A 57,346-nucleotide genomic window follows, 5' to 3' on the forward strand; every position below is an offset into this window, starting at 1 on the left:
AGGAACGGACGCTTCCTTTGTACTCACCCTCTCGGGCTTTCCTCCGGGCGCTTCCCTTCGGTCTTGCGTTTCCGACTCTATCAGACCGTTTCCGGCTCCGATTTCCTCGGCGCTTTCCAGGTTTCCGCTTTCGCGTTTCCCTTTCCGGCGGTTCCGACTTTATCAGAAGCTTTGGACCGGACTGACCGGCAGCCATTTCTGAATCATTCGGGAGTGGCCTCTCCGGAAGCGATGCGTCGATCACTTCGAGAAGCAGGCAGAGACTAACTGCTACCACCGGACATGTCCAGTTCTAGGCAACTGTTCGAATCTACCTCCCCGCACGGTCCGTGTCAACGGCTCCTTTGGGGCGAAGAGGAGACTAGCAGGTCAGCGGGCGTGCACGCACATCAGGCGGCCACCGGAAGGGTGGCGCTGCGCTCGGACTCGTCGACGTCACCCGTGTCGCCGGAACGAGCCGCCCGTCCGCCCAGGACATAGACGTACGCGAGAAAGGCCAGTTCAGCCGCGATTCCGATGCCGATTCGGGCCCAGGTAGGAAGACCGGAGGGGGTGACAAAGCCTTCGATGGCGCCCGACACGAAGAGGATCAACGCCAGGCCTATCGCCATGCCCAGGGCGGCTCGGCCCTCTTCCGCGAGCGCGGTCCGACGGGAACGCGGCCCCGGGTCGATCACGGTCCAGCCCAGCCGCAGACCGGTGCCGGCGGCGACGAAGACGGCGGTCAGTTCCAGCAGACCGTGTGGCAGGACGAGGCCCAGGAAGGTGTCGAGGCGGCCGGCCGAGGACATCAGGCCGATGCCGACGCCCAGGTTGACCATGTTCTGGAAGAGGATCCAGAGGACCGGTATCCCAAGGAAGACGCCCAGGACCAGGCACATCGCGGCGGCCTGGGCGTTGTTCGTCCACACCTGGGCCGCGAAGGAGGCGGCCGGGTGGCTCGAGTAGTACGTCTCGTACTCGCCGCCGGGGCGGGTGAGGGCGCGCAGTTCGCTGGGGGCCGCGATCGAGGACTGGACCTCTGGGTGCGTACCGATCCACCACCCCAGGAGGGCCGCGATCACGATGGAGAGGAGTGCGGTGGGCACCCACCAGTGGCGCGAGCGGTAGACCGCTGCCGGGAAGCCGTGCGTCAGGAAACGCGTGACATCGCGCCAGGAGGCGCGGCGGGTACCCGTCACGGCACTGCGCGCGCGTGCCACGAGTTGGCTGAGGCGGCCGGTGAGCTGGGGATCCGGGGCGCTGGACTGGATGAGGGAGAGGTGGGTGGCCGTGCGTTGGTACAGGGCGACGAGTTCGTCGGCCTCGGCTCCGGTGAGGCGGCGCTGGCGGCGCAGCAGGGCGTCGAGGCGGTCCCACTCGGCGTGGTGGGCGGACACGAAGACGTCGAGGTCCATCGGGTTGGCTGCTCCTCGGCTGCTCGTCGCGGCTGTCAGCTTGTCGTACTGCGGCGCGATGTGCCCTCAGCTTGGCAGACTGGCCGTTCTCGGGGCAGGTCAGGGGAAGGACGGTGCGCGTGAGTGAGCTAGTGACGGGCGAGGCGGTGGCGCTGGAGCTGCGTCCCGCGAAGTTGCCGAGCCGGGCGCTGGCGGTGCTGCTCGACCTGGTCGTGGCCGTGGCCGCCTACATCGTCGTGACCATCGGTCTGGTGGTGTCGACGGCTGCCCTGGACGACGCGGCGCGGCTTGCCGTCTCGATCGCGAGCTTCGTCCTTGTGCTGGTGGGCGCGCCGATCGCGGTGGAGACGCTCAGCCACGGCCGCTCGCTCGGGAAGCTGGTGTTCGGGCTGCGGGTGGTGCGGGACGACGGTGGGCCGATCCGGTTCCGGCATGCGCTGGTGCGCGGTGCTGTGGGTGTGGTCGAGATTCTGATGACGTTCGGGATCGTCGCGTGCATCGCCTCGCTGGTTTCGGCGCGGGGGCGGCGGCTCGGTGACGTGTTCGCCGGGACTCTCGTCGTGCGGGAGCGGATCCCTGTCGGGCGTATGCCCTTCGTTCCTCCGCCGCCTCCGTGGCTGGCGGGGCGGTTCTCCGGGCTTGATCTGTCCGCCGTTCCCGACGGGTTGTGGCTGGCCATCCGTCAGTACCTGACCCGGATGCATCAGCTGGATCCGCAGGTCGGTGGGGCGATGGCGGAACGGCTCGCCGTGGATCTCGCTGCTCGTACGGGTGCTCCGGCGCCGCAGGGGGTTCCGCACGCCGCGTATCTGGCGGCGGTGGTGCAGGAGCGGCAGGCGCGGGAGGTTCGGCGAGCGGTTGGGAGTGGGACGGCGGCCGCGGGAGTGCCTGGGGCACCGGGTGTGTTCGCTGCCGGGATGCCCGGTGCGGGCCGGCCGGCCGCGCAGCTGGCGGGGGCGGCCTACGCCTATCCACCGGGTGCGGCCTCTGCCCATCCGCCGGTTGCCCCTTCCTTTCCCGGCGCTACGGGAGGGCAGGGGTCGTACCAGTCACCGCCCCCGGCCACCTACTCGGACCGCCCGGGAACAGCAGCGCAGCAGGCGCCGGCCCAGGCCGCCGCACCGCAGGACGCGGCGGTCCAGCCCGCGGCGCCCCGGGACGAGCACGTCGACCGCCCCGCGACCGGGTTCGCGCCACCCGCCTGACCAGGCTGTGGCGTACCCACGCCACGACGTCGTCAGGCGAAAGCCGACGGCGGAGATTCAAGGTCCTCGAGTTCGATGCCGGGTGCCGCGAGCACCACGTCTCCCGCGAGGTGCACGGCGTGCTGCTCCCCCGTGTCCAGCGCTGTGACCTGGTACTCGTCCACCGTGAGCGGGCCGTTGTCAGTGGCGTGTGTTTCTCTCGAGATCAAGGCCCAGGACTGGTCGAGGGTGCGCGGGGCGAGGACGGGGTCGGTGAAGGCGACAAGGCGTACGCGGGTCGCGGCGGCGGAGGGGGTGAGGCGAAGGAGACGTGCGGTGGCGACGAGGAACGCGGGGGACGTGCCGGTGAAGGCGTGGGCGCGGACGTTGCCTTCGGTGGCCTCGGTGCCGGTGGGGTCGGTGCGGACCCAGGTCACGCCGTCGAGAGCGGCACCGCGGACCTGCCAGCCGGCGGCGTGCAGTTCGAGACGGATGGGGCGGCCGAGGTCGTCGAGGGCGAGGTCGACTGAGCCCGACCGGTCGCCGGAGGGGGTGGTGAGTTGGGAGACGTAGCGCCAGCCGGAGGGGCCGGGCGCGCAGTGGAAGCGTTCTTCTGCGAGAGGAGTGTGATCGTGCGGGTCATGGAGCGAATAACGGCCGCGGGGCATGGGCGTTCAGGTCCTCATCGGGGACAGGCCCCCGCCACGGGGGCGGGGGCCTGCTGACATCCGTACGCCGAGCGGTGGTGCCGCCGCTCGGGTCGTGACGGCGGGGTGCTCGGTGCGGGTGCTTGCGGGTGCTCAGTAGCGGTAGTGGTCCGACTTGTACGGGCCCTCGACCTCTACACCGATGTACGCGGCCTGCTCGGGGCGGAGCGTCGTCAGCTTGACGCCGAGGGCGTCGAGGTGGAGGCGGGCGACCTTCTCGTCGAGGTGCTTGGGCAGCACGTAGACGTCGGTCGGGTACTCCTCGGGCTTCGTGAACAGCTCGATCTGGGCCAGGGTCTGGTCCGCGAACGAGTTGGACATCACGAAGGAGGGGTGACCGGTGGCGTTGCCCAGGTTCAGCAGGCGGCCCTCGGACAGCACGATGAGGACCTTGCCGTCGGGGAACGTCCAGGTGTGCACCTGCGGCTTGACCTCGTCCTTGACGATGCCCGGGATCTGCGCGAGGCCGGCCATGTCGATCTCGTTGTCGAAGTGGCCGATGTTGCCGACGATCGCCTGGTGCTTCATCTTGGCCATGTCGGCGGCCATGATGATGTCCTTGTTGCCGGTCGTGGTGACGAAGATGTCGGCCTTGTCGATGACCTCGTCGAGGGTCGTGACCTGGTAGCCGTCCATCGCCGCCTGCAGCGCGCAGATCGGGTCGATCTCGGTGATGATCACGCGGGCGCCCTGGCCGCGCAGGGACTCCGCGCAGCCCTTGCCCACGTCGCCGTAGCCGCAGACGACGGCGGTCTTGCCGCCGATGAGGACGTCGGTGGCGCGGTTGATGCCGTCGATCAGGGAGTGGCGGCAGCCGTACTTGTTGTCGAACTTCGACTTGGTGACGGCGTCGTTCACGTTGATCGCCGGGAACAGCAGGGTGCCGTCGCGGTGCATCTCGTAGAGGCGGTGGACGCCGGTCGTGGTCTCCTCGGTCACGCCGCGGATCTCCGAGGCGAGCTGGGTCCACTTCTGCGAGCCGTCACTGATGGTGCGGTTCAGGAGCTCGAGGACGACGCGGTGCTCGTCGGACTCGGCGGTGTCGACCGAGGGGACCTTGCCGTCCTTCTCGTACTCGACGCCCTTGTGGACGAGGAGGGTGGCGTCACCGCCGTCGTCGAGGATCATGTTCGGGCCGCCGGTGGGGCTGTTCGGCCAGGTCAGGGCCTGCTCCGTGCACCACCAGTACTCCTCCAGGGTCTCGCCCTTCCAGGCGAAGACCGGGACGCCCTGCGGGTTGTCGGGCGTGCCGTTCGGGCCGACCGCGATGGCGGCGGCGGCGTGGTCCTGGGTGGAGAAGATGTTGCAGGAGGCCCAGCGGACCTCGGCGCCGAGGGCGACCAGGGTCTCGATGAGGACGGCGGTCTGCACCGTCATGTGCAGGGAGCCGGTGACGCGGGCGCCCGCGAGGGGCTGCGCCTCGGCGTACTCCTTGCGGATCGACATCAGGCCGGGCATCTCGTGCTCGGCGAGGGTGATCTCCTTGCGGCCGAAGGTGGCCAGGGAGAGGTCGGCGACCTTGAAGTCCTGTCGGTTGTCGACAGTCGTCATGGGGAGCTGCTCCTCGGGATTGGGGCGAGGTGGACACGGCTGGTCTGCGCGGCGGCGGGCATACGCATGCCCGAGCAGGGCACGGACGTGCCCGGCACGGCACACGGGTGCCTGGTGCGCGCAGCGCAGTCCGTCGGAGGCCCTCTCTCCCTCGGCCGGTCCGCGGTGGGACCGACCGACCGCCATCAGCAGCGACGTCTGGCTCAGTCACCCAAGCTACACCGGTGGGCCCGGCCCGCCCCAGTCCGCCTCCGGACAGATGGGCTCCGGCGCGGCACCGTGTGTTCACAGGAGACCGCTAGCCTCTGCCCGCGCGGGAGGGCCGTGCGGGGAGGGGATGGGGATGCGCAAGGGGCGAGGGTTGGCTGTTACGGCTTGGGTGTTGGGGCCGTTGGGGCTGGCGATACTCATCGGCTCATTGCTGCATGTGTGGTCCGGCTATACGCGGGTCACCGTGATGAGCGAGAGCATGTCGCCCACCTACTCCGTCGGTCAGCGGCTGGTCGTGGAGCGGATGGACGGCGACAAGGTGCGCCGGGGGGATGTCGTCCTCTTCTCGGCGCCCGACAGGAACATCCGTGGAGCGGTGCTGAAGCGCGTGGTCGCCGTCGGCGGTGATCGGATCGTGTGCTGCGGTGACGGAGCGGCCGAGCGGATCACCGTGAACGGGAAGCCGCTCGTCGAGTCGTACGTGAAGGACGGCATCGCCGACGGGACGCATCGGCCGTACGACGTGACGGTGCCCGCCGGGCGGCTGTTCGTGCTGGGCGACCATCGAGTGGACTCGGTCGACTCGCGCTTCTACCAGGGCGACGGCCATCAGGGCACCGTGGCGAACGGGGTCGTCCTGGGCCGGGTGGTGGACGGCTTCGGCGGGGCGCTGGGGTGGTTCCTGGCCGCGCTGCTCGGGCTCGTCCTCGCGCTGGCCGGTGTCGGCTTCGGCATCGCCGCCATGGTCGTACGGCGGAAGGTACTGCCTCCGATGCCGCCGTGGGCCGTGCAGGTCTGAACAGACGCGCAGGTCGAACAGACGTGCGACAGAGGCCCGCCCGGACAACTCCGGGCGGGCCCCTGTCACGTACGGGAAGAGATCAGTGCGGCTGCGCCGGTCCCCCGGGTGTCGCCTCCGGGTCCGGGCCCTTCGCGGCCTCCGCCTCGCTGTAGATGTCCGGCTCCAGGTAGATCACCCGGGCGATCGGGACGGCGGTGCGGATCCGGGTCTCGGCGGCGTTGATGGCGGTCGCGACCTCGGCGGCCGTGTCGTCGTGCTGGACGGCGATCTTGGCGGCGATCAGCAGCTCCTCCGGGCCGAGGTGGAGGGTGCGCATGTGGATGATGCCGGTGACGGTCGCGCCGTCGACGATGGCGGCCTCGATCTTCTTGACCTCCTCGACGCCCGCGGCCTCGCCGAGCAGGAGGGACTTGGTCTCGGCGGCGAGGACGAGGGCGATCAGGATGAGCAGGATGCCGATGCAGAGCGTGCCGATGCCGTCCCAGATGCCGTCGCCGGTGAGCAGCGCGATGCCGACGCCGCCGAGCGCGAGGACCAGGCCGATCAGCGCGCCGAAGTCCTCCAGGAGGACGACCGGCAGCTCGGGGGCCTTGGCGCGGCGGATGAACTGCGACCAGGAGTGCGTGCCGCGCAGCTCGTTGGACTCCTTGATGGCCGTGCGGAAGGAGAAGCCCTCGGCGATGATCGCGAACACCAGGACGCCGACCGGCCAGTACCAGTGCTCGATCTCGTGCGGGTGCTTGATCTTCTCGTAGCCCTCGTAGACGGCGAACATGCCGCCGACGGAGAAGAGGACGATCGAGACGAGGAAGGCGTAGATGTAGCGCTCGCGGCCGTAGCCGAAGGGGTGCTGCGGGGTCGCCTCGCGCTGGGCCTTCTTGCCGCCGATGAGCAACAGCGCCTGGTTGCCGGAGTCGGCGAGTGAGTGGACGCCCTCGGCGAGCATCGAGGACGAGCCGCTGAAGGCGAACGCGACGAACTTCGATGCCGCGATCGCGAGGTTGGCGCCGAGTGCCGCCACGATCGCCTTGGTGCCGCCTGACGCGCTCATGTGTCCGGGGTGTCCCTTCGCCTTCGCCTCTGTCGTCGCCCGGCCTTTGCCAGGCCTTTGCGACGGGCCATTGTTGCAGCCTGGTCCGACAGCGGCGCGTCAGGCCACCCCCAGTCGCCCCGTCAGGCCACCACCGTCGCACGGAAGATCGTGCCATTTCCGGATGCTTCTGCCTTTTCGCCCGCCGGTACGAAGACCGACTCGCCGGGGGACAGCGTGTTGCCGTCCGCGCGCACGGAACCCGCCGTGCAGAGCAGGATCTGCGGGGTGTCGCGCGTGAGGTCGCGCGGGGCGGCGCCCTCCGCCAGGACGTACCGGGAGAGGCGGAACTCGTCGATGGGGGTCGCGTAGACCTCCTCTCCGTCGGGGGACGCCTCCGGGCGCAGGATGCCCGGGTCGCTCGCCTCGAAGCGGACGACGCGCAGGAGTTCGGGGACGTCGACGTGCTTGGGGGTCAGGCCGCAGCGCAGCACGTTGTCGCTGTTGGCCATGATCTCGACGCCCAGGCCGTTCAGGTACGCGTGCGGGACTCCGGCGCCCAGGAACAGGGCCTCGCCGGGCTGCAGTTGGACGTAGTTGAGCAGCATGGCGGCGATGACGCCGGGGTCGCCCGGGTAGTGGTGGGCGATGTCGGCGTACGGGGCGTAGGCGCCGCCGAGGCGGGCGCAGGCGGCCGCGGCCTCGGTGACCGTGCGGGCCATCTCGTCGGGGTCCGCGCTCAGCACCGCCGTCAGGACCTCGCGCAGCGCCGCGTCCTCCGGGTGGGCGTGCAGCAGATCGACGTAGGGCTTGAGGGAGTCGACGTCGAGGCCGGCGAGCAGTGCGGCGGCCTCGTCGGGGGTGCGGAAGCCGCAGAGTCCGTCGAACTCGGTGAGGGCGCAGATCAGTTCGGGCTTGTGGTTGGCGTCCTTGTAGTTGCGGTGCGGGGCGTCGACCGGGACGCCCCGGCGCTCCTCGTCCTCGTACCCCTCCTTCGCCTGCTCCAGGTTGGGGTGCACCTGGAGGGAGAGGGGGGCGCCGGCGGCGAGGATCTTCAGCAGGAACGGCAGCCGGGGGCCGAACTTGCCGGCGGCCGCGCGGCCGAGTTCCTTCTCGGGGTCCTCGGCGATGACCTCGTTGAGCGGACCGCGCGCGGTGCCCGAGGGCGCGCCCGGGTGGGCGCCCATCCACATCTCCGCCTGCGGTTCACCGGTCGGCTCCACGCCGAGCAGCAGCGGGATGGCGGTGGTCGAACCCCAGGCGTAGGGGCGGATCGTGTTGTCGAGGCGGTCCATACGAGTCTCTACGGTTCCTTCTGCGTACGACGCGGATCGTGCCCTCGCCCAGGAAGGCCGGCGTGCCGGATGCTCCGCGTACGAAGGTCAGGGTGTCGGAGTCATGATCGGGCCCCCGAAGCGAGGGCCAGGTAAACGGCGGCGAAATCCGTGATGGCGATCAGTTCGGCGAGGGTCTCCAACTCGGGGCCCTCCTCCGGTTCGAGCTCGCTGATCGCGGTGTCGTGGCTGAGGGCGAGTTCGCGGGCGGCGGGGGCCGCGCTGATTCCGCCGATCGGGCGGTCACGGAGCAGGACCACGCGCGCGTGCAGGGCCTGTGCCTCCTCGACGCGGTCGCGGAAGAAGTCCTCGGGGTCGGCGCCGGCGGCCAGCGCACCGGCGAGCAGCACACTGTGCGAGGCGAGCGCCTCGGGGAGTTCGGCGGTGAGCGCGGGACGCCCGGCGAGCTCGGCGAGCGCGGCGGTGAAGCGGCGGCCCGCGGGGCCCGCGGACGTGCCCTCCGTCCAGATCACCGGGAGGGCCTCGGCCAGCTCGACGGCGAGCGTCTTGGCGGGGTTGCTGTACGTCGCGATGGCCGGACCGCAGCGCTCGGCGATCTGGTCGAGGCGGTCGGCGACCTTCTGCAGCGCCTCGGGCGGGGCGGAGACCAGACCGGTGCGGTCGAGCAGGGCGAGCAGGGGGGTGAACAGCGCCCACAGCACGCCGGGGGCGGAGGCCGCGAGGGGTTCGTCGTGCTCGTACGGGGCGGTCGCCATCGGTACGAAGAGGCCGTGCGCGCCGTCCACCGCCTCGGTCAGCGGGGAGCGGGCGGGGGCCACGGCGGCGACGGTGCAGCCGCGCCGGTACGCCTGTTCGACCAGGAGTTCGAGGCCGGGTTCGGTGCCGTCGGGCGTGGTGACCAGGAGGAGGTCGACGGGGCCCGCCCAGCCGGGCAGCTCCCAGCGCAGGGCGCCCGCGGCGGGGGCGACACCGGTGGGCGTGAGCCGGGTGATCGGGCAGCTCGCTCCGGCGAGGGTGCCGAGCAGTTCGGCGACACCGGTGGCGGCCATGCCGGGGCCCGCGATCAGGACGGCGCGCGGGCGGCCGTCCGGTTTCAGTTCGGGGATGCCGGCCTCGGTGGCGTGCCGGACCGCGGTGCGCACCCGGGCGCCCGCCTCCGCGGCGCCGCGGAGCAGCGATCGCCGGTCGGCGCGGGCGAGCGCGTCCGGGTCGTCGAGCAGCGATTCGTCGAGCATGGGGTCGGGAGCCTCCGATCGCCGGGGTGTCGCCTGGGTCAGCGGTGGTCGCTTGCGCGGGGCCGCTGATTCGCCGTGTCGCCGTCGCCGGTGCGGGACGGCCGGCTGCTTGCTGTCGCTTACGCGGGCGGCGGGCCTCGTCCGTCTACGCGGGGCGGCGGGCCTCGTCGACGAGGAGTACGGGGATGCCGTCCCGGACGGGGTAGGCCAGGCCGCAGTCCGCTCCCGTGCAGACCAGCTCGCTCTCCTGCTCCTTGAGCGGGGCGTGGCAGGCCGGGCAGGCGAGGATCTCCAGGAGGCCGGCTTCGAGCGGCATGGGGTGTCCTTCCGAAACGGGTGGGTGCGGCCTGGTCAGGGTACCGCCGAGGGAGGGTGCTGGCTTGTGCGGAGTGCGGTTGCCCGGTTGCGGCGCGGACGGGTGCCCGGGTCGGGGCCGGCGTCCGGGTGGGTCCGCGAACCCGGCGCTTATGGGGTGCCGCTCGCTTGGGGACGGGTGCCCCCAGCTCGGAGGACGGTGCCCCCAGCTCGGAGGACGGGTACCGCTCGCTGGGAGGACGGCTGCCCCTCGCTCGGAGGACAGGTACCCCTCGCTCGGAGACGGCTGCCGCCCCAGCGGCACGATGGCCCACAGCTACTACTACGGCAGCCACGATTGCCCGCGGCTACGACAGCACAGGGCACCCCGACGCCGAGCCTCAGCCCCTGATGATGTCCAGGACCTCGTCGCGGATCTTCGCCATCGTCGCCTCGTCGCGGGCCTCCGCGTTCAGGCGCAGCAGCGGCTCCGTGTTGGACGGGCGGACGTTGAACCACCAGTCGTCGACGGTGACGGTCAGCCCGTCGAGCTCGTCGATGCCGACGCCCGCGCGGCTCTCGTAGGCGGCCTTGATGGCGGCGAGGCGGGCGGCCTGGTCGTCGACCGTGGAGTTGATCTCGCCGGAGCCGACATAGCGGTCGTATTCGGCGACGAGCCCGGAGAGCGGGCCGTCCTGTCCGCCGAGGGCGGCGAGGACGTGGAGGGCGGCCAGCATGCCCGTGTCGGCGTTCCAGAAGTCCCGGAAGTAGTAGTGCGCGGAGTGCTCGCCGCCGAAGATCGCTCCGGTGCGGGCCATCTCGGCCTTGATGAAGGAGTGGCCGACGCGGGTGCGGACGGGGGTGCCGCCCTTCTCCCGGACGACCTCCGGGACGGACCAGGAGGTGATCAGGTTGTGGATGACGGTGCCGCCGCCGTGCTTGGCGAGCTCGCGGGAGGCCACCAGCGCGGTGATCGCGGACGGCGAGACCGGATCGCCGTGCTCGTCGACCACGAAGCAGCGGTCGGCGTCGCCGTCGAAGGCGATGCCGAGGTCGGCGCCCTCCTCGCGCACGCGCTTTTGGAGGTCCACGATGTTCGCCGGGTCGAGCGGGTTGGCCTCGTGGTTGGGGAACGTGCCGTCCAGCTCGAAGTACATGGGGACGAGGTCCAGCGGCAGGCCGGCGAAGACGGTCGGGACCGTGTGTCCGCCCATGCCGTTGCCCGCGTCGACGACGACCTTGAGGGGGCGGATCGAGGTCAGGTCGACGAGACCGCGGAGGTACGCCGCGTAATCGTCCAACGTGTCCCGCCGCGTGATCGTTCCCGGCGTCGCGGCCGAGGCCTCCGGGGCGCCCGAGTCGAGCCAGGACTCGACGAGTTCGCGGATCTCGGAGAGGCCGGTGTCCTGGCCGACCGGGGTCGCGCCCGCCCGGCACATCTTGATGCCGTTGTACTGAGCGGGGTTGTGCGAGGCCGTGAACATGGCGCCGGGCAGGTCGAGCGCGCCCGACGCGTAGTAGAGCTGGTCCGTGGAGCACAGGCCGATTTCGGTCACGTCGACCCCGCGGGCCGCCGCACCGCGTGCGAAGGCGCGCGACAGGCCGGGCGAGGAGGGCCGCATGTCGTGCCCGATCACGATCGCGTCCGCTCCGGTCACCTGGACGAAGGCCGCCCCGAACAGCTCGGCCAGCGGCTCGTCCCACTGGTCCGGGACCACACCGCGTACGTCGTACGCCTTCACGAGCTGCGACAGATCAGCAGTCACGGCCAACCCTCCAGAAGTCCACTTCGGTCAGGTCAAACTACCCGCCCGGACCGACAGTCCGCTGTGGGGTGCCTCAGTGGACGCGCATCCGTCATCTGCGGGCCCCACGCGTGACGCCGGTGAAACGTGCCGGGTCAGGGCAGCATCCACTCGAGGACCGGCGAACTCTGCCCCACCACGATCAGGCACATGATCAGCAGCAGCCCGGCGCTCCACGGCAGCACCTTGCGCAGCAGGTCGCCCTCACGGCCCGCGAGCCCGACGGCCGCGCACGCGATGGTCAGGTTCTGCGGCGAGATCATCTTGCCGAGCACCCCACCCGAACTGTTGGCCGCGGCGAGCAGTTCGGGAGACAGTCCCGACTCCCTGGCCGCGCTCACCTGGAGAGCGCCGAACAGGGCGTTCGCCGAGGTGTCGGAACCGGAGACGGCCACGCCGAACCAGCCCAGAACGGGTGACAGGAAGGCGAGTCCCGCGCCGGCCGCCGCCACGAAGTGGCCGATCGTGGCGGCCTGTCCGGAGAGATTCATGACGTAGGCGAGGGCGAGCACAGACGTCACGGTGAGGATCGCGAATCTCAACTCGTGCACGGTCGCGGCCCATTCCCTGACCGCCACGCGCGCGTGCACCCCGAGGACGACGGCCGTGCACACCCCGGCGAGCAGCACGAGGGTGCCGCCGGTCGCCACCAGAGGCAGGGTGAAGGCATTGCCTCCGACCGGCTTGCCGTCCGGGTTCACGACATTCAGGAAGGGCCAGTCGAAGACGCGCGTCGCCTTCGCCGACCAGTCCTTCACGGCCGGGATCTGCGCGACCGAGAAGATGACGACGATCAGCGCGTACGGGGCGTAGGCGCGCACGACTTCGGAGCGCGGGTCCTCCTCGTCCAGGTCCTCACTGCGTACTCCGGTCAGGACCGCGGCCCGTACGGGCTCGGCGGCGGGCCTGCGCGCGTGCGGCACGGCGACCAGGGCGGCCGCGCCCGCCAAGGAGGCGCCGATGTCGGCGAGTTGCGCGGAGACGTAATTCGAGGCGGCGAACTGGGCGGCGGCGAAGGCGACTCCGCACACCAGGGCGGGCACCCAGGTCTCGCGCAGCCCGCGCCTGCCGTCGACCAGGCCGACGAGCAGGAGGGGCACCACGAGGGCCAGCAGCGGTGTCTGCCGGCCCACTACGGAGGCGACGGAATCCAGGGGCAGGCCGGTGACTTGGGCGAGTGTGACGACCGGTGTGCCCATCGCGCCGAACGCGACGGGCGCGGTGTTGGCGACCAGCGCGACGACCGCCGCGCGCACCGGATCGAAGCCGAGCGCGACGAGCATCACCGAGCAGATCGCGACGGGCGCGCCGAAGCCCGCGAGGGCTTCCAGGAGCGCGCCGAAGCAGAACGCGACCACGAGCGCCTGGATGCGCGGGTCGTCGGAGAGCCGCCCGAACGAGCGACGCAGGATGTCGAAGTGCCGGGTGCGGACCGTCATCCGGTACACCCACAGCGCGTTGACGACGATCCACAGGATGGGGAAGAGACCGAACAGGGCGCCCTGGGCGGCGCTGGAGAGCGTCTGGCCGACCGGCATGCCGTACGCGAGCCAGGCGACCAGAGATGCCGCGAGCAGGCCGATGAGCCCGGCCCAGTACGCCTTCATGCGGACGCCGCCCAGCAGGACCAGCACGATGACCAGGGGCAGGGCGGCGACGAAGGCGGACAGGCCGAGCGAGTGGGCGACGGGTTCCAGTTCCTGGACATACACGGGCGACTCCCCGGATTCCGTGATGCTCAAAGCGATGTCTCACGGCAAACGGAATGGTCGTGTCCGGGGCAACGCCACGTCAATGGGCGTGCACCGCCCGGTGACATGAGCGGGGCAACGCACGTCCATGGGCGTGCACCGCCCGGCGACATGGGCGTACGGGCGCACGGGGAGGAGGGGCTGCGTGAACGGGGTCCGGGAACGGCGCGCGGGGAGGTCGGGGACGCTCAGTTGTCCGGCGAGCGCAGCACCCGCAGATGGCCGCGGCGCGCGACCTCCATCGGGTCCGCCGAGCGCGCGCCGCCACCGGCCTCCGCGGCGCGCTGCTGCGGACGGGCCGCCTCGCGCACGGCGTTGGCGAGCGCTTCCAGGTCGTCGCCGCTGGGACGGGAGGGTGCCGAGGCGTCCGCGAGCCGGACGACCTCCCAGCCGCGCGGCGCGGTGAGGCGCTCGGAGTGCTCGGCGCACAGGTCGTAGCAGTGGGGTTCGGCGTAGGTGGCGAGCGGGCCGAGGACCGCGGTCGAGTCGGCGTAGACGTACGTCAGCGTCGCGACGGCGGGACGGCCGCAAGCGGTGCGCGAACAGCGACGTACAGGGCTCACGACGTTGGACGGTACCGCACTCTTGAGCGGGCCGCGACGACTCTCCCCCAGGTCACCCCACCGTGTCGTGCTGTGAGACCGCACACACACGGTTCCGAACATCCCGCCCTGACCTGGGGCGACATCGGGGTACGAGAAGCCGAACAGACCTGAATCCGGTCACCACTTGGTGCAAACCATGTCAATTGCCATGTGAGCGGCGGTCTTGGGGGATACGGAATCGAGCCCAACCTTGGCTGAAATGGTCATCGGGCGACATACGGCAGGGTCACCGGCCGTGCACGCTCGGTTCGCGGGCAGCCGCGTGGGGGCCGGGCGGCCGGACCTCGCGGGGACTACTCTTCGTCAGTGATGGACAACCCCGTACCGCCCCGCGCCGCCGCACCTGGGCCCCGCCGTCGTGACCGCCATGGCAGGGGCATGCGTGGCCCCGTCGCGCCACCCCAGGTGCCGCTCTCCGCGAGCCGTGCCGAGGTGTTCGCGGACCTGGTGCAGGACTCCGTGGAGCGACTGGAGCGGCGCTGGCCGCAGCTCGCCGACATCGACTTCCTCGTCCTCGAGGTGCCCCGTCTGGAGCGCTCCGGCGACGCCTGGAGCGACGAGGCGGTGCCCCTGGGCGGCACGATTCCGGCCCGGGAGGGCCGCCCCGCGCGCGTGGTCGTCTACCGCCGCCCGGTGGAGATCCGCACCAAGGGCCGCGACGAGCGCGCGGCCCTGGTGCACGAGGTCGTCGTGGAGCAGGTCGCGGAGCTGCTGGGGCTGACTCCCGAGACGGTGGATCCGCGGTACGGCGAGGACTGACGCCGACGACCACGGGGCCCCCACCAGGGGCCCAGTGGTTCGCCGCGGGCCATGCGCTACTTCAACAGCACCGAAAGGTCCTGCTGGGCCTTCGGCACCGCCACCGTTCCGCGGTCGTCCGGGAGGGTCTGGACCGTGAAGCCGGGAACGCCCTCATGGGTGACGGCGAGCGTCCGGGAGGCGTAGACGGGGCCTCCGGAGACGGGCTCGACCGTGAGCGCGTACGTCCCCTTGAGACCGCTCGGGACGGGCGCCTCGACGTTCTGCGTCGTGCCGCCCTTGATCGTGAACGTCTTCGTCACGGCCGTGCCGCCCTCGCTGCCCGCCGACGCGGTGACCTTGACCTGGGCGGTACGGCCGGGGGCGGCCAGGGCGAGCGTGGAGCCCTTGGCGCTGTTGTCGGCGACCGTCGCGCGCGTGCCGACCGGCTGGGTGGCCGGGATGAACGCGGTCTCCTGCTTGTCGCCCTTGCCGCGCACGACCCGCAGGGCGGCGACGATCGGCACCGACGTGCCGGTGGGCGTGAGCACCAGGGAGCCCGCTTCGCCCCGCGTGACGTCACCGAGGTCGATCGCCGAGGTCATGCCGGCCTTCACATGCAGCGTCTCGTTGCCCGCGGGAGTGATCGGTCCCGAGGGTGAGGCGAGGCGCACCTTGACGTCGGCGTCGGTGTCGCCGGGCACGAAGGCGACCAGCCGCACGGAGGTGGCGTCCTTCGGGATGCCCGGCAGGACGAGGCTGCCCGCGGGGTCGGCGGCGGCGGCCAGCCAGTCGCCGCCGAGCTTGTCGTCCAGGGCCTGCACGGCGGCCCCGACACGGCCGCTGCGAACCGTCACGTGCACGGTCAGGTCGGCCTGCGGCGCGTCGGTGAGCGTGTTCAGCAGGATCGGCTCACTGGAGTGCGGCTGGACCGTGATCCCGTCGCCCACCGTGGACTTGAGGGTGCCGTCCTTGCCGTACAGCTCGATGTCGACGACGGCGGCGGAGTCGTCGGGGTTGGTCAGGTGCACGTAATCGGTGCGGTCGGCGGCGGTGCTGGCGCCGGGGAACCAGAACTCGGTGTCCGGGGCGGTGCAGTTGGTGCCGAGCAGACCGCGCCCGGTGCCCGCGGGGACCTCCGTGGTCTCCTGAACGGTCCAGCCCGGCGCGAACTTGCCCTGGGCGGTGCCCACCAGGGCGGGCGCATCGGCACCCGAGCTGTCGCCGGTGGCCGGCTTGCCGGGCTCCTTGGGCGTCACGACCGGCTTGGCCGCGCTCTTGCCGCTCTTCTTGCCGCCGCTCGCGCCCGCCGACTCCTCGGCCGCCGCCTGGAGTTCGGCCTTGCCGCTGTCGCTCGTGCCCTGGGAGACGGGCGTGAAGGACGTGTACGCGGTGTCCGCGATGTCGGAGGTGCTCGGCTGCGGGCAGAGCAGGCTGGTGCGCTCCACGGGCAGCTGGGCGGCTGTCTTGGCGGTGTTGTCGCTGGAGGCGGCCGGCGCCGAGAGCACGGCGAATCCGGTGACGGCGGCGAGCGCGGTCGCGCCGGCGATCAGGGACAGGGTGGTGCGGTTCACTGCTGGCTCCCGTCGGGGCGCTCACTGTCGGTGCCGTGCGGCGGCTGCGGAGGCATGGGGGGCTGCGCCGGGTCGTACGCCGGGTCGTAGCCCTGGCCGGTCGCGTCGTAGCCCTGGCCCGCCGGGTCGTAGCCCTGGCCGTACGTCTGGTCGTACGACGTCGTGCCCCCGTAGGCGTACGGGTCGTACTGGCCGGTCTGGTAGGGGTCCGCCTGGTACGGCTGCTCGTAGGTGCCCGCTGGGTACTGCTGACCGCCCTGGTACTGCTCGCCGCCGTAGGTGCCGTACTCGGCGCCCGCGTAACTCGCCGTGTCCCACTCGCCGTATGCCTGCTGCTGCGGGACGGCGGCGGGGGCGGCCGGGAAATCCTCCTCCGGAGAAGGCACGGCGTCCCCCTCCTCGGCGGGCTGCGCGGCCTCCGCCTCGGCCTCGGCCTGGGCGCGCAGGCGGCGCGCGCGACGGCCGTCGCCCGTGACGTCCTGAGCGGGCATGGCCTGCTCCTCGGGGAGATCGTCGTCGACGTCCCGGCGCCGCCCGGGCAGGGCGAGCACCACGAGGACGACGGCGAGCGCGCCCTGTGCCCACAGCCAGGCGGTGTGGCCGATGGGAGCGTCGAAGGTGACGTCCAGCCTGCCGCCGCTCGTGGGCAGTTCGAAGCCCTGCGCCCAGCCGTCGACCGTGGTGCGGGTGAGCGGCTTTCCTTCCAGAGTGGCCGTCCAGCCCGCGTTGGCCGTGTCGGCCAGGCGCAGCACGCGGCCGTCGGGTCCGGTGGGGATGGTGGTGTGCACCTCGACGGGTCCGGCGGCGATGGACAACGGGTCGCCGGATTTGGGAACGATCGCGGCGCGCGAGACTTGCCGGTCGATGCGCCACAGGGCGCTGCCGTCCTGCTGGCTGAGCCGGGTCAGGCCCGGGGTGGCGTCCAGGACGCGGCTCACTTCGCGCGGCGCGCCCTTGCGGACGAGGACGTAGCGCACGGCGAAGCCGCCGAGTTCGTCGGCCTGGTCGGCGCCGGAGCCGGCCACGAGGTTGGCGACGACCTTGTCGAGCCTCTTGTTCGCGCCGTCCGCCGCGGCCAGTTCGGCGTCGCCGAGGCGGGCTCCGGAGCCGCGCACGAGGGTGTATCCGACCTTGGCGGCGGAGCGGCTGTCGAGGAGGAGGGTGCGGGCCTGGTCGCGGGTGCCGCTCTCCTCGGCGACGAACGCGGGCACCTGCACCGGGTCGCGGCGCTCCAAGGGCCCGTCGGCGCCGCGGATGATCCATCCGGCGGCGACGAGCAGCGGCCCGGCCGCGCAGGCGAAGGCGATGAGCGCGGCCACCGGCTGGCGCCAGCCGAAGCTCTGCTCGGCCACGCGCGCGCGTGCCCCGTCGGCACCCATCGCGGCGGCGGCGAGCAGCCCCAGACCGTAGACGAGGGTGGCGGGACCCGCCCACGTCGAGCTGTTCGACAGCACGGCGAAGACGAGCGCCACCAGGGCGACGGCCCAGGCCGTCCAGATCCCCGCCTGGCGCTGCGTGCGCATCAGGGCGGCCAGCGCGGCCAGCACAATGCCGAACAGCATCAGGCCGCTGACGGTTCCGGGACCGCCGGGGCTGGCGCCGAGCAGGTCGAGCGCGGAGGCGGTGCTGTCGCCGTACTCCAGACCGGCTTCCTTGAAGAAGCCGAACGGGAGCAGCGTCAGCGACCAGGGGGCGAGGATCAGCAGCGGGGTGCCGAGCTGGGCCAGGAAACGCAGCCCGTAGGCAGTGATCTCGGTCCGGCGCACGGCGAGGAGGGCGATGCCGAGGACCAGCGCGATGGGCCACACGATCGGGGTGAACGCCGTGGTGAACGTCAGCAGCAGGGCGTACGCCCAGGTGGCACGCCAGCTGCCGCGCGCCCCGGAGGAGTGCGTCAGGCCGCTCGCGGCCATGCCCGCGCGCGCGGTGAGCGGCAGCAGGATCGCGAGGACGGCGGTGCCGATCCGGCCGCCCGCGAGCGCGCCGGTGGCGGCGGGCAGGAAGGCGTACGCGACGGACGACCAGGCACGCAGCAGGCGCGACTCGACCAGGGGCCGCGAGGCGAAGTACGCGGCGAAGCCGGCCAGCGGCACAGAGGCCACCAGGAGCACCGTGACCGCGAGCCCGGTCGACCCGAGGAGCAGCGAGGCGAGCAGCGCGACGAGCGCGAGGTAGGGCGGCGCGGACTGGGTGCCGCCCGCGCCCACGGGATGCCAGCCGTCGAGATAGCGCGACCACAGCTCGGAGGAGTCGGCGGGCGCGGGCAGCAGCGCGCCACCCGCGAGCGCTCCGCCGCCGAGGAGTTGACGGCAGGCCAGCAGCGAGACGAACAGCAGCACCAGGAAGAGCATCGGCCCGGGGTTGCGGGCGACGCGCTTGAGCCGGGCGAACTGCTCGATCTCCAGGAAGTCGGCGTCGTCGCCGCCCGGTCCGGACTCGACCGCGCCGCCGTGCCGTCCGGCGCCGGTGGTGGCCTCGGCGTCGGAGCGGCCCACGAGGTCGCCCGCGAGCTGTTCGAAGGTGGCCCGCACGGTCGCGCCGGGCGGCGGGAACAAGGCCCGCAGCTCGCCCTTGTCGACCTGCGGCCGGCCGCGCCTGCGCCGCCCGGCGATGATCCGCTCGGGGCGCAGCAGGGTGCCCAGCAGACCGCGGATCTCGTCGACGGCCTGGCCGGGGACCTTGCCGACCAGATACGCGACGGTACGCAGCAGGGTGCCGACGACCAGCCGGATCAGGATCCAGGGCAGCTGTGCCGTGCGGGCGTTGACGAGGAGGGTGTAGACGGCGCCCGCCTTGTCGACCTTGTGCGGGGACGCGGAGGTGCGGCCCACGCAGTCGACGGTGCGGCGCTCGCGGGAGGCCGCCTCGGCATGACGTACGACCGCTTCGGGGGCGACGAGGACGCGGTGTCCTGCGGCCTGGGCGCGCCAGCACAGGTCGACGTCGTCACGCATCAGGGGCAGCCGGCGGTCGAAGCCGCCGAGTTCCTCGAAGACGTCGCGCCGGATCAGCATGCCGGCGGTGGAGACGGAGAGCACGGGGTGGACGTGGTCGTGCTGGCCCTGGTCCTGCTCGCGGCGGTCCAGGCCCGTCCAGCGGCGGCCGGAGTTGGCGATGGTGACGCCGACTTCGAGGAGCTGACGGCGGTCGTACCAGCCGCGGAGCTTGGGGCCGACTACGGCGACTTCCTTGCCGAGCTCCCGCTCGTTCTCCACGACTCGCAGCATCTGGGCCAGGGCGTCCGGCTCGGGGGCGCTGTCGTCGTGCAGCAGCCACAGCCACTGCTCGGGCTCGCCGTGCGGGAGGTCCGGCATGTCGTACGCGTCGTCGCGCCAGGTGCGGGTGACGGGGTCCCAGCCGCTGGGGCGCTTGAGGTAGGGCAGGTCGTCCGGGGTGAGCACGGCGGCGCCGCGGTTGGCCTCTTCGACGGCCTGGCCGAAGCCGGTGCGGCGGGCGAGATGCAGCACGCGGTCGGCGCCGAGCGCGTCGGTGAGCAGCTGGGCGGAGGCGTCCGCGCTGCCGGTGTCGGCCGCCACCGCGTTCTGCACGGGGCGTTCCTGGCCGAGCAGCCCGGCGAGCGCCTCGGGGAGCCAGCGGGCGCCGTCGTGGGAGACGAGCACCGCGGTCACCACGTGGCGTGGAAACTCGGGCGGGTTGGCCGGGTCGAACGGCGCGGTGGCAGCGGCGTCGTGACGGGCTGCCGAATGGCTGTGCACGGACATCGAGGTACGGGCCCCGGTTCGATGGACTGCGGTGGACGTCTGTGCCCGGCGAGGACAGCGGGACGTCTCGGACGAGGGCCCACACTAACGGCTGGGCAACACAGCGGCCCGCCGCCTGTGGATAACCCACCTGCGACGGGCCGTTCGTCACGTAAGAATGTGCGCCGTTCGGTCAGCGGCGGGCACGGGCGCGTACGACTTGTTTCGGGCGGCCGACTTTTTCGGGCCTCTTCGGGCGACGCCCGTTCCTCAGACGGCCGCCTTCTTCAGCCGACGGCGCTCGCGCTCGGACAGACCGCCCCAGATGCCGAAGCGCTCGTCGTTGGCGAGCGCGTATTCGAGGCACTCGGAGCGGACCTCACAGGCGAGGCAGACCTTCTTGGCCTCGCGGGTGGAGCCGCCCTTCTCGGGGAAGAAGGACTCGGGGTCGGTCTGGGCGCACAGCGCGCGCTCCTGCCAGCCGAGTTCCTCGTCCGCGTCGTCGACCAGCAGTTGCTGCACCAGCTCGGTCATGTGCGCCCCTCGTCTGTCTTTCGCGTCCCCGTGATGCTGCCGTTAACCGTTTTCGGCTGAACGACACGAGTGAAATTACAAGTGTGCCGATCCGGGCCAGTCAAGCCGAGATCTGCTATTGAGCCCCTTATTCACTCTGCGGAACCAAGGCTATGCGGAAAGTGTTCAAATCGGCATAAACCATGACAGCCTCTGGGGCCCAGGCCGGACCCCCGACCCCGTACAGGGAAGGACGCCCGGGAGTTCGATCTCGTTCCGAACGTTCTCGGCACGAACATCGAAGCGAGCCGGATCACATAGGGATCACGGGATCGCAGTGAGGTTTGTGCGCCCGGTTGTGCGCCATGTGTCCGGGGCGACTCCTGAACAAACCTTTCGCCTGCCAGATGAACCGGATGAGGTGAAACATCTCCCATATACCGGACATGAAGTTGACAGTAGGGGTGTGAACCGCTGTGCTTGTGGGCATGCTCGCGAACTTGGCACTCACCTCGACCCGCTCCGCCGGGTCCGACGGTGCTGCGCGCGCTCGCTGTAGCTGTTGTTGCTGTTCCAGCTGTTGAGCCGTACCGCGCTCCGGCTGCCTCGCCGCCACTGAGGCGAATTCCCGCCCCCCTCACAGGGCGACCGCCCGCACCAGGGCATCCTCCCCGTCCGCGACCCGGACGGAAATGGTCAGCGACACCCCAGCACTCTTCCGCCGAGGAACCACCGCATCCATGAACAGCGACAGCGACCTCCAGATCGCCGGCGACATCCTCGAAGTACCGCACCTCCTCCAGCCGCCGCGCGAGCACCCCGCCACCGTGGCCGACTTCGTCGGCCTCGCCCGCTCCATCGCCGCCGACCGCTCCCAGTGGGAGCACCTCGTCCAGTACGACGCGACCTCGCGCTGGTACCACCGGCTGAGCACCGGCCCCGGCTACGAGGTGTGGCTCCTGTCCTGGGTGCCCGGGCAGGGCAGCGGGCTGCACGATCACGGCCGTTCCTCCGGCGTACTGACCGTCCTCGAGGGCGCGTTGAGGGAGCGCACCGAACGCGGCACGCGCGCGTTGGGCGCGGGCGCACAACGGGTCTTCGCGCCGGGGTACGTCCACGAGGTCGTCAACGACTCCCTCGAACCGGCCGTCAGCCTGCACGTCTACTACCCAGGTCTTACCGAGATGCCGATGCACGCGGCCCAGTGCGCCGCGGCCGCCGTCACCGCCTGAGGACCGCCGCCGTCACCGCCTGAGGACCGCCGCCGTCACTGCCGGAGAAACGCCCGTCACCGCCTGAGACGGCCCGAGGTCTCGAACCGCCTGACGCGTTGTCGTACCCGCCTGCCAGACTGAACCCCATGCGCATTGTGGTTCTGGCAGGCGGTATCGGTGGTGCCCGGTTCCTGCGTGGTCTCCAGCGGGCCGTGCCGGACGCGGACATCACGGTCATCGGCAACACCGGCGACGACATCCACCTCTTCGGGCTGAAGGTCTGCCCGGACCTCGACACGGTGATGTACACGCTCGGCGGCGGCATCAACGAGGACCAGGGCTGGGGTCGGGCCGACGAGACCTTCCATCTGAAGGAGGAGCTCGCGGCGTACGGCGTCGGACCCGAGTGGTTCGGGCTCGGCGACCGCGACTTCGCGACGCACATCGTGCGGACGCAGATGCTCGGCGCGGGCTATCCGCTCAGCGCCGTCACCGAGGCGCTGTGCGACCGGTGGAAGCCGGGCGTCCGGCTCATCCCCATGTCCGACGACCGCGTCGAGACGCATGTCGCCGTCGAGATGGACGGCGAGCGCAAGGCCGTGCACTTCCAGGAGTACTGGGTGCGGCTGCGGGCCTCCGTGCCGGCCGAGGCCGTCGTGCCGGTCGGCGCCGAGCAGGCCAAGCCCGCACCCGGGGTGCTCGAAGCGATCGCCGAGGCGGACGTCGTACTCTTTCCGCCGTCCAACCCCGTCGTGTCGATCGGCACGATCCTCGCCGTCCCCGGCATCCGCGAGGCCATCGCCGACGCCGGCGTGCCCGTGGTCGGCCTCTCCCCCATCGTCGGGGACGCGCCCGTGCGCGGCATGGCCGACAAGGTGCTGGCCGCGGTGGGCGTCGAGGCCACGGCCGCGGCGGTCGCCGAGCACTACGGCTCGGGACTCCTCGACGGCTGGCTCGTCGACACCGTGGACGCGTCCGCCGTCGAGCGGGTGGAGACGGCCGGCATCCGGTGCCGGGCCGTGCCGCTGATGATGTCCGACCTCGACGCGACGGCGCAGATGGCGCGCGAGGCACTCGCACTGGCGGAGGAGGTACGGACGCCTTGACCAGAGGAGCGCACCCGGAGGAGGGGGCGGTGGGCGGCGCGCCCGGCTCTCCCGGCTACCGGGTCTGGGCGCCTGCCGGGCTTCCCGAGATTCGCGAGGGGGACGATCTCGCGAAGGTCATCGCCGCGGCCGAGCCCGGCCTGGTCGACGGGGATGTCCTTCTCGTCACCTCGAAGATCGTGTCCAAGGCGGAAGGGCGGATCGTCGAGGCCGTCGACCGTGAGGCCGCCATCGACGCCGAGACCGTACGGGTCGTGGCACGGCGCGGGCCGCTGCGGATCGTCGAGAACCAGCAGGGGCTGGTGATGGCCGCCGCCGGGGTCGACGCCTCCAACACCCCCGCCGGGACCGTGCTGTTGCTGCCCGAGGACCCCGACGCGTCCGCGCGGGCGATCCGGAGCGGGCTGCGCGACACGCTCGGCGTGGACGTCGGCGTCGTCATCACCGACACCTTCGGGCGGCCGTGGCGCACCGGGCTCACCGATGTCGCCATCGGCGCCGCGGGCATCCACGTACTCGACGATCTGCGCGGCGGCACGGACGCGTACGGCAATCCGCTGAGCGCCACCGTCGTCGCGACCGCCGACGAACTCGCCTCCGCCGGTGACCTCGTCAAGGGCAAGGCCTCCGGGCTGCCCGTCGCCGTCGTGCGCGGGCTGCCGCACGTGGTGGCCGAGGGCGACGGCGACGGGGCGCGGGCGATCGTGCGCGGCGCGCACGACGACATGTTCCGGCTGGGCACCTCGGAGGCCGTACGGGAGGCGGTGACCCAGCGGCGTACCGTACGGGCCTTCACCGACGAGCCCGTCGACCCTGGTGCCGTGCGGCGTGCGGTCGCCGCGGCGGTGACCGCACCTGCGCCCCACCACACCACCCCCTGGCGGTTCGTCCTCCTGGAGTCCGCGGAGTCGCGGACCCGCCTGCTCGACGCCATGCGGGACGCGTGGATCGCGGACCTGCGGCGGGACGGGAAGAGCGAGGAGTCCATCGCCAAGCGCGTGCGACGGGGCGACGTGCTGCGCAACGCGCCCTACCTCGTGGTGCCGTGTCTGGTCATGGACGGCTCGCATACGTACGGAGACGCACGCCGGGACGGGGCCGAGCGCGAGATGTTCGTGGTCGCCGCCGGGGCGGGCGTGCAGAACTTCCTGGTCGCGCTGGCCGGGGAGCGGCTCGGATCCGCGTGGGTGTCGTCGACGATGTTCTGCCGGGACGTCGTACGGGAAGTGCTGGAGCTGCCGGAGGCGTGGGACCCGCTGGGAGCCGTGGCGGTGGGGCACGCCGCGGAGCAGCCGCGGGCTCGGCCCGAGCGGGACGCGGGGGCGTTCATCGAAGTGCGCTGAGGTGATCGCCAAGGTGCGGCCGGGCGTGGACGAAGGTGCGCCGAGGTGATCACCGAAGCGCTCAGACATGGACGAGGTGCGCTGAGGTGATCACCAAGGTGCGCCCGGGCGTGGACTGAGGTGCGCCGAGGTGATCACGGAGATGCGCTCAGGCATGGAACGAGGTGCGCTGAGGTGATCGCCGAGATGCTCGGGGGCGTTGTTCGAGGTGCGGTCGGGCGTCCGGTGCCTGCGGCGCGTCCTGAGCGCCTACCCTCGTAAGGCATCCCGAGCACCCCACCCCCAGGACCTCACTCAGGATTTCATCGCGAGCGCCCCTGGGAACTTACCTAGGACCTCATTCGTGGCTGGACGTTTCGCTCCCCGGCCGACGCGTACGACGGTGCGCGGCGGGCACGTCGTGGTGCCCGGAGGGGTGCCTCGGCAGGCGAGCGCGGCCGGGCGCACTCGCACCTGGACACCTGCCTGGCCGCTCGATCTCGGGCTGGTGCTCGGGCCGCTGCGGCGGGGGCCCGGCGACCCGACGTTCCGGGCGACGCCCGACGGGGCCGTCTGGCGGGCCAGCCGTACGCCTGCCGGGCCCGGCACGCTACGGGTCGCACTGCGGGGCGGGGTGGTCCAGGGCGAGGCGTGGGGGCCGGGGGCCGAATGGCTGCTCCATCAACTGCCCGAACTGCTCGGGTCGGCCGACGATCCCGACGCCTTCGAACCCCGGCACCGGCTGGTCGCTCTCGCCCGGCATCGACGGCCGGGGCTGCGGCTGACGCGTACCGGGCTCGTCATGGAGTCGCTGATTCCGTCCGTGCTGGAGCAGAAGGTCACCGCCGATGAGGCCTATCGGGCGTGGCGTCTGCTCGTACGGAAATTCGGGGAGCCGGCGCCCGGGCCCGCGCCGGAGCGGATGTCCGTCATGCCCGCGCCGCGGACATGGGCGTTGATCCCGTCCTGGGAGTGGCATCGGGCCGGGGTCGACAACAAGCGGGCCGCCACGATTCTTCGGGCCGTGCGGGTCGCCGCGCGGCTCGAGGAAGCGACGGCGTTCGATCCCGTACGGGCTCAGGCTCGGCTCGAAGTGGTGTCCGGGATCGGGCCTTGGACCTCGGCCGAGGTGGTGCAGCGGAGTCACGGGGCGGCGGACTCCGTGACCGTGGGGGACCTTCATCTGCCCGGCATCGTGGGGTACGCGCTGGCCGGTGACCGGGACGCGGACGACTCCGTCATGCTGGAGCTGCTGGAGCCCTATGCGGGGCAGCGGCATCGGGCGGCTCGGCTGATTCTGTTGTCGGGGCGTACGCCGCCGCGGCGGGTGCCGCGTATGCCTCGGGGGGACATCGGGCAGCTGTAGGTGGGGCGGCGGGGCTGCTCGTGCTGAGGTGCAGGGGCGGCGGGGCTGCTCGTGCTGAGGTGCCGGCTGATTTCGGCCCTCGCCGCCCCTGCCCGTCCCGTATCCGGGGGGCTGCCGCCCACCCCAGACTCCTGGCCCCCTGCCCCCAGACCTCCCGCTCCCCTTCGACCCTGGACGGCCTCGTCCTCGATCGCCGTACGGGCTGAAGCGCGCACGGGAAACGGCTGCCGCCGGCCCGGCCTACTGGTCCGAAGTGAAGCGGATCGCCGCGGCCGGGATCCGGGCGTCGCACCAGACGCGTACGCCCTCGCGGAGTTCGTTGTCGGGGCCGATGACCGCGCCGTCGCCGATGACCGTTCCGGTGAGGACGGTGCGTTCGCCGATGCGGGAGCGGGCGCCGATGAGGGAGTCGGTGATGACGGCGCCGGGCTCCACGACGGCTCCGGAGAGGACGGTGCTGCCGGTGACGCGGGCGCCCTCGCCGATGACCGCGCCGTCGCCGACCACCGTGCCGCCGGTGAGCTTGGCGTCGGGGGCGACCGTGGCCGTGGGCAGGATCAGGCGGTCGCCGCAGCGGCCGGGGACGGCCGGGGAGGGGGCGCGGCCCAGGACGAGGTCCGCGGAGCCGCGGACGAAGGCCTGGGGGGTGCCCAGGTCCAGCCAGTAGGTCGAGTCCACCATGCCCTGGAGGTGGGCTCCGGTGGCCAGGAGGTCGGGGAAGGTCTCGCGTTCCACCGAGACCGGGCGGCCCTCGGGAATCGTGTCGATGACCGAGCGGCGGAAGACGTACGCCCCCGCGTTGATCTGGTCGGTGACGATCTCCTCGGGGGTCTGGGGCTTCTCCAGGAAGGCCGTGACACGGCCTGTGGCGTCCGTGGGGACCAGCCCGTACGCCCTGGGGTCCTCGACCCGGGTGAGGTGGAGGGAGACGTCCGCGCCCGTGTTCTCGTGGGTCGTCACCAGCGCCCGGATGTCCAGGCCCGTCAGGATGTCGCCGTTGAAGATCAACACCGGGTCGCCGGGGCCCGAGTGGAGGCGCGAGGCCACGTTGCGGATGGCGCCGCCGGTGCCCAGGGGCTCCTCCTCGGTGACGTACTCGAGGTGGAGGCCCAGCGAGGAACCGTCGCCGAAGTACGGCTCGAAGACCTCGGCCAGGTAGGAGGTCGCCAGGACGATGTGCTCGACACCCGCCGCTCTCGCCCGCGCCAGCTGGTGCGTGAGGAAGGGGACGCCGGCCGCCGGGACCATGGGCTTGGGGGTGTGCACCGTGAGGGGGCGCAGCCGGGTGCCTCTGCCGCCGACCAGGAGGATCGCTTCTGTCACCTGTCGTCTCTGCTTCCTGCCGGGACCGGCCGATCTATGGTTCGGCGGGCCAGTGTATGCAGACCGTTCCGGGGCGCCTTCGATGGCCGTGCGGTGTCCTTCGACGGGCCTCGATCGACGTCAGGTGATCCCCTCGCCTCCGGTCGCCGCCGGTAGGCGTGTGCCGCTACCTGCCCTGGTAGCGGGCCGCCTCCTTACGGGCCGTGCCGAGCTTGCCGTACAGGAGCCTTCCTGGGCACTCCGTGGCGAACCCGTCCCGATGGCCGGAGATCACGTTCAGTCGTACGTTCTTGCCTTTTCGGTAGAGATTGCCACCGCCGGACTTCAGGTATGTCTTGCCGCGCGGATTGGCGCCGTAGAGACCGAGCTTCCATGCCGAGAGCCGCGCGATGGCTTTCAGCGCGGCACTGGACGGCTTCGTGTTGTTGTAGCTGCCGAGGACGGCGATCCCCATGCTGTTCGAGTTGAAACCGAGGGTGTGGGCACCCATGACGGGCTTCGCCACGCCCCCGGCGCGGCCTTCGTAGATGTTTCCGCACTTGTCGACGAGGAAGTTGTAGCCGATGTCGCGCCAGCCGCTGCTCACCACGTGGTAGCGGTAGATACTGCGGATGACCGAAGGGGATTGGGAGCAGCTGTAGTTGTTGCCCGACCCGGTGTGGTGCACGAAGGCCGCCTTGACCTTCTTCGTGTAGATGAAGCCGCGCTCGCGCAGCTTCTCGTTCGCGCCCCAGCCGCGGCGCGTGATGATGCGCGGGCGTGCGCCGATGTACGGCTTGACGCGCTCTGTGCCCGGGCGCGCGGCGAGGAACGCGCGCTCTGTCTCCTGCTGGGACAGCGCGGGGATCTCCAGGGCGCCCAGGGGCGCGAGATCGGTGTTGGCGGCGGACGCGACGGCGGTCTCGGAAGGGAGCGCGTCGGCGCGCGAGTTGTCCGCGGGGGCGCCCGACGGGTCCCCCGCGCCCTGGGCGCTCATTGATACGCCCGCGCGTGCGCCTCCCACTGGCGCGTGGAGGGGCGCTCGGCCGACTGACGCGTGGACGGGCGCTCGGCCCACCGGCGCGTGGACGGGCGCTCGGCCCACCGGCGCGTGGAGGGGCGCTCGGCCGACCTGCGCGCCCGAGCGCGGGGGCGCCGCGCCGGGGTCGACACCCGCGCGCGGGGGCGCCGCCGCGGGAGCAACACTCGCGCGCGGGGGGTCCGCGCCGGGATCGACCAGTTCCAGGTGGAGCCCCCTGGGGAGCGGGGAGTCGCCCGGGACCGTCACCCGTTCCTCTCCCTCCGCTCCGCCGGCTCCCTCGGACTCGGCCGCTTCCTCGGCCTGGACGCGCACCTCGACGCCGTCCGAGCTGCCCACCCACAGTGGGGCAGTTGAGCCGCGCACCCGGCGCGATGCCCCCTCCGGGGTGTCCGGGTCGGCCGCGTGCTCGCGGTTGTGTGTCTCGATGTCCTGCCAGCCGGACCAGTGATGGTTGCCGACCGCGCGGGTACGGACCTGGACGCGGCCGTGCAGTTCGCTGGCCGGGTTGTCCCAGACCACGCCGACCAGGGAGAAAGGCCGTACGCCGCGTCGGGTGAGCCCCTGTTCGGGGGCGGCGGAGCCGAGGGCGCGGTCAGCGCCGAGCGGGACGAGCGGCAGGGACTGGGTGCTGCCGGGGACGGCGGGCTCGGACGTGACCGCCGGTGGCCCGGCCTGTGCCGGGGCGGGCAGGGCGAGCGGAAGGGCCAGTGCGGCCGCGCAGGTGACGCCGATCGAGGAAGCAAGGAATCCACGCATGCCCCCGATCGTGGACATAGTCATACATATCTGTCCATCGGGGAATTGACGGACCGTCGGGCGCGCTCGTCCGAACCGGTGGCGCACCACAGGCCCGGCCGGACCGCCGCGCACGCCGCCCCGCGTACGCTTACGCGCGTGAACGCCACCGACCGCACCCCCGCCGACCTGCTGCGATCCGCGCTCGCCGCGGACCCCGCGCGCCCCCTGGTGACCTTCTACGACGACGCCACGGGCGAACGCGTCGAATTGTCCGTGGCCACCTTCGCCAATTGGGTGGCCAAGACCGCCAATCTGCTCCAGGGCGAGCTGTCCGCCGAGCCCGGCGAGCGGGTCGCGCTGCTGCTGCCCGCGCATTGGCAGACGGCGGTGTGGCTGCTCGCGTGCTCCTCGGTGGGCGTCGTCGCGGATGTCGGGGGCGACCCGGCCGCGGCGGACCACGTCGTCGCCGGGCCCGGTGCCTTCGAGGCCGGGCTCGCCTGCTCCGGCGAGCGCGTCGCCCTCTCGCTCGCACCGCTCGGCCGGCGCTTCCCGACCCCGCCCGCCGGGTACGCCGACTACGCCGTCGAGGTACCGAGCCAGGGCGACCGCTTCGTGCCGTACGCGCCCGTGGACCCGGAGGAGCCCGCGCTGATCGTCGCCGGGGCCGAGTACACGAGCGCGGAGGTCGTCGAGCGGGCCCGTGCGGAGGCGCCCTCGCTGGATCTGACGGGGCCAGGGTCGCGGATCCTGTCGGCGCTTCCCTACGACACGTGGGAGGGGCTGAGCGCCGGTCTGTACGCGCCGCTCGCGGCCGGGGGTTCCGTGGTGCTCTGCCGGCACCTGGACCAGCTCGGCGAGGACGCGCTCGCCAAGCGGATCGAGAGCGAGCGGGTCACGGCGACGGCTCGCTGACGCTTGTCCGATGGGCCAGGGTCACGGCGACGGCTCGCTGACCCTCGCGACGGGGCGGCGGTGACGGCGGGGCCTGTCTCCGGACGCCGGACGGTGGCCGGCCCCGCACCTTGCGGCCTTCCGGACTTCCGGCACGGGGACGCTCCATGTCACCGTCACCCCCCTCCGCGGCGCGGGCCGTGCTGCGGGCCCGGGCCCGGGGCGTGCTGCGGGCACGGGGCCGCGTCCGGGGCCATGTCCGGGCCCGGAGCCGTTCCGTGGTGCGGTCCGCCGTCCTTGGGGGCGCCGCTCCCGCCCGGCCGACAGCTCCCTCCGGGGCCCGGGCCCTCCCGGCGGCCCCCGGAGGCCCCTCGAAGCCGGCCGCCCCTCGCCGGCCGCGTCCCCCATTCGGCCCATCAGCGCCCACCCCCGGCCCCCGCCCCGGGCCATGGTCGTAAGAGCACCGCGCACCACCACCGCGCACCACCCGTCCGAACCGAGCACCCCCGTCCGTACGCGCACGAGCCACCCGTCCCAACCGCGCACCACCCCCGGGCCGTACGTACACGCACCACCCCCGGGCCGTACGTTCACGCACCACCGTCCGCACGCCCCACGCCCGCACGCCCGCCGCCTCACACCCCCACGCCCGCCCCGTAGGCCACACGCCCACACGCCCGCACGCCGTCTCGTACGCCATGAGGGGTGAACCCACTCGTGACCGACACCGCAGGCACGCCCTCCGGACGCCCGGAGGGGCCGGGGCTGGGAGCGTCGCCCACCGGGTCCGGGCTCATACGTCGGCGGCGGCGCTGGCTGTGCTGTACGGCGATCGGTGTCGCCGCGGTGGTGCTCGGCGCCGTCGGGGTCGGCTGGGCGGCCTACGAGAAGCTGAACGCGAACATCACGTCGGACAGCGACGCCGCCGCGGAGCTCGCCCGGTACGAGAAGGAGCGGCCCACCGCGCTGGTGCGCGACGCGCAGAACATCCTGATGATCGGATCGGACTCGCGTTCGGGGGACGGGAACCAGCAGTACGGCCGGGACTCCGGGACCGAGCGGTCCGACACCACGATCCTGCTGCATCTCGCCGCGGACCGGCACAGCGCGACCGCCGTCTCGCTGCCCCGCGATCTGATGGTGGACATGCCGAGCTGCCGGCGGCCGGACGGCAGCCGCACCGAGCCGATGTTCACGATGTTCAACTCGGCCTTCGAGGTGGGTGGTTCGGCCTGCACGATCCGGACCGTCGAGAAGCTCACGAACATCCGGGTCGACCACCACATGGTCGTCGACTTCCACGGGTTCAAGGACATGGTCGACGCGGTGGACGGCGTCGAGGTGTGCCTGAAGGAACCCATCGACGACAAGGACGCCAAGCTGAAGCTGCCCGCGGGCAAGGTGACGCTCGACGGCGAGCAGGCGCTCGGCTACGTCCGCGCCCGCAAGAGCATCGGCGACGGCAGCGACACCGACCGGATGGACCGCCAGCAGCGGTTCCTCGGCGCGCTCGTCAACAAGGTGCAGAGCAACGACGTCCTGCTCAACCCGACGAAGCTCTATCCGGTCCTCGACGCGGCCACCTCGTCGCTCACCACGGACCCGGATCTGGCGAGCCTGCGCGGGCTGTACGACCTGGTGCGCGGTATGCGCGACATCCCCACAGAACATGTGCAGTTCCTGACGGTGCCGCGGACGTCGTACGCGTACAACGCCAATCGCGACCAGCTCGTGGAGCCCGCGGCGGCGCGACTCTTCGCACGGCTGCGCGCGGACGCACCGGTGGCGGTCTCGAAGGACCTTCCGGAGGATGCCGCCTCGGAGAGCGCCGATGCCGACCATGCCGACCGTGCCAACGGCTCGTACGGCCCGTCCCCCTCGTCCGGCGCGTCCAGGCCGTCCAGCCCGTCCCGCTCGTCCGGCCCGTCCGGCGCGTCCGGCGCGTCCGGCGCGTCCGGCGCGTCCGGCGCGTCCGGCTACGAAGAGGAGTCGTACGGCGACGGGAAGTCGGCGCGAAAAGGGCCCGGAACACCGCCCGGCGTCCCCGAACCCACGCCGACTTTTCGGGGGAACACGGCGGCCGAGGACGCCTGCGGGTAAAGCCCGCACCAAGGCGGGGAACAGCTGCGCTAAGAAGTCTCTGAGAAATAGGGCGGATTGCCCAGTTGTAGGGACGTGGAATTTGTCACCGCCGTCGCTCGACGCTGAACTGGGCGGATAGTGTGAGCGATCCGGTGCACCCGGCCACGAGGTCCGTCCTGGGGGTCGCGCACTGCTGACCGAGACCCGAGCGCCTTCAGAGGGGGGAAAGGCGCCGCGTGGCCCCGACGGAGGATTCAGACAACCGTGGACGCGCAAGGCCGTGGGCGGGCGGACAACATCGACCCCGCAGACCAGTGGGTGCTCAACCCGAACACCGGCGAATACGAACTGCGACTGACCCCTTCCGCACCGCAGTCGGGGGTGCCCAGGCCGCGCAGAGCTCCCGGTGCGCCCGGGGGATCACGTTCGGCGCCGGGCCGGGACCGTAAGGCTCCCGGCACCACCAACGTGCCGGGGCCGCGCCGACGCCGTGCGGAACCGCCGGAGCCGGTTCCCGGGCGACGGCGGGGCCGTACGAAGCCGAAGAAGTCGAAGGCGAAGAAGATACTGCTGTGGACCGGCGGCAGCATGGCCTTCGTGCTGGTCGCCGTCTCGGCCGCCGGCTACGCCTACCTCAAGCACCTTGAGGGCAACGTCAATACGACGGACATCGGCAGCGCGGGCAAGAGCGGTTTCAGCAAGGACGATGCCTTCAACATCCTGATCATCGGTACGGACAAACGCACCGGCAAGGGCAACGAGGGCTACGGCGACAAGAACAGCGTCGGGCACGCCGACACCAACATCCTGCTGCACGTCTCCAAGGACCGTACGAACGCGACCGCGATGAGCATTCCACGCGACCTGATCGTCGACATCCCGGACTGCCCGACCGTCCAGGCCGACGGCAGCGAGAAGGTCATCGCGGGTACGCAGAACGTCCGCTTCAACACGAGCCTCGGGCAGGACGGCCGGGACCCGGGCTGCACCATGCTCACGGTCAAGGAAGTCACCGGCATCACACCGGACCACTTCATGATGGTCGACTTCAACGCGGTGAAGACGCTGACGTCCGCGGTGGGCGGCGTCGACGTGTGTCTCGCCAAGGACGTCAACGACCCCGACTCGCACCTCAAGCTCTCCAAGGGCAAGCACACGATCGAGGGTGAGCAGGCGCTGGCCTTCGTGCGCACCCGGCACAGCTTCGGCAACCAGGGCGACCTCGACCGCATCAAGGTGCAGCAGCAGTTCCTGGGCTCCCTGATGCGCAAGATGAGCTCCGGCGACACCCTGTCCAGTCCCACCAAGCTGATCAAGCTGGCCGAGGCCGCCACCAAGGCGCTGACCGTGGACAAGGGGATAGGGAAGGTCAGCACGCTCAAGGACATCGCCCTGGAGCTGAAGAAGGTGCCGACGAAGAACATCACCTTCACCACGGTGCCCGTCATCGACAACCCCGCCGAGAAGGTCCACGCGACGGTCGTCGTCAACCCGACGACGGCCCCCCAGGTCTTCGACGCGATCAAGAACGACGTCTCCTTCACCGACGTGAAGCAGAAGGAGAAGAAGGAGAAGGCGGCGGTGGCCGCCCGCCTCAAGGGTTCCCGTTCCGCCGCCGCCGACATCCGCGTCGACATCTACAACGGCGGCGCCGCGGCCGGCTCCGCACAGGAAACTCTTAACTGGCTGCAGAATGATGAGGGCGTGCTCAAGTCCAGCCAGCTCGGAAACGCCGGCGAAACACTCAGTAAGACGACCCTGGAGTACTCTCCCGACCAGGCCGATCAAGCGCGCAAACTGGCGGACCTCATGGGGCTGTCCGCTTCTGCGATGAAGCCTGGCAAGAGCGAGAAGAACTCACAGGGTCTGCCGGCGATCGTGCTGACCCTGGGCAAGGACTTCAAGGGCGCCGGGGTGTCGATGACCACTCCGACGAAGGCGCCGGACGTCGAGAAGTCCACAGCGGACAAGTCGGTGTGCGCCAGCTGATGACCTAACGGGTCCGTCACGCGTCTAACAGGACGCGAGAGGTGTCGGCAGGACGCAGGGAGCGTCCGGCCGGACACGGGACGGGCCCGTTTGTCAGGCGCAGGGTGGGGAGGGGCAGGGAGATGGCGCAGAGCGGTGTGCGTGGGGAGGGAGCACGACCACGCGTCCGGCGAGCCGGCGGTGCCGGTGGAACCGGTGGGGCAGGTGAACTGGGCTGGGACGACAGTTTGTACGACCGACACGGTGATCCCGTTCATCGGGTGGCCGACGGTTCGGCCCGGACGGCCGACGGCGACGGCGTGCGGACAGCTGATGGCAGTGGCGTCCGTACAGCCGATGACGGCAGTGGCGTCCATACTGCCGACGGCAAGGGCACGCATGCGGCCGATGGCAAGGGCACACGTGCGGCCGACGACACGATGCCCCTCAAGCCGCAGGGCCACGGCCGGCGCGGCGGTGGCGGAGGGCGCCGGCACGGGGGCGGGGGGCGCCCGCGCCGCAGACGCCGCATCCTGCGCTGGTCGGCGACGGTCCTGGCGGTCCTGATACTCGGCACCGCCGGTGCCGGTTATCTCTACTACCAGCACCTGAACGCCAACATCAAAAGGAAGGACCTGAACATCGGCGACGCGAAGGACCGCGCCGCCAAGTCCCAGCCGAACGCGGCGGGTCAGACCCCGCTGAACATCCTGCTGATCGGTTCGGACGCGCGGAACAATGCGGAGAACCAGAAGCTCGGCGGCGCCAAGGACACCTTCAACACCGCTCCCCGCGCGGACGTCCAGATGCTGCTGCACCTCTCGGCGGACCGCAGCAACATGTCGGTGGTCAGCATGCCGCGCGACACGCTGGTGGACATCCCCAAGTGCACGGACCCCGAAAGCGGCAAGGTCTACGCGGCGAGCACGTCGACCATCACGAACGACTCACTGGGCCGCGGCGGCCCCGGCTGCACGGTGGCGACCTGGGAGAAGCTGACCGGCATCCACATCGACCACTTCATGATGATCGACTTCGCGGGTGTGGTGTCGATGGCGGACGCCATCGGCGGCGTACCGGTCTGTGTGGACGCCAACATCTACTCCAAGTCCTCCGACGGACACGGCTCGGGCCTGAAGCTGAAGAAGGGCACCACCTCCATCAAGGGCGTGCAGGCCCTGGAGTGGCTGCGGACGCGGTACGGCTTCGAGGACAACACGGACATAGCCCGGGCCAAGGCCCAGCACCAGTACATGAACGCGATGGTCCGCCAGCTGCGCGAGAACGCCACGCTGAGCAACCCGGGCAAGCTCCAGAACCTCGCCGAGACGGCCACCAACGCCCTGACGGTCGACGACGGCCTCGGCGTGGCGCAGCTGTACGACCTGAGCAAGCAGCTCAAGAAGGTGCCCACCAAGCGCATCACCATGACGACGATGCCGTGGCAGTACATGTCGCCCACCAGCGGCAGGGTGGTGCCCACGCCGGGTGACTCGGCGCAGCTGTTCCGGCTCGTCCGCGAGGACATCGCCCTGGACGGCAAGGACAAGAAGAAGTCCACCGCGGCCAAGACGTCCTCGGACCCGGCCGCGGCCGACGACAAGATCGGCGTGATCGTGCAGAACGGCACGCGGACCTCCACGCTCGCCCCGGTCAGCGGGCGGGCGAGCACGGTGACCCAGCTGCTCGTCGGCAAGGGCTTCACCCAGGCGAAGGCCGACACGACGACGGCGACCGCCCAGGACACCACGGTGATCCGCTACCCGAGCGCGGACCTCGAAGGCGACGCCCAGCGGGTCGCCAAGGCGCTCGGCATTCCGACGTCCTCGGTGGAGAAGTCGACGGACGTCTCCGGGATCACGCTGGTCGTCGGCGCCGACTGGCGCTCGGGCAGCAAGTACACCGCAGCCAAGGACGACAACTCGACTCCCGAGTCGGCGCAGGTCATCAACGGCTCGGACAAGTCGCAGTGCATGCACGTGAATCCGGCCTACACCTGGTAGCCGTACCGCCGGACGCCCGTACGGATGAGCTGGGCCCCTCTCGAAGTCGAGAGGGGCCCAACTCATCTGTACGGAGGCTCAGTTGGCGCTGAGCACCGCCGGACGCCGGGACGCGATGACCTTCCTCGCCAGCGCCTTGGGGCTGGTGAGGAAGCCGAAGCCCCAGGACATGTGCATGGTCGCGAGGGCGACGGGGATCTGGAGGCGCGCCTTCAAGGGCAGCCCCTTGCCGGCGGGCAGCGAGCCGAGCGCGATGGCCGCCAGGTAGCCGCCGGGGACCAGGAAGCCCCAGGGTGTCAGCGCCGCGCCCACGACCAGGCCGGCCGCGATCGCGCAGACCGCGGTCGGCGGGGCGAGGTACCGCAGGTTGATGGAGCCCTCGTGATAGCGGGCGACGACGTGCCGCCACCGCCCGTAGTCCTTGTACTGCTTGGCGAGCGCCCTGACGGAGGGACGCGGCCGGTACGACACCCGCAGCTCGGGCGAGAACCAGATGAGCCCGCCCGCCTCGCGGATCCGGAAGTTCAGCTCCCAGTCCTGCGCGCGGATGAACTCCTCGTTGTAGCCGCCCTGCTGCTCCAGGGCCTCACGCCGGAAGACACCGAGGTACACGGTCTCGGCGGGCGCGGCCTCGCCGCCCGTGTGGAAGGCCGCGTTGCCGACGCCGATCTTCGAGGTCATGGCGGCGGCGACCGCGTGCTCCCAGTCGTTCTCGCCCTCGGCGTGCATGATGCCGCCGACGTTCTGCGCGCCGGTTTCCTCCAGGAGGCGTACGGCGGTCGCGATGTAGTTCGGCGAGAGCATGCCGTGTCCGTCGACGCGGACGACGACGGGGTGCCGGGACGCCTTGATCGCGGCGTTCAGCGCGGCGGGGGTGCGCCCCGTCGGGTTCGGCACGGTGTGGACCCTCGGGTCCTCCCGTACGAGCTCGGCGGCGATCTCGTCCGTCCGGTCCGTGGAGGGACCGATGGCGATCACGACCTCCATCTCGCCGTCGTACTGCTGCGCCAGGATCGCTTGGACGGCCCCGCGCAGATGCCGCTCCTCGTTGAGGACGGGCATGATCACAGAAACGGCGGGGGGCCGCACGTCAGACTTCTCGCTCATCGGACGTCACGTTACCGCGAATGGGGGACACGGGCGCGCGCCGCCCGGCCTAAGGCCCGGGCAGCAGATCGTATGGGCCTACGGTGCTCACGGATCCCCACGTCCGGCATCGCGCAACGCAGCCCATCCCCGCCCAGCCTCGCGGAACGCATCCCACGCCCAGCCTCGCGGAGGTGTCCCCCCCTTGTCCACGCCGCCCCGCTCCCCCGCCCGCCCGCAGCGCCACCCGCAGCCGTCCCGTTCCCGGCGACCACCCGTACGGCCGCCCGTACGGCGCAAGAAGCCGCGCTGGGCCATGCGGATGGTGACCACCCTCTCCGTGGTGGTCCTCGCCTCGGCGGGCATCGGGCACGCGGTGGTCACCAGCCTGGACGCGGACATCGCCCGGGTCGACCCCTTCAAGGACATGAAGAACCGCCCCGAGGCGGGCCACGGCATGAACGTGCTGCTGGTCGGCACCGACGGCCGGGACAAGGTCACGGAGGCGGAGCGGCGCACGTACCGGCTGGGCGGCGCGCCCTGCCACTGCACCGACACGATCATGATCGTGCACATCTCGGAGGACCGGGAGCGGGCCAGCATCGTCAGCCTGCCGCGCGACTCGTACGCCGAGACACCGGCGCACACCGACGAGACCACCGGCGAGCGGCACGGCCCGCATCCCGTCAAGCTCAACGCGGCGTACGCCGAGGGCGGCCCGAACCTGACCGTGCGCACCGTCGAGAGCATGACGCACGTCAAGATCGACCACTATCTGGAGGTCGACTTCACCAGCTTCATGAAGACGGTGGACGTGCTCGGCGGGGTGCGGGTCTGCACCGCGCAGCCGCTGAAGGACCGGTACACCGGACTCGACCTGACGGCCGGGACGCACGCCCTGAACGGCGGGCAGGCCCTGCAGTACGTCCGCTCGCGGCACGTCGACGGGGCCTCCGACCTCGGCCGGATGCAACGCCAGCAGAAGTTCCTGGCGGCGCTCGTCTCGCAGGCGACCTCGTCCGGGGTGCTGATGAACCCGATGAAGTTCCGCGACGTGACGCGGGCCGTGCTCGGCTCCGTCCGCGCGGACCAGGGCTTCGGCACGGACGAGCTGCTGGACCTGGGCCGGGCGATGCGGAACTTCTCCCCCTCCTCCTCCGAGTTCACCACCGTGCCGATCGGGCAGATGGGGTACGAGGTGAAGGGCATCGGTTCGACGCTGAAGTGGGACCCGGTCAAGTCCGAGCGGCTCTTCCAGGCGCTGCGGGACGACAAGCCGCTGACGGTGCGCAAGGCGCCCCGGGCCGAGGCCGTACGTGTCGACGTGGCCCCGCAGCAGATCCAGGTGCAGGTCGAGAACGGGACGACCACGGCGGGCCTCGGCAAGCGGGTGGACGGCGCGCTCGCCGCCACCGGGTTCCGTACGACGCAGCGGCCGACCAGCGCGGTGGACCGCACCGTCCGGCGCACCGTCATCTCGTACGACCCCCGCTGGGACCGCTCGGCGAAGTCCCTCGCCGCCGCGCTGCCCGGCGCCGAGCTGCGCGCGGTCACGAAGCTGGGGCCGGTACTGAAGGTGACCGCGGGGACGGACTTCAAGCAGGTCACGCGGGTACGGGCGGATGATCCGGGTCAGGGGGAGGTCGGGGTGGTGACCGGGGATCAGGTGGTGTGCCCGTAGCTCTGTGGTGGCCGCCGGTCGTCTAGTCGTCGAGGCCTTCCGCCGCGCGCTTCTCGCGGAGTTCCATGATGGCGCGGCGGCGGGCCAGGCGGTGGGTGCGGCGGATCTGGGCCTCCTGGTAGCGGCGCTCGTCGCGCTCGGTCTCCGGGATTACCGGGGGGACCCGGCGGGGCTTCCCGTCGGCGTCGACGGCGGCGAAGACGAGGTAGGCCGAGCCGACCTGCTGGGGTGGGGTGGACTCGTTCCACCGCTCGGCGAGGACCCGGACGCCGACTTCCATGGAGGTACGTCCGGTCCAGTTCACCTGAGCCTTCACATGGACGAGGTCGCCTACGCGAATGGGTTCCAGAAAGGCCATCTCGTCCATGGAGGCGGTGACGGCGGGCCCGCCGGAGTGCCGTCCGGCCACCGCACCCGCCGCGTCGTCGACGAGTTTCATGATCACTCCACCGTGCACCGTGCCCAGAAGGTTGGTGTCGTTGTGGCTCATGATGTGGCTGAGGGTGGTCCGGGACGCGGAGGTCGGCTTGCCCGGAATATCGGATTCCGGGTTGGGGGCCTGGTCTGTCATGGCCTCCACCTTATGCCGGGGGCACACAAGGCTTGCTTTGCATCAGCTCTGCAACAGGCGTGACCCAGATCTCCCCACTCTCTTGTAAGCCACACAGTGGTGCCCTGCACACTGGTCGGCATGAACGATTGGCCCGACGGGTGGTCCGACAACAATCGCGGCAACCGCAGCAACGGCGGCAACCGCTACGGACGCGGCAGCGCAGGCGCACAGCCTGAGGGCGCCCGCGTGATGCGGCAGGTCCGGCGTGGCCCGGGCACGCCCGCTCCGGGCCCGGCCGCCCAGCCGTACGGCGGGGTGCCCCAGCAGCCGACGTACGTCGACGGGCAGGGATACGACGACGGATACGGCAGCGGCGGCGACGGCTACGACTCGGACTACAACACGGGCCAGGTCTACGGGGCGCCGGGCGGACCCGGCGGTCCGCAGGGCCCCGGCGGCACCGCCACGCGCGGCCCGCGCCCCGCGCCGAACTGGCGGCGGCGGATCAAGTGGACCGCGCTCACGCTGGTCACGGTGCTGGTCGTGGTCTCCGTCGGCACGTACTTCTGGGCCGACTCCAAGCTCCACCGTGACGTGGATCTCTCCAAGGTCATCGACCGGCCCGAGGCGGGCAAGGGCACGAACTATCTGATCGTCGGTTCCGACAGCCGCGCCGGCATGTCCGCCGAAGAGAAGAAGAAGCTGCACACCGGGTCCGCCGAGGGCAAGCGCACGGACTCGATGATGATCCTGCACACCGGCAGCAACGGCTCCACGCTGATATCGCTGCCGCGTGACTCGAACGTGACGATCCCGACGTTCCGCGGCTCCGAATCCGGCAAGATCAAGGGCCCGCTGGGTACGAACAAGTTGAACGCGGCATACGCGTTCGACGGCCCTCAGCTTCTCGTCCGGACGGTCGAGTACAACACCGGCCTGCACATCGACCACTACGTGGAGATCGGCTTCGCCGGGTTCGCGAACATCGTCGACGCGGTCGGCGGCGTCGAGATGAACCTCGACAAGGGCTTCAAGGACAAGTACTCGGGCGCGGACTTCAAGGCCGGCAAGCAGACCCTCAACGGCGAGCAGGCCCTCGCCTTCGTCCGCACCCGCCACGCCTTCGCGGCGTCGGACCTGGAGCGCACGAAGAACCAGCAGAAGTTCCTGTCGGCCCTGGCCCACCAGGTCGCGACCCCCGGGACCGTCCTGAACCCCTTCAAGCTGTACCCGACCATGAGCGCGGGCCTCGACAGTCTCACCGTCGACAAGGACATGAGCCTGTGGGACCTGGGGGACATGTTCTGGGCCATGAAGGGCGTCACGGGCGGCGACGGCAAGTCCATGAACATGCCGATCTCCGGCTCCACCAACGGCAACCTCGTCTGGGACAAGACCAAGGTGAAGGAACTGGTCACGGAGCTTAAGAACGACGACAAGGTGACCGTGAGCGGCAACTGACGCCCCTGCCACCTCTTGGAACACGACGCAGCCCCCGGAAGAGTTCCCGGGGGCTGAGTCATGCCGAGCGCTCGGCGGGGCGAGCCGGCTCAGCCTCGGGGAGAGGTCACATGCGGGCGCCCGCCATCGCGCGGCACATTTCCGCGCAGCGGCGACAGGACTCGGCGCAGCGCATCATCTGCTTGTCGTCCGGCATGGACATACACGCCTCGGCGCACATGTCGCACGCCTTGGCGCACAGGGCGCACATCTCGGCCGCCATGGGCGACCTGCGCATCAACATGTCGGCGCACATGCGGGTCATCTCGGAGCAGTCCATGAGCGCGCGCATGATCTGCATCTGGGCCTGGCCGCCCATCTGCATGCAGGAGCTCATGGTCTCCTCGCACATGGTGTGGCAGGACATGCACGCCTGGACGCAGTCCTGCATCTCCTTGGTCATCGCGGTCATGGTTCCGGGCTGGGTCATGGTTCCTCCTCGGGGTGGCGGGGCCCGGGTCGGGCCCCGTGTGCCTGCCCCTCCGTGGTACGCCCGTCAGCCGCCCCGCGCCATCGAGCAGACGTGAACAATCCGCTACATATGCCTCACCGCCAAGGCGACAGAAGGACCGAAATCCCTCCTCGCGATCCGACCCTGATACTCCGATCGGTTAATCGGTTAAGGCGCGGCGCGCCCCGGGGTGCCGGCGGGTGCCCTGGGGAGTGCCCCAGGGAGTGACCCGGCGGAGGCGGGTGTCAGGGTGTTTCCCATGACGCTCTCCCCGCACCCGCCATCCGGCAGACCGCCCTTCGACGCGGTGCTCTGCGACATCGACAACGTGATCCGGATCTACGACCCGACCCCCGTGACCGCGCTGGAACGCGCCGCCGGACTGACCGAGGGCACCGTCATGAAGGTGGCCTTCGCCCCGGAGACGGTTCTGCCACTGCTGGTCGGCCGGATCACCCCGGGCGAGTGGGCGGAGTCGGTCGCGCGCAGCCTGACCGGGGCGGTGTCCCAGGCGGCGGCCCGGGAGCTCGGCACGGCGCTCGCCCGCTCCCCCTTCCGGGCCGACGAGACGGTCGTGGCCCTGCTGCGCGGGGCCCGCGCGCGGAGCATCCGCCTGGTCCTCGTCTCCAACGCTTCCGTCCAACTGGAGGAGGACTTGGAGGTGTTGGAGCTGGCGGACCTCGCCGACGACGTCGTCAGCAGCGCGCGGGTCGGAATCGCCAAGCCCGACCCGCGCATCTTCGAGATCGCCGTCGAACGGGCCGGCGTACCCGCCGAGCGGTGCCTGTTCGTGGACGACACCCCGGAGAACGTGGAGGCGGCGGCCGCGCTCGGCATGCGAGCGGTCCACTACCGCGAACCGGAGGACCTGCGGCGCGCGCTGAGCGGCCTGTGACCGCGCCCGCCGACCGGTATGGCTGCGCCCTGGGTCAGCCACCGCGCGGCCGACAACGAGGGGTTCGACGCCGAGCGGGCGGGTGGGCAGGAACGGGTGGGCAGGAACGGGTGGGCAGGAACGGGTGGGCAGGAACGGGTGGGCAGGAACGGGTGGGCAGGAAGGAGAGGGGCACTCCGGAGAGTGCCCCTCATGTGGTCTGCCCCGCTGGGAGTTACGGGAGGTTGCGGGCCATCACGATCCGCTGGACCTGGTTCGTGCCTTCATAAATCTGGGTGATCTTGGCGTCGCGCATCATGCGTTCGACCGGGTAGTCGCGGGTGTAGCCGTAGCCGCCGAGGAGCTGGACGGCGTCCGTGGTGACCTCCATGGCGACGTCCGAGGCGAAGCACTTGGCGGCGGCGCCCTGGAAGGTGAGGTCGGCGTCGCCGCGCTCGGACTTGGCGGCCGCGGCGTAGGTGAGCTGGCGGGCGGCCTCGATCTTCATGGCCATGTCGGCGAGCATGAACTGGATGCCCTGGAAGTCGGCGATCGGCTTGCCGAACTGCTTGCGCTCCTGGACATAGCCCTTGGCGTAGTCGAGGGCGCCCTGAGCGATGCCGAGGGCCTGGGCCGCGATGGTGATGCGGGTGTGGTCCAGGGTCTTCATCGCGGTGGCGAAGCCGGTGCCCTCCTCGCCGATCATGCGGTCGGCCGGGATGCGGACGTTGTCCAGGTAGACCTCGCGGGTCGGCGAGCCCTTGATGCCGAGCTTCTTCTCCGGAGCGCCGAAGGAGACCCCGGGATCGGACTTCTCGACGACGAAGGCGGAAATGCCCTTCGAGCGCTTCGACGGGTCGGTCACCGCCATCACCGTGTAGTAGTCGGACTCGCCGGCGTTGGTGATCCAGCGCTTCACGCCGTTCAGGACGTAGGAGTCGCCGTCGCGGACGGCCTTCGTCTTCATGCCCGCCGCGTCCGAGCCCGCGTCCGGCTCGGAGAGGCAGTACGAGAACATCGCGTCGCCCTTGGCCAGCGGGGCCAGATACTTCTTCTTCAGGTCCTCGGAGCCCGAGAGGATCACGGGGAGCGAGCCCAGCTTGTTCACCGCCGGGATCAGCGAGGAGGACGCGCAGACCCGCGCCACCTCCTCGATCACGATCACGGTGGCCAGCGCGTCGGCGCCCGCGCCGCCGTACGTCTCCGGTACGTGCACCGCGTGCAGGTCGGAGGAGACCAGGGCGTCCAGGGCCTCACGGGGGAAACGGGCTTCCTCGTCCACGACTGCGGCGTACGGCGCGATCTTCGCCTCGGCCAGCGAACGGATCGCGTCCCGGAGCATGTCGTGCTCCTCGGACGGGCGGTACAGGTCGAAATCAGCCGATCCGGCCAAGGTCTCTCACGCTCCAAGGATGCTGTGATGGTGACGCTAACTACCGTTAAGTAACCCAAATTTTAGGGGCCCGCCCACGGGAGTGATACGTGAGCTTGGCGACAGAGGGAAAGGGCTGGGGAAAGGACAGGTGGAAATGCGGCGGAAAGACGCCGGAGATCTGCCCGGTGAGGGCCTCCCGTACGCCCCGACTATGCTCGGGCACCGCACCCACGGCCGTAAACCCCAGGAGCACCCCATGGCCCTCAAGATCACCGTGATCGGCACCGGCTACCTCGGCGCCACCCACGCCGCCGCCATGGCCGAGCTCGGCTTCGAGGTGCTGGGGCTCGATGTCGTCCCGGAAAAGATCGACATGCTCCGGCGGGGCGAAGTACCGATGTACGAGCCCGGTCTCGAGGAGCTGCTGCGCAAGCACGTGGCCGGGATCGAGGGCTCCACCGGGCGGCTGCGCTTCACCATGGACTGGGCCGAGGTCGGGGAATTCGGCGACATCCACTTCGTCTGCGTGAATACGCCGCAGAAGCACGGTGAGTACGCGTGCGACATGTCGTACGTCGACACGGCCTTCGAGTCGCTCGCGCCGCATCTGAACGGCCCCGCTCTCGTCGTCGGCAAGTCCACCGTGCCCGTCGGCTCCGCGGATCGGCTGGCCGCCCGGCTCGCCGAGCTCGCGCCCGCCGGTGAGGACGCCGAGCTGGCCTGGAACCCGGAGTTCCTGCGCGAGGGTTTGGCCGTGAACGACACGCTGCACCCCGACCGGATCGTGGTGGGCGTGCGCAGCGAGCGCGCCGAGAAGCTGCTGCGTGAGGTGTACACGACGCCGGTGTCCGAGGGCTCGCCCTTCGTCGTGACCGACTTCCCGACCGCCGAGCTGGTGAAGACCTCCGCGAACTCCTTCCTGGCCACCAAGATCTCCTTCATCAACGCGATGGCCGAGGTGTGCGAGGCCGCCGGTGGCGATGTGGCCAAGCTGGCCGAGGCCATCGGGCACGACGACCGGATCGGCAAGAAGTTCCTGCGGGCCGGCATCGGCTTCGGTGGCGGGTGTCTGCCCAAGGACATTCGCGCCTTCATGGCCCGTGCCGGTGAGCTGGGTGCCGACCAGGCGCTCACCTTCCTGCGCGAGATCGACTCCATCAACATGCGCCAGCGCGGGCAGATGGTGGAGCTGGCCCGGGAGGCGCTCGGCGGGGGTTCCTTCCTCGGCAAGCGGGTCGCCGTGCTCGGTGCGACCTTCAAGCCGGACTCGGACGACGTCCGCGACTCGCCCGCGCTGAACGTCGCCGGGCAGATCCACCTCCAGGGCGGCCAGGTCACCGTCTACGACCCGAAGGGCATGGCGAACGCGCGGCGGCTCTTCCCGACCCTCGGATACGCCGACTCCGCCGTCGAGGCCGTGCGCGGCGCCGACGTAGTCCTGCATCTGACGGAGTGGCGCGAGTTCCGCGAGCTGGACCCGGCGATACTCGGCGAGGCGGTCACGGCCCGGGTGGTCCTCGACGGGCGCAACGCCCTCGACCCCGAGGTGTGGCGGCGGGCCGGGTGGACGTACCGGGCGATGGGGCGGCCGACCGCGTAGGGCTGCGCGGCGCGTGGGCCTGCGCGGGACGACACGGGTCCGGCCGAGGACATTTCGAGAGCGACGCCGGTACAGCCGAGGGCGCTTTTCGACAGCGACGCCGGCACAGCCAAGGGCGCTTTTCGACAGCGACGCCGGTCCCGCCGAGGGCTTTCCGAGAGCGACGCCGATACAGCCGAGGGCATGTTCAAGAGTGACGCCGGTCCGGCCGAGGCTCAGTCGGCCGGACCGGCGTCCGTTGCATTCTGCACCACTTCGATGTGCGCGGAGCGGGTGACCGCCCGACTCCCCGGCGCCGACGGCTACTTGGCGCGGTAGCGACGCATCTTCGCGCGCGCCCCGCACACCGACATCGAGCACCAGCGGCCGCGGCCGGCCGGGCTGCGGTCGTAGTACGCCCAGTGGCACTCGGGCAGTTCGCAGGCCTTGAGACGCAGCCAGGTGCCCGCTGTGAGCGCCTCCGCCACGGCCGCCGCCACTCGGGAGCGCAGCGGGCCCGCGTCGGCCGGAGCGAGCGCCGCGGAGCCGTCCCGCTCGTCGACCGCCACATACAGCGGAGCCTTCGCCAGCAGTTCGCCCAGGGGCGTCACCGCGCGGTGCGGCGGGTGACCGGCGTGCGCCAGGCACACGGCCCGCAGGGATTCCCGCAGCTCCCGTACGTCTGGCACGTCCCGCTCGGCGATGCCGAACGCGGCGCGTCCCTCGGCCGTGTCCAGCGTGTCGGCGCCCGACTCCAGGTCCACGGTGTTGACCAGGGCCTCCACGAGAGCCAGGCCACCGGGCGCGGACGCTCTCTCACTCATGCTTGCGACGTTACCTGCAATGCGGGAGTATGCGGTAACCGTTACCGCTTGAAGCGGTGTATAGGTAACTAGGAGGAGTCATGGCTCTCGCCAAACTGGGCGTCGTCGTCCTGGACTGTCCCGATCCGCGCGCGCTCGCCGGGTTCTACGCCGAGGTGCTGGGCGGCACCGTCGAGGGCGAGGGGGGCTGGGTGGACCTGAAGGTGTCCGACGGGCAGTCGCTGGCCTTCCAGGCGGCCCCGGGGCACGTACCGCCGACGTGGCCCGCGCCCGACGACTCGCAGCAGTTCCATCTGGACCTGACCGTCGAGGACCTGGACGCGGCCGAGCAGGGGGTGCTGGCGCTGGGCGCGAAGCCGCTGGACGCCGAGGACCGGTCGCGTTCCTATCGTGTTTACGCCGACCCGGCGGGGCACCCGTTCTGTCTCTGCGCCTGCTGACCCTTGGCCGTGCGCCTGCCGACTCTGGAGGTCTCATGCCTACCGTGGCACGTTTGCGTTCCGTCGTGATCGACTGCCCCGACCCGCACGCGCTGGCCGCCTTCTACGCCCAGGTCGGCGGCGGTACGCCCCGGGCCGAGGACGACGACTGGGTCGTACTCCGGATTCCGGACGGGCCGCGGCTGGCCTTCCAGCGGGCGGACGGGTACACCCCGCCGGAGTGGCCGCGCGCGGAACGGAACTCACAGCAGTTCCACCTCGACTTCGACGCCGGGGCCACCTGGGCGGAGATCGACGCGGCCCACCAGAGGGTGCTGGCGCTGGGGGCACGACCGCTGGACCTGGAGGACCGGGAGAAGAAGGACTTCCTGGTGTACGCCGATCCGGCGGGGCATCCGTTCTGCCTCTGCCGGGTCGAGCACGACTGACGTCGGGCACGACTGACACCGAGCCGACCGACCTCGAGCGCGACTGACACCGAGCCGACCGACACCGAGCCGACCGACAAGCGAGCCGACCGACAAGCGAGTGCGACTGAGGGGATCGCTCGAAGCGCCTTATCCGTCCAGCTCGGCGATCTTCGCCGTCGACGGCTCGCGGCGCTGCTGGGCGGCGCGGGCGGTGAAGTCCGCGCTGTGCAGCACCCGTTGGACATTGCCCCAGGTGAGCAGGGCGAGGTCGGACTCGGACCAGCCGCGGGAGAGCAGTTCCGCGATCAGGTGCGGGTAGCACGACGCGTCGGCCAGGTCCTGCGGGTGGGCGGCCCCGGAGTCGTAGGTGCCCGAAAGGCCGACGCACTCCGATCCGGCGAGGGCGCGGACGTGGTCGAGGTGGTCCGCGACGTCCCGGGCGGACGGGCCCGTCTGCTCGGCCGTGAGCGGGACCAGACACAGGCCCTTGGCGGTACCCAGGTCGACGAGAACGTCGTCGGGGAGGTTGGCCGGGTGGGGGCGCAGGGTGCGCGCGGCGGAACGGGTGAAGAGGACCGGCGCCTTGGAGACCGCGAAGACGCGGCGGATCGTGGCGTTCGAGGTGCCGGAGAGGTCGGCGAGCATGCCGAGGCGGTTCATCTCGCGGAGCACTTCCTCGCCGAACCGGGTCAGGCCCGCCTCGCTCGCCCAGGAGACGCCCGAGAGGGTGAGCACGCGCAGGCCGAGCGTGTGCAGGGCGCGCAGGATGCCGAGCGAGTCGCCGAGCGCGTCCGCTCCGGCGGGGCCGAGCATGACGGCGACGCGGCCGCAGTGGTGCGCGTCGGTGATCTGGGCGGCGCTGTACGCCATGCGAAGGCCCTGGGGGTGGGCGTGGACCACCGTCTTCACCAGGTCCAGCTGCTCCAGGGTGGCGCCGATGGCCCGGTCCCCCGCGAGGCCCTCGGGCAGGTGCAGCGACCAGAACAGCGCGCCCACGTGCCCTTCACGCATCCGGGGTACGTCCGTGTCCACGGCGCTCTCGCCCAGCTCCAGGTCGAACCAGGGCAGGTGGCGCAGCGCCCAGGGCAGACCGCTGTAGCCGTCGGCGACGGGGTGGGTGGCGAGGAAGGCGTGGGCCCGCTCCAGCGGCTCGGCCCCCGCGTCGGTCACGGGGGCGGTCTCCGTGGTGTCCAGGGACTCCGACAGCGGCCAGGCAGCGGGCCGGTCGAGCTCTCCCACCTCGACGGTGGTGTGCAGTTCGTCCTGCAAATCTGCCATGACAGGCTCCGTGGGGTGGACGGTGATGATCGCAGTACCGTCCACCGTGGCACGGAGCCCAGGGGGCTTCCTGGTGGGTGGGGCGTTTGGGGGTACGTCCCACGGGTGCGCCGCACGCGTACGTCCCACGGGTGCGCCGCACGCGTACGTCCCACGGGTGCGCCGCACGCGTAGGCCCCCGGCGCGCCCGGCACCCCGCGCCGGGCGCGTACGCCCCCGGCGTGTCCGCGACCGCCAGACGCCTCCCTGATGCTCAGCCGTCCAGCTCCTCCAGCGTCGCGTTCGAGGGGCCCCGCCTGGCCTGGAGGTCGCGGGCCACGTCCTCGGCCGCGCCCAGGACGCGTACGGCGTTCTGCCAGGTCAGCTTGGCCAGATCGGCCCTCGACCAGCCGCGGTCGCAGAGCTCGGCGATCAGGTTCGGATAGCCGGAGACATCGTCCAGGCCGTCCGGGGTGAACGCCGTGCCGTCGTAGTCGCCGCCGATGCCGAGGTGGTCGATGCCGGCGACTTCGCGCATGTGGTCGAGGTGGTCGGCGACCGTCGCCACCGTGGCGATGGGTCGCGGGTTGGCCTCCTCGAAGACGCGGTGGACCTTCATGCCCTCGGGGGTGGTGTCGAGGTGATGGAAGCCGTTCGCGCGCATGTTCTCGTCGGCCGCGGCGGTCCAGTCGACCGCGGCCTGGAGGACGAACTTCGGCACGAACGTCACCATCGCCACTCCCCCGTTGACGGGCAGCCGCTCCAGGACGTCGTCCGGGATGTTGCGCGGGTGGTCGCAGACCGCGCGGGAGGAGGAGTGGGAGAAGATCACGGGCGCGCCGGACGTGTCGAGCGCGTCGCGCATCGTCGTCGCCGCCACGTGCGAGAGGTCGACGAGCATGCCCTCGCGGTTCATCTCCCGCACGACCTCGCGGCCGAAGGCGGTCAGGCCACCCGCGGCGGGTACGTCGGTCGCCGAGTCCGCCCAGGCGATGTTGTCGTTGTGGGTGAGGGTCATGTAGCGCACGCCCAGTGCGTACAACCGCCTCAACGTGCCGAGGGAGTTGTCGATGGAGTGGCCGCCTTCGGCGCCCATGAGCGAGGCGATACGGCCCTCCGCGCGCGCCGCCTCCATGTCCGCGGCGGTCAGCGCGGCCCGCAGGTCGGCCGGGTGACGGTCGATCAACTGCCGTACGCAGTCGATCTGTTCGAGGGTCGCCGTCACAGCGCCGGGCAGGTCCGAGCGGACGTACACCGACCAGTACTGGGCGCCGACGCCGCCCGCGCGCAGCCGGCCCAGGTCGGTGTGCAGGTGCGCGCTCTGGTCGGCGGCGATGTCGCGGGCGTCGAGGTCGTAACGGACCTGTGCGCGCAGCGCCCAGGGGAGGTCGTTGTGGCCGTCGACGACGGGGAATTCGGCGAGGAGTTCGCGGGCGAGGTCCAGGGACGACATGCGCGTCACTTCCCTGATCCGGAGCCGAAGCCGAAGCCGCCGCCCGCGCCCTCGACCTTGGCGCGCAGCCGCTTGCCCTTCTCGGTGGCCTGGTCGTTCAGTTCCTGCTGGAACTCCCGCATACGGGTGAGGAGTTCCTCGTCGTGCGCGGCGAGGATCCGGGCGGCGAGGAGGCCCGCGTTGCGCGCGCCGCCGACCGAGACCGTCGCGACCGGGACTCCGGCGGGCATCTGCACGATCGACAGCAGGCTGTCCATGCCGTCGAGGTACTTCAGCGGGACGGGCACACCGATGACGGGCAGCGGGGTGACGGACGCCAGCATGCCGGGCAGATGGGCGGCGCCGCCCGCGCCGGCGATGATCGCCTTGAGCCCGCGCTCCGCGGCCTGCTCGCCGTACGCGATCATCTCGTGCGGCATGCGGTGCGCGGAGACGACGTCGACCTCGTACGGGATCTCGAACTCGTCGAGGGCCTGCGCGGCGGCTTCCATGACGGGCCAGTCGGAGTCCGACCCCATGACGATGCCGACCAAGGGAAGGGGGCGCGCGTCGGCGCTCGTCGAGGGATGGTGGTCGGGCGACGGGAGGGCTGAACTCATTCGGTGATCGTGCCTCTCAGGTAACCGGCTGCGTGCCGGGCGCGCTCAAGGACGTCGTCCAGGTCGTCGCCATAGGTGTTGACGTGGCCCACCTTGCGGCCGGGCTTCACGTCCTTGCCGTACATGTGGATCTTCAGCTGGGGGTCGCGGGCCATGCAGTGCAGGTACGCGGAGTACATGTCGGGGTAGTCGCCGCCCAGGACGTTCGCCATGACCGTCCACCTGGCGCGCGGGCGCGGGTCGCCGAGCGGGAGGTCGAGGACCGCCCGTACGTGGTTGGCGAACTGGGAGGTGATCGCGCCGTCCTGGGTCCAGTGGCCCGAGTTGTGCGGGCGCATGGCCAGTTCGTTGACGAGGATGCGGCCGTCCGCCGTCTCGAAGAGCTCGACGGCCAGGTGGCCGACGACGCCGAGCTCCTTGGCGATGCGCAGGGCGAGCGCCTCGGCCTCCAGGGCCAGTTCCTCGGCTATGCCGGGCGCCGGGGCGATCACCGTGTCGCAGACGCCGTCGACCTGCTGGGACTCGACGACGGGGTACGCGACCGCCTGACCGTGCGGCGAGCGGACGACGTTGGCGGCCAGCTCCCGTACGAAGTCGACCTTCTCCTCGGCCAGGACGGGGACACCGGCGCGGAAGGGGTCGGCCGCGTCCTGGAGGGAGCGGACGAACCAGACGCCCTTGCCGTCGTAGCCGCCGCGGACGGTCTTGAGGATGATCGGGAAACCGTCGCCCTCGTCACCTTCGGCGAGGCCCTCCGCCGCGAACGCGGCGACGTCCGCGACGTCGGTCACGATGCGGTGCCGTGGGCACGGCACGCCGATCTCGTCGAGCTTCGCGCGCATCACGCCCTTGTCCTGGGCGTGCACGAGCGCGTCGGGCCCCGGGCGGACGGGGATGCCGTCCGCCTCCAGGGCCCGCAGGTGCTCGGTGGGTACGTGTTCGTGATCGAAGGTGATCACGTCGCAGCCCCTCGCGAACTCGCGCAGCGTGTCGAGGTCGCGATAGTCGCCGATGACGACATCGCTGACGACCTGCGCCGCGGAATCCAGAGGGGTGTCACTGAGGAGCTTGAACTTGATGCCGAGCGGGATGCCTGCCTCGTGTGTCATACGAGCGAGCTGGCCTCCGCCGACCATGCCGACTACCGGGAACGTCACCCTCCAAGAGTATCGGCCGCGCCATGGTGGCTGACTTCCGTGCCGGTGAGCCGTGTTTTACGTACAGGCAAGCCGTGTTTTCCGTGCCGGTAAGCCGTGTTTTCCGCTCCGGTCCCCGGCTCTTTTCTTACCTGTGAGCCGGTACACAGGTGTCGTGGAGGGCCGATGGTTAGCATGGCGGGGTTGACGCACCTGACGTCATCGACCTACGTATCCGACCGACGGGGGCTGGCGACACCATGGACAGTGCTTCTTCGGGGTCCCCTGCGGGGCCTCGCAGCGCGGTTCGCCGCCGGTTCGACCTGCTGCTTCGGGAGGTCGCCAAGTTCGGTGCGGTCGGCGGGGCGGGGCTGCTGGTCAATCTGCTCGTGTTCAACCTCGTACGGCATGCCACCGGGCTTCAGGTCGTACGGGCCAGTGTCATCGCCACGGTCGTCGCGATCGCCTTCAACTACGTCGGGTTCCGGTACTTCACGTACCGGGACCGGGACCGGGGTGGCCGCACCAAGGAGCTGACGCTCTTCCTGCTGTTCAGCGCGGTGGGGCTGGTCATCGAGAACGGGGTGCTGTACGCGGCGACGTACGGCTTCGGCTGGGACAGCCCGCTGCAGAGCAACGTCTTCAAGTTCCTCGGCATCGGCATCGCCACGCTGTTCCGCTTCTGGTCGTACCGCACGTGGGTGTTCCGGACGTTGCCGGCGCGGGAGGCTGTGGCCAGTGCGGAGGCGTTTCTCGATGCGGGGGTGGCGGCGCCGCGGGCGCGCGCCAAGGTGAACTGACCCTTCCCCCGCCGCGCCGCGCCGGGCCTCACGCCCCTCCGCGCCGGGCTCCTTGCCGCTCCGCGCCGGGTTTACCGCCGCTCCGCGGCTCCTGCCTCCGGGCGCTCCGCACCCGCTTCCTCGCCGCTCCGCGGCGGCTTCCCCACCCACCCGCCCGTGCGGGGAGTGAGGAGGGTGGGCCACACCAGGGTGCCGGGGTGCCGCGCCATGGGGGCGCAGGGGTGCCGGGGTGCAGTGCCACAGGGGGCGCAGGGCATCGTGCCACCGAGCCGCCGCACCACCGACCCACCGGCCCACCGGCCCACCGGCCCACCGGCCCACCGGCCCACCGCGGCGAAGCTATCTGACCGTTCTTTCCTCGTCGTCAAGGGTTGGGGGGCGCTTCAGGGGGGTGCGGGAGAGGAAGAGGCCGAAGACGGGGGGCTGGGCCTGGAGCATTTCGAGGCGGCCGCCGTCGGCCTCGGCGAGGTCGCGGGCGACGGCGAGGCCGATGCCCGTGGAGTTGCGGCCGCTGATCGTGCGTTCGAAGATGCGGGCGCCCAGGTCGGTGGGGACGCCGGGGCCCTCGTCCGTGACCTCGACGACGGCCTGGTTGCCGGTCACCCGGGTGCGCAGCGCCACGGTGCCGCCGCCGTGCATGAGGGAGTTCTCGATCAGGGCGGCGAGGACCTGGGCGACCGCGCCCGGGGTGCCGACCGCCTGCAGGTGGCGCTTGCCGGAGCTGACGATGGCGCGGCCCGCGCTGCGGTAGGCCGGGCGCCACTCCTCCAGCTGCTGCTTGATGACCTCGTCCAGGTCGAAGGAGACGGCGGAGCCGGTGCGCGGGTCGCGGGCGTTGGTGAGCAGCCGCTCGACGACGTCCGTGAGCCGCTCGACCTGCGCCAGCGCGATCGTGGCCTCCTCCTTCACCGTGTCCGGGTCGTCGGTGAGGGTGATCTCCTCCAGGCGCATGGAGAGCGCCGTGAGCGGCGTACGGAGCTGGTGGGAGGCGTCGGCGGCGAGGCGGCGCTCGGCGGTCAGCATGCGCGCGATGCGCTCGGCGGAGGAGTCGAGGACGTCGGCGACCCGGTCCAGCTCCGGGACGGCGTACCGCTTGTGGCGGGGGCGCGGATCGCCCGAGCCGAGCCGTTCGGCGGTTTCCGCGAGGTCGGTGAGCGGCGAGGCGAGGCGGTTGGCCTGGCGTACCGCGAGCAGGACGGCGGCGACGATCGCGAGCAGTGCCACGGCGCCGATGATCAGCAGCGTACGGCCGACTTCGCGGGTCACCGACGAGCGCGGCTCCTGGACCGTGACCGTCTCGCCCTCCTCGCCCTTGGCGGTGGAGTGGATGACGTCGCCGGTGGGCTCGGCGCCGATCTCGATGGGCGGGCGGCCGGGGATCCTGATCACGGCGTAGCGCTGGTCCGTGACCTGGTTCTTGAAGACCGCCGCGGTGATGTTCTCGTCGCCGAGGATGCGGCTGTCCACGATGCTGGACAGCCGGAGCGCCTCGGAGTCCACGCGTTCCTGGGCGCTGTTGCTGATCGTGCGGGTCTCGACGATGACGAGGGAGACGCCGAAGACGGCGATCACCACGAGCACGACGGCGAGCGTGGACTGGATGAGACGGCGACGCACGGGGCCCTCCGGGCGGGGTTGCTTAGGTGACCAGTGTCCCCCGGGTCCTGTAATGCCCCCGGCGGGTCCTGTAGTGCCCCCGGGCGGGCCCTGTAATGCCCCCGGCGGGTCCTGTGGTGCCCCCGGCGGCGGGGCCGGCCGGGGGTGGGCCGCGCGACCCGGCGCTTTCGGGGTGCCACTGTGCCCACCCGTGCCGCCCCGGCGGCACGATCGCCACGGCTACGACCGCTGCGACGGCATCCCGTGTCCCGCTCCCGCCCGCCAGAGCGGCCGGTCAGCTCTTCTCGAAGCGGAAGCCCACTCCCCGCACCGTCGCGATGTAGCGGGGGTTCGCCGCGTCGTCGCCGAGCTTCTTGCGGAGCCAGGAGATGTGCATGTCGAGCGTCTTGGTGGAGGACCACCAGGTCGTGTCCCAGACCTCGCGCATCAACTGGTCGCGGGTCACGACGCGTCCCGCGTCCCGCACCAGCACCCGCAGCAGGTCGAACTCCTTGGCCGTCAGCTGGAGTTCCTCGTCGCCCATCCAGGCGCGGTGCGACTCGACGTCGATGCGCACCCCGTGCGTGGCGGGCGGCTGCTGGGGCTCGGCGGCGCCGCGCCGGAGCAGCGCCCGTACCCGGGCGAGGAGTTCGGCGAGCCGGAACGGCTTGGTGACGTAGTCGTCGGCGCCGGCGTCGAGGCCGACGACGGTGTCCACCTCGTCGGCGCGCGCGGTCAGGATGAGGATCGGGACGGTGTGCCCCTCGGCGCGCAGCCGGCGGGCCACTTCCAGGCCGTCCATGCCGGGCAGGCCCAGGTCCAGGACGACCAGGTCGACGCCGCCCTGCATCCCGGCGTCGAGTGCGGTGGGTCCGTCCTCGCGCACCTCGACCTCGTAACCTTCCCGGCGCAGTGCGCGGGCCAGCGGCTCCGAGATGGACGCGTCGTCCTCGGCGAGCAGTACACGGGTCATGGGGTGATGGTAGTCCGCCACGGACGACAGCTGTGGCGTGATCGGCCTCCGTGATTCACACCCTCCATCAGCGTGATTCTTACCTGTGGCTGTGGGATGTCATCCTGGGAGTCGCCTTCGAATAGGCGTCCGCGGTTCCATGATCGCCTGTGATCCATCTCTCAAGTCCTTCCATATGCCGCCTTGACATGTCGTATGGTGACCAGACGCCTGTAGCACCACACGGGGACCTTTGGCGAGAGTTCGATGCTGAAGGTCTCTTTTGTGTGCGGGCTGGTGTTCGCCAGCCTTGAAAGGAATGACCTGTGGCCGGGCCCGAGCGCGCTGACGCGTGAAGGGCGTGGATCCCGGTGGTCGCCGTCCGCCGCTTCGCAATCCGGAGCGGACTCCCCGTGGGCGTGGGGGTGGCCGGTCGTACCCCGCCGGTGCCGGCCGCCCCCCACCGGGCGCGCGACGCTCATGCAGCGCGTCCCGACCAGCAAGGAACGACCATGGCGTCCAGCCTGACGAAGGACTCGGTCACCCCGGGCACCCCCGGTTCCGAGAAGACCTTCTTCGGCCACCCCCGCGGACTGGCCACTCTCTTCATGACCGAGATGTGGGAGCGATTCTCCTACTACGGCATGAAGGCACTGCTCCCGCTGTACCTGGTGGCACCGGGCGGCTTGCACCTGAGCGCGGCCACCGCGACCGCGATCTACTCGGTGTACCTCTCTCTCGTGTACCTGCTCGCCCTGCCGGGCGGCTGGTTCGCCGACCGTGTCCTCGGCCCCCGCAAGACGGTCGCCGTCGCGGGCGTGATCATCATGCTGGGCCACCTCACGCTGGCCCTGCCCTCCTCCGGCACCTTCTACGGCGGGCTCGGCCTCGTCGCGATCGGTTCCGGTCTGCTGAAGGCCAACATCTCCACGATGGTCGGCCACCTCTACGACGGCCCGGACGACCCGCGCCGTGACGGTGGCTTCACGCTCTTCTACATCGGCATCAACCTCGGTGCCTTCGCCGCGCCGCTGGTCATCGGCACCGTCGGCGAGAACGTGAACTGGCACCTGGGCTTCGCGCTCGCCGCGCTCGGCATGGCGCTCGGCCTCGCCCAGTACCTGCTCGGCGGCCGTCACCTCGCCGCCCGCTCGCACGAGGTCCCCACCCCGCTGTCCGCGGAGGAGAAGGCCGCGACGCTGCGCAAGTCCGCGCTGTGGGCCGCGGTCGCCGTCGTCTTCTACGGCGTCGTCGGCTTCTCGGGCCACTACACGCTCAACTGGCTGCTGGTCCCGATCACGGTCGCCGGTCTGATCATCCCGGTCATGGTCATCGGCCGTATCAAGCGGGACAAGGGCCTGGACCGCGCCGACCAGTCGAAGATGTCCGCGTACATCTGGTTCTTCGTCGCCGCGGCCGTCTTCTGGATGATCTACGACCAGGGCGGCTCGACGATGTCGATCTTCGCCGACTCGTCCGCCGAGAACACCATCTTCGGCTGGGAGTTCCCGGTCTCCTGGTACCAGTCGGTCAACCCGGTCATGATCATGGCGCTGGCCCCGGTCTTCGCCTGGGCGTGGCTGGCGCTGAACAAGCGCGGCAAGGAGCCGAGCACGGCCACGAAGTTCGCGTCGGGTCTGATCCTGATCGGCGCCTCCTTCTTCCTCTTCCTGGCTCCGCTGACGATCGCCGAGGGCGGTCACAAGGCGGCCGCGATGTGGCTGGTCGCGATCTACTTCGTGCAGACCGTCGGTGAGCTGACGCTCTCCCCGGTGGGTCTGTCGGTCACGACGAAGATGGCTCCCGCGAAGTACGCCTCCCAGATGATGGGTGTCTGGTTCCTGGCCGTCACCGCAGGTGACGCCACGACCGGTCTGCTCTCCATCGCCAACGTCGACCTCAACAAGACGGGCATCGTCGCCCTGGAGGCCACGCTCGCCGTGATCGCCGGTGTCGCGGTGTGGATGTACCGCAAGAAGGTCAAGGAACTCATGGGCGACGTCCACTGACGTACGCGTCACGCTTGTCCCATACGACGCGTCACGCTTGTCCCATACGACGCGTCACGCTTGTCCCGTACGAAGGGCCCCGCACCGGGTGGTGCGGGGCCCTTCGTCGGCTGGGGGTGGGAGTTTTCCCAGGGAACTCCCGAGCTCAGCGCAGGCGGCGCCCCGGCAGGAACGTGAAGACCGCTCCGCCGAGCAGGATCACCGTCCCGGCGACCAGGCCGAGCGCCTTGAGCGCGCCGTGGCTGTCGGAGCCCGTCTCCGCGAGGCCCCCACTGGACGACGTACCGCCGGAGCCGGAGCCGGAACCTGAGGAACCGCCTCCTGAGGCACCGCTCGCCTGTTGTGTGGTGTCCAGGGTCAGCGAGACTTCGGACTTGGTCGGGGTGCACGTCGTCGTCGTGCCGAGCGCCTTCACCGTCAGGACGCCCGGGGAGAGGGTCGAACTGCCGCTGGCGCCGGGCTTGTAGGTGCCCGTGAGGTCGGGGATCTCGATCGGGTCGCCCGACTTGATCGCCTGGGCGTTGGTCGGGCCCTCCACATGGACCGTGCCCTTGTCGGAGCCGCCCAGGGCGACCTCCATCGACGGCTTGACGGAGTCCGCGGGAATGTCGGCCGGGCTGTCCATCACGGACTTCTTGAACTGGACGGTGAGATCGAAACTCCCGCCGTTCTTCTTGGCGTTGATCTGCACCGGGGAGGTCGCGTTCTTGTCCCCGATGGGCGTCTTGCACGCGTAGGGGATGGAGACTTCCTTGCCGGTGAAGTCCGTCTGGCCGCCGCTGCCGCCACCGGTGGAGCTGCCACCCGTGCCGCTTCCGCCGGTCCCACCGGTCCCGCTGCCGCTCGGCGACGGTGTCGCGGACCCCGTGGGCAGCGTCGGCAGCCCCGTCGGCAGCGTCGGTGTCACCGTCGGAAGGCCGCCCGTGCCACCGCCCGAGTTGCCCCCGCTCCCCGTCACCTTGATCGTCGCCGCCGGGTTCACCGTCTCCTTGGGGGTGCACTTCGTGTCGGTGGAGATCGGCTTGTTGACGTTGATGTTGTACGCGTCGGGGGTCAGCGTGACGTCACCCGCCGCCGTCAGCTTGAGCTTGCCCGTCATGTCAGCCAGCTTCATGTCGCTGTTCTTGGGGATCGCCGGGTTCGACCGGGGCCCGTCCATGGCGATGTCGCCGGTCTGCGCGCCGCCCGCCTTGAGGGTGCCGGTGGGCTTGACGGTGTCCTTGTCCAGGTCGAGGACGTCGGGATTCTTGGACGCCGCCTGGACGAACTTCCAGGTGATGGTGACCTCGTCGCCCACCTTCGCCTCGGCGGGCGCGGTGATCTCCACCTTCGTGGTGCCCTCCAC

At 71.0% G+C, this 57,346-nt stretch carries 46 protein-coding genes (1 of these 46 cut by a window edge); 19 read left to right on the forward strand and 27 right to left on the reverse strand.

Annotated features, from left to right (window positions below; genetic code table 11):
* Positions 1 to 389 precede the first annotated feature (389 nt).
* Positions 390 to 1,397: a stage II sporulation protein M gene (locus ACFVXA_RS26720; RefSeq protein WP_389513314.1), complete on the reverse strand. Its 1,008-nt coding sequence runs from the start codon at positions 1,395 to 1,397 to the stop codon at positions 390 to 392.
* Positions 1,398 to 1,516: 119 nt separating this feature from the next.
* On the opposite strand from ACFVXA_RS26720, the gene ACFVXA_RS26725 reads away from it, so the two are divergent.
* The gene (locus tag ACFVXA_RS26725) at positions 1,517 to 2,602 is read left to right on the forward strand and encodes an RDD family protein (RefSeq protein ID WP_390027012.1); all 1,086 of its coding nucleotides are present in this window, start codon (positions 1,517 to 1,519) and stop codon (positions 2,600 to 2,602) included.
* 32 nt (positions 2,603 to 2,634) lie between these two features.
* On the opposite strand, the gene ACFVXA_RS26730 is transcribed toward ACFVXA_RS26725, so the two are convergent.
* Together ACFVXA_RS26730 and ahcY are read right to left on the reverse strand one after the other, a co-directional pair.
* Complete coding sequence (locus ACFVXA_RS26730; protein WP_383741720.1) at positions 2,635 to 3,249, reverse strand: hypothetical protein; 615 nt, start codon at positions 3,247 to 3,249, stop codon at positions 2,635 to 2,637.
* Positions 3,250 to 3,381: 132 nt separating this feature from the next.
* On the reverse strand, positions 3,382 to 4,839 hold the full coding sequence (ahcY, locus tag ACFVXA_RS26735; protein WP_383741723.1) for an adenosylhomocysteinase: 1,458 nt from the start codon (positions 4,837 to 4,839) through the stop codon (positions 3,382 to 3,384).
* Positions 4,840 to 5,200: 361 nt separating this feature from the next.
* On the opposite strand from ahcY, the gene lepB reads away from it, so the two are divergent.
* Positions 5,201 to 5,848, forward strand: a complete 648-nt coding sequence (gene lepB, locus ACFVXA_RS26740; protein WP_390027014.1) for a signal peptidase I — start codon at positions 5,201 to 5,203, stop codon at positions 5,846 to 5,848.
* A gap of 82 nt (positions 5,849 to 5,930) precedes the next feature.
* On the opposite strand, the gene ACFVXA_RS26745 is transcribed toward lepB, so the two are convergent.
* The 7 genes from ACFVXA_RS26745 to ACFVXA_RS26775 all read right to left on the reverse strand — a co-directional run bounded on the left by ACFVXA_RS26745 (position 5,931) and on the right by ACFVXA_RS26775 (position 13,824).
* The gene (locus ACFVXA_RS26745) at positions 5,931 to 6,902 is read right to left on the reverse strand and encodes a cation diffusion facilitator family transporter (RefSeq protein ID WP_389470234.1); all 972 of its coding nucleotides are present in this window, start codon (positions 6,900 to 6,902) and stop codon (positions 5,931 to 5,933) included.
* Between the two features lie 122 nt (positions 6,903 to 7,024).
* Positions 7,025 to 8,176 (reverse strand): mannose-6-phosphate isomerase, class I, encoded by a 1,152-nt coding sequence (gene manA, locus ACFVXA_RS26750; protein ID WP_384401830.1) that lies wholly within the window; start codon positions 8,174 to 8,176, stop codon positions 7,025 to 7,027.
* Positions 8,177 to 8,277: 101 nt separating this feature from the next.
* Positions 8,278 to 9,411 carry an SIS domain-containing protein gene (locus ACFVXA_RS26755; protein WP_362028156.1) on the reverse strand — a complete coding sequence of 378 codons (1,134 nt, stop codon included), beginning with the start codon at positions 9,409 to 9,411 and terminating at the stop codon, positions 8,278 to 8,280.
* A gap of 145 nt (positions 9,412 to 9,556) precedes the next feature.
* Positions 9,557 to 9,727, reverse strand: a complete 171-nt coding sequence (locus tag ACFVXA_RS26760; protein WP_095934758.1) for a Trm112 family protein — start codon at positions 9,725 to 9,727, stop codon at positions 9,557 to 9,559.
* A 379-nt stretch (positions 9,728 to 10,106) separates the two neighbouring features.
* On the reverse strand, positions 10,107 to 11,471 hold the full coding sequence (locus tag ACFVXA_RS26765; protein WP_390027017.1) for a phosphomannomutase/phosphoglucomutase: 1,365 nt from the start codon (positions 11,469 to 11,471) through the stop codon (positions 10,107 to 10,109).
* 134 nt (positions 11,472 to 11,605) lie between these two features.
* Positions 11,606 to 13,222 carry an L-lactate permease gene (locus ACFVXA_RS26770; RefSeq protein WP_383903790.1) on the reverse strand — a complete coding sequence of 539 codons (1,617 nt, stop codon included), beginning with the start codon at positions 13,220 to 13,222 and terminating at the stop codon, positions 11,606 to 11,608.
* A gap of 227 nt (positions 13,223 to 13,449) precedes the next feature.
* Positions 13,450 to 13,824 (reverse strand): DUF3499 domain-containing protein, encoded by a 375-nt coding sequence (locus ACFVXA_RS26775; protein WP_054229213.1) that lies wholly within the window; start codon positions 13,822 to 13,824, stop codon positions 13,450 to 13,452.
* Positions 13,825 to 14,175: 351 nt separating this feature from the next.
* Here ACFVXA_RS26775 and ACFVXA_RS26780 point away from each other — a divergent pair, with 351 nt between their 5' ends.
* Positions 14,176 to 14,625, forward strand: a complete 450-nt coding sequence (locus tag ACFVXA_RS26780) for a metallopeptidase family protein (RefSeq protein WP_362028348.1) — start codon at positions 14,176 to 14,178, stop codon at positions 14,623 to 14,625.
* A gap of 56 nt (positions 14,626 to 14,681) precedes the next feature.
* Here ACFVXA_RS26780 and ACFVXA_RS26785 read toward each other — a convergent pair whose 3' ends face one another.
* The 3 genes from ACFVXA_RS26785 to ACFVXA_RS26795 form a co-directional block, all read right to left on the reverse strand.
* Entirely contained in the window at positions 14,682 to 16,178 is a 1,497-nt protein-coding gene (locus ACFVXA_RS26785; protein WP_390027020.1) for a DUF5719 family protein, read from the reverse strand.
* On the reverse strand, positions 16,175 to 19,900 hold the full coding sequence (locus tag ACFVXA_RS26790; protein WP_390027023.1) for a glycosyltransferase: 3,726 nt from the start codon (positions 19,898 to 19,900) through the stop codon (positions 16,175 to 16,177). Before ACFVXA_RS26790 ends, ACFVXA_RS26785 begins: the two co-directional genes overlap by 4 nt.
* 249 nt (positions 19,901 to 20,149) lie before the next feature.
* Positions 20,150 to 20,413 (reverse strand): WhiB family transcriptional regulator, encoded by a 264-nt coding sequence (locus tag ACFVXA_RS26795; protein WP_003975777.1) that lies wholly within the window; start codon positions 20,411 to 20,413, stop codon positions 20,150 to 20,152.
* A 719-nt stretch (positions 20,414 to 21,132) separates the two neighbouring features.
* On the opposite strand from ACFVXA_RS26795, the gene ACFVXA_RS26800 reads away from it, so the two are divergent.
* The 4 genes from ACFVXA_RS26800 to ACFVXA_RS26815 all read left to right on the forward strand — a co-directional run bounded on the left by ACFVXA_RS26800 (position 21,133) and on the right by ACFVXA_RS26815 (position 25,400).
* Complete coding sequence (locus ACFVXA_RS26800; RefSeq protein ID WP_383741745.1) at positions 21,133 to 21,624, forward strand: cysteine dioxygenase; 492 nt, start codon at positions 21,133 to 21,135, stop codon at positions 21,622 to 21,624.
* A gap of 128 nt (positions 21,625 to 21,752) precedes the next feature.
* Entirely contained in the window at positions 21,753 to 22,712 is a 960-nt protein-coding gene (cofD, locus tag ACFVXA_RS26805; protein WP_362028175.1) for a 2-phospho-L-lactate transferase, read from the forward strand.
* Entirely contained in the window at positions 22,709 to 24,055 is a 1,347-nt protein-coding gene (locus tag ACFVXA_RS26810) for a coenzyme F420-0:L-glutamate ligase (RefSeq protein WP_390027026.1), read from the forward strand. The genes cofD and ACFVXA_RS26810 overlap by 4 nt, the downstream gene beginning before the upstream one ends.
* 343 nt (positions 24,056 to 24,398) lie before the next feature.
* A complete protein-coding gene (locus ACFVXA_RS26815; RefSeq protein ID WP_384401824.1) occupies positions 24,399 to 25,400 on the forward strand; it encodes a DNA-3-methyladenine glycosylase family protein in 1,002 nt (333 codons plus the stop codon).
* Between the two features lie 240 nt (positions 25,401 to 25,640).
* Here the strand turns inward: ACFVXA_RS26815 and ACFVXA_RS26820 are convergent, their stop codons facing one another.
* Complete coding sequence (locus tag ACFVXA_RS26820; protein ID WP_383741751.1) at positions 25,641 to 26,723, reverse strand: sugar phosphate nucleotidyltransferase; 1,083 nt, start codon at positions 26,721 to 26,723, stop codon at positions 25,641 to 25,643.
* A gap of 166 nt (positions 26,724 to 26,889) precedes the next feature.
* Positions 26,890 to 28,500, reverse strand: a complete 1,611-nt coding sequence (locus ACFVXA_RS26825) for an N-acetylmuramoyl-L-alanine amidase (protein ID WP_390027029.1) — start codon at positions 28,498 to 28,500, stop codon at positions 26,890 to 26,892.
* Positions 28,501 to 28,638: 138 nt separating this feature from the next.
* On the opposite strand from ACFVXA_RS26825, the gene ACFVXA_RS26830 reads away from it, so the two are divergent.
* The 4 genes from ACFVXA_RS26830 (at position 28,639) to ACFVXA_RS26845 (ending at position 35,426) form a co-directional block, all read left to right on the forward strand.
* Positions 28,639 to 29,394 (forward strand): TIGR03089 family protein, encoded by a 756-nt coding sequence (locus ACFVXA_RS26830; RefSeq protein ID WP_362028189.1) that lies wholly within the window; start codon positions 28,639 to 28,641, stop codon positions 29,392 to 29,394.
* Positions 29,395 to 30,090: 696 nt separating this feature from the next.
* Positions 30,091 to 31,473: an LCP family protein gene (locus tag ACFVXA_RS26835; RefSeq protein ID WP_390027032.1), complete on the forward strand. Its 1,383-nt coding sequence runs from the start codon at positions 30,091 to 30,093 to the stop codon at positions 31,471 to 31,473.
* A 246-nt stretch (positions 31,474 to 31,719) separates the two neighbouring features.
* Positions 31,720 to 33,444 carry an LCP family protein gene (locus ACFVXA_RS26840; RefSeq protein ID WP_362028193.1) on the forward strand — a complete coding sequence of 575 codons (1,725 nt, stop codon included), beginning with the start codon at positions 31,720 to 31,722 and terminating at the stop codon, positions 33,442 to 33,444.
* 122 nt (positions 33,445 to 33,566) lie between these two features.
* Positions 33,567 to 35,426 (forward strand): LCP family protein, encoded by a 1,860-nt coding sequence (locus ACFVXA_RS26845; RefSeq protein ID WP_390027034.1) that lies wholly within the window; start codon positions 33,567 to 33,569, stop codon positions 35,424 to 35,426.
* Positions 35,427 to 35,504: 78 nt separating this feature from the next.
* Here ACFVXA_RS26845 and ACFVXA_RS26850 read toward each other — a convergent pair whose 3' ends face one another.
* Positions 35,505 to 36,533, reverse strand: a complete 1,029-nt coding sequence (locus tag ACFVXA_RS26850) for a glycosyltransferase family 2 protein (protein ID WP_384401810.1) — start codon at positions 36,531 to 36,533, stop codon at positions 35,505 to 35,507.
* A gap of 295 nt (positions 36,534 to 36,828) precedes the next feature.
* On the opposite strand from ACFVXA_RS26850, the gene ACFVXA_RS26855 reads away from it, so the two are divergent.
* Positions 36,829 to 38,193: an LCP family protein gene (locus ACFVXA_RS26855; protein WP_390027132.1), complete on the forward strand. Its 1,365-nt coding sequence runs from the start codon at positions 36,829 to 36,831 to the stop codon at positions 38,191 to 38,193.
* Positions 38,194 to 38,215: 22 nt separating this feature from the next.
* On the opposite strand, the gene ACFVXA_RS26860 is transcribed toward ACFVXA_RS26855, so the two are convergent.
* Positions 38,216 to 38,764, reverse strand: coding sequence for an acyl-CoA thioesterase (locus tag ACFVXA_RS26860; RefSeq protein WP_362028202.1), 549 nt, complete (start codon positions 38,762 to 38,764; stop codon positions 38,216 to 38,218).
* Positions 38,765 to 38,884: 120 nt separating this feature from the next.
* On the opposite strand from ACFVXA_RS26860, the gene ACFVXA_RS26865 reads away from it, so the two are divergent.
* On the forward strand, positions 38,885 to 40,207 hold the full coding sequence (locus ACFVXA_RS26865; RefSeq protein WP_383741767.1) for an LCP family protein: 1,323 nt from the start codon (positions 38,885 to 38,887) through the stop codon (positions 40,205 to 40,207).
* A 106-nt stretch (positions 40,208 to 40,313) separates the two neighbouring features.
* On the opposite strand, the gene ACFVXA_RS26870 is transcribed toward ACFVXA_RS26865, so the two are convergent.
* Positions 40,314 to 40,676, reverse strand: a complete 363-nt coding sequence (locus ACFVXA_RS26870) for a four-helix bundle copper-binding protein (protein ID WP_362028207.1) — start codon at positions 40,674 to 40,676, stop codon at positions 40,314 to 40,316.
* A gap of 280 nt (positions 40,677 to 40,956) precedes the next feature.
* Between ACFVXA_RS26870 and ACFVXA_RS26875 the strand changes: the two genes are divergently transcribed.
* Positions 40,957 to 41,592, forward strand: a complete 636-nt coding sequence (locus tag ACFVXA_RS26875) for an HAD family hydrolase (protein ID WP_384022754.1) — start codon at positions 40,957 to 40,959, stop codon at positions 41,590 to 41,592.
* A 214-nt stretch (positions 41,593 to 41,806) separates the two neighbouring features.
* On the opposite strand, the gene ACFVXA_RS26880 is transcribed toward ACFVXA_RS26875, so the two are convergent.
* The gene (locus tag ACFVXA_RS26880) at positions 41,807 to 42,964 is read right to left on the reverse strand and encodes an acyl-CoA dehydrogenase (RefSeq protein ID WP_362028213.1); all 1,158 of its coding nucleotides are present in this window, start codon (positions 42,962 to 42,964) and stop codon (positions 41,807 to 41,809) included.
* A gap of 238 nt (positions 42,965 to 43,202) precedes the next feature.
* Between ACFVXA_RS26880 and ACFVXA_RS26885 the strand changes: the two genes are divergently transcribed.
* Positions 43,203 to 44,546: a UDP-glucose/GDP-mannose dehydrogenase family protein gene (locus ACFVXA_RS26885; RefSeq protein ID WP_362028216.1), complete on the forward strand. Its 1,344-nt coding sequence runs from the start codon at positions 43,203 to 43,205 to the stop codon at positions 44,544 to 44,546.
* 302 nt (positions 44,547 to 44,848) lie between these two features.
* Here ACFVXA_RS26885 and ACFVXA_RS26890 read toward each other — a convergent pair whose 3' ends face one another.
* Complete coding sequence (locus ACFVXA_RS26890; protein WP_383741778.1) at positions 44,849 to 45,349, reverse strand: CGNR zinc finger domain-containing protein; 501 nt, start codon at positions 45,347 to 45,349, stop codon at positions 44,849 to 44,851.
* Positions 45,350 to 45,429: 80 nt separating this feature from the next.
* On the opposite strand from ACFVXA_RS26890, the gene ACFVXA_RS26895 reads away from it, so the two are divergent.
* Both ACFVXA_RS26895 and ACFVXA_RS26900 read left to right on the forward strand, forming a co-directional pair.
* Positions 45,430 to 45,789 carry a VOC family protein gene (locus ACFVXA_RS26895; protein WP_390027037.1) on the forward strand — a complete coding sequence of 120 codons (360 nt, stop codon included), beginning with the start codon at positions 45,430 to 45,432 and terminating at the stop codon, positions 45,787 to 45,789.
* Between the two features lie 35 nt (positions 45,790 to 45,824).
* Positions 45,825 to 46,217, forward strand: coding sequence for a VOC family protein (locus ACFVXA_RS26900; protein ID WP_390027040.1), 393 nt, complete (start codon positions 45,825 to 45,827; stop codon positions 46,215 to 46,217).
* Between the two features lie 129 nt (positions 46,218 to 46,346).
* Here the strand turns inward: ACFVXA_RS26900 and ACFVXA_RS26905 are convergent, their stop codons facing one another.
* From ACFVXA_RS26905 to ACFVXA_RS26920, 4 genes are all read right to left on the reverse strand, one after another.
* Positions 46,347 to 47,477 carry a dipeptidase gene (locus tag ACFVXA_RS26905; protein WP_390027043.1) on the reverse strand — a complete coding sequence of 377 codons (1,131 nt, stop codon included), beginning with the start codon at positions 47,475 to 47,477 and terminating at the stop codon, positions 46,347 to 46,349.
* 253 nt (positions 47,478 to 47,730) lie between these two features.
* A complete protein-coding gene (locus ACFVXA_RS26910; protein WP_383903756.1) occupies positions 47,731 to 48,909 on the reverse strand; it encodes a dipeptidase in 1,179 nt (392 codons plus the stop codon).
* A 5-nt stretch (positions 48,910 to 48,914) separates the two neighbouring features.
* Positions 48,915 to 49,427: a 5-(carboxyamino)imidazole ribonucleotide mutase gene (gene purE / locus ACFVXA_RS26915; protein WP_362028354.1), complete on the reverse strand. Its 513-nt coding sequence runs from the start codon at positions 49,425 to 49,427 to the stop codon at positions 48,915 to 48,917.
* Positions 49,428 to 49,504: 77 nt separating this feature from the next.
* The gene (locus tag ACFVXA_RS26920; RefSeq protein ID WP_362028233.1) at positions 49,505 to 50,665 is read right to left on the reverse strand and encodes a 5-(carboxyamino)imidazole ribonucleotide synthase; all 1,161 of its coding nucleotides are present in this window, start codon (positions 50,663 to 50,665) and stop codon (positions 49,505 to 49,507) included.
* A 239-nt stretch (positions 50,666 to 50,904) separates the two neighbouring features.
* On the opposite strand from ACFVXA_RS26920, the gene ACFVXA_RS26925 reads away from it, so the two are divergent.
* Positions 50,905 to 51,444, forward strand: coding sequence for a GtrA family protein (locus ACFVXA_RS26925; protein WP_362028236.1), 540 nt, complete (start codon positions 50,905 to 50,907; stop codon positions 51,442 to 51,444).
* A gap of 339 nt (positions 51,445 to 51,783) precedes the next feature.
* Here ACFVXA_RS26925 and ACFVXA_RS26930 read toward each other — a convergent pair whose 3' ends face one another.
* The gene (locus ACFVXA_RS26930; protein WP_362028239.1) at positions 51,784 to 53,061 is read right to left on the reverse strand and encodes an ATP-binding protein; all 1,278 of its coding nucleotides are present in this window, start codon (positions 53,059 to 53,061) and stop codon (positions 51,784 to 51,786) included.
* Between the two features lie 274 nt (positions 53,062 to 53,335).
* The gene (locus ACFVXA_RS26935) at positions 53,336 to 54,013 is read right to left on the reverse strand and encodes a response regulator transcription factor (RefSeq protein ID WP_018566970.1); all 678 of its coding nucleotides are present in this window, start codon (positions 54,011 to 54,013) and stop codon (positions 53,336 to 53,338) included.
* A 491-nt stretch (positions 54,014 to 54,504) separates the two neighbouring features.
* On the opposite strand from ACFVXA_RS26935, the gene ACFVXA_RS26940 reads away from it, so the two are divergent.
* Positions 54,505 to 56,001, forward strand: a complete 1,497-nt coding sequence (locus ACFVXA_RS26940; RefSeq protein WP_389938773.1) for an oligopeptide:H+ symporter — start codon at positions 54,505 to 54,507, stop codon at positions 55,999 to 56,001.
* 145 nt (positions 56,002 to 56,146) lie between these two features.
* Here the strand turns inward: ACFVXA_RS26940 and ACFVXA_RS26945 are convergent, their stop codons facing one another.
* Positions 56,147 to 57,346 carry the 3' portion of a hypothetical protein gene (locus ACFVXA_RS26945; RefSeq protein ID WP_390027135.1) on the reverse strand. It continues 111 nt past the right edge of the window, so 1,200 of the gene's 1,311 nt are visible here — the last part of the coding sequence; the start codon falls outside the window, past its right edge; its stop codon occupies positions 56,147 to 56,149.

Source organism: Streptomyces sp. NPDC058246 (genome assembly GCF_042881985.1).
GTDB lineage: Bacteria > Actinomycetota > Actinomycetes > Streptomycetales > Streptomycetaceae > Streptomyces.

What these genes read in the sequence shown, in the direction of transcription:
- ACFVXA_RS26905 (WP_390027043.1), bottom strand. Translation starts at nt 47,477, where the DNA reads ATGGCAGATTTGCAGGACGAACTGCACACCACCGTCGAGGTGGGAGAG.
- ACFVXA_RS26910 (WP_383903756.1), bottom strand. Translation starts at nt 48,909, where the DNA reads ATGTCGTCCCTGGACCTCGCCCGCGAACTCCTCGCCGAATTCCCCGTC.
- ACFVXA_RS26860 (WP_362028202.1), bottom strand. Translation starts at nt 38,764, where the DNA reads ATGACAGACCAGGCCCCCAACCCGGAATCCGATATTCCGGGCAAGCCG.
- manA (WP_384401830.1), bottom strand. Translation starts at nt 8,176, where the DNA reads ATGGACCGCCTCGACAACACGATCCGCCCCTACGCCTGGGGTTCGACC.
- ACFVXA_RS26850 (WP_384401810.1), bottom strand. Translation starts at nt 36,533, where the DNA reads ATGAGCGAGAAGTCTGACGTGCGGCCCCCCGCCGTTTCTGTGATCATG.
- ACFVXA_RS26940 (WP_389938773.1), top strand. Translation starts at nt 54,505, where the DNA reads ATGGCGTCCAGCCTGACGAAGGACTCGGTCACCCCGGGCACCCCCGGT.
- purE (WP_362028354.1), bottom strand. Translation starts at nt 49,427, where the DNA reads ATGGGGTCGGACTCCGACTGGCCCGTCATGGAAGCCGCCGCGCAGGCC.
- ACFVXA_RS26845 (WP_390027034.1), top strand. Translation starts at nt 33,567, where the DNA reads ATGGCGCAGAGCGGTGTGCGTGGGGAGGGAGCACGACCACGCGTCCGG.
- ACFVXA_RS26875 (WP_384022754.1), top strand. Translation starts at nt 40,957, where the DNA reads ATGACGCTCTCCCCGCACCCGCCATCCGGCAGACCGCCCTTCGACGCG.
- ACFVXA_RS26935 (WP_018566970.1), bottom strand. Translation starts at nt 54,013, where the DNA reads ATGACCCGTGTACTGCTCGCCGAGGACGACGCGTCCATCTCGGAGCCG.
- ACFVXA_RS26760 (WP_095934758.1), bottom strand. Translation starts at nt 9,727, where the DNA reads ATGCCGCTCGAAGCCGGCCTCCTGGAGATCCTCGCCTGCCCGGCCTGC.
- ACFVXA_RS26925 (WP_362028236.1), top strand. Translation starts at nt 50,905, where the DNA reads ATGGACAGTGCTTCTTCGGGGTCCCCTGCGGGGCCTCGCAGCGCGGTT.
- ACFVXA_RS26800 (WP_383741745.1), top strand. Translation starts at nt 21,133, where the DNA reads ATGAACAGCGACAGCGACCTCCAGATCGCCGGCGACATCCTCGAAGTA.
- ACFVXA_RS26795 (WP_003975777.1), bottom strand. Translation starts at nt 20,413, where the DNA reads ATGACCGAGCTGGTGCAGCAACTGCTGGTCGACGACGCGGACGAGGAA.
- ACFVXA_RS26865 (WP_383741767.1), top strand. Translation starts at nt 38,885, where the DNA reads ATGAACGATTGGCCCGACGGGTGGTCCGACAACAATCGCGGCAACCGC.
- ACFVXA_RS26790 (WP_390027023.1), bottom strand. Translation starts at nt 19,900, where the DNA reads ATGTCCGTGCACAGCCATTCGGCAGCCCGTCACGACGCCGCTGCCACC.
- ahcY (WP_383741723.1), bottom strand. Translation starts at nt 4,839, where the DNA reads ATGACGACTGTCGACAACCGACAGGACTTCAAGGTCGCCGACCTCTCC.
- ACFVXA_RS26885 (WP_362028216.1), top strand. Translation starts at nt 43,203, where the DNA reads ATGGCCCTCAAGATCACCGTGATCGGCACCGGCTACCTCGGCGCCACC.
- ACFVXA_RS26720 (WP_389513314.1), bottom strand. Translation starts at nt 1,397, where the DNA reads ATGGACCTCGACGTCTTCGTGTCCGCCCACCACGCCGAGTGGGACCGC.
- ACFVXA_RS26730 (WP_383741720.1), bottom strand. Translation starts at nt 3,249, where the DNA reads ATGCCCCGCGGCCGTTATTCGCTCCATGACCCGCACGATCACACTCCT.
- ACFVXA_RS26855 (WP_390027132.1), top strand. Translation starts at nt 36,829, where the DNA reads ATGCGGATGGTGACCACCCTCTCCGTGGTGGTCCTCGCCTCGGCGGGC.
- ACFVXA_RS26780 (WP_362028348.1), top strand. Translation starts at nt 14,176, where the DNA reads ATGGACAACCCCGTACCGCCCCGCGCCGCCGCACCTGGGCCCCGCCGT.
- ACFVXA_RS26895 (WP_390027037.1), top strand. Translation starts at nt 45,430, where the DNA reads ATGGCTCTCGCCAAACTGGGCGTCGTCGTCCTGGACTGTCCCGATCCG.
- ACFVXA_RS26900 (WP_390027040.1), top strand. Translation starts at nt 45,825, where the DNA reads ATGCCTACCGTGGCACGTTTGCGTTCCGTCGTGATCGACTGCCCCGAC.
- ACFVXA_RS26890 (WP_383741778.1), bottom strand. Translation starts at nt 45,349, where the DNA reads ATGAGTGAGAGAGCGTCCGCGCCCGGTGGCCTGGCTCTCGTGGAGGCC.
- ACFVXA_RS26745 (WP_389470234.1), bottom strand. Translation starts at nt 6,902, where the DNA reads ATGAGCGCGTCAGGCGGCACCAAGGCGATCGTGGCGGCACTCGGCGCC.
- ACFVXA_RS26755 (WP_362028156.1), bottom strand. Translation starts at nt 9,411, where the DNA reads ATGCTCGACGAATCGCTGCTCGACGACCCGGACGCGCTCGCCCGCGCC.
- ACFVXA_RS26870 (WP_362028207.1), bottom strand. Translation starts at nt 40,676, where the DNA reads ATGACCCAGCCCGGAACCATGACCGCGATGACCAAGGAGATGCAGGAC.
- ACFVXA_RS26825 (WP_390027029.1), bottom strand. Translation starts at nt 28,500, where the DNA reads ATGCGTGGATTCCTTGCTTCCTCGATCGGCGTCACCTGCGCGGCCGCA.
- cofD (WP_362028175.1), top strand. Translation starts at nt 21,753, where the DNA reads ATGCGCATTGTGGTTCTGGCAGGCGGTATCGGTGGTGCCCGGTTCCTG.